Below are 57671 nucleotides of genomic sequence, written 5' to 3' on the forward strand. Positions count from 1 at the left end.
AAGCGCAAGCGCCTCGTTCAGCCCCGACAAGCGCTGGAGGGCCGACCGGTGAAGTCGTTCTTTGACTTCATTGGGCGGACCGAAGCGTCTCGAGGGGCTAGGCGCTGGAGCTGGATTAAGAAAACTTCATGAAGTTATCCACAACTCAAAAATTTTATAGTTTCCTTAACTAGGACAAAGCCTGGCAGCAGCTCGCCAGGCTCATTTTTATTTAAATCTCGTACAGTGCATCTTTGTTTTTCCCAAGCATTCATTTAAAATGAATGCAAACACTTCCTGAGGAGTACGGTTATGTTTGAATTACTCATTACGATGCTGGAACGGCTTGGCATCATTGTGACGATTGCTTTTATCTTAACGAGGTTTCGCTTCTTCCGGGGATTGATTTACCATGATTCCCTGAACAGGCGACAGCAATATTTTGCTATTATATTCTTTGGTTTTTTCGGGATTATTGGTACATATTCAGGCATGAGCTTTTCAACTGATACACTGCGGTTCGACCCCTGGACTGCCGACCTGGCTTCGGATGAAGCGATTGCCAATTCCCGTGTCATCGGCATCGTGATTGCCGGTATGCTTGGCGGCTATAAGGTCGGAATTGGTGCCGGGCTTATCGCAGGTCTGCATCGTTTCACTCTCGGCGGCTTTACTGCTCTTGCATGCGGACTTGCGGCAATCGTGGCAGGAATCATTGCCGGCCGATTTCAAAAGAAGAAAAACAATGTCAACCTTAGGACCGCCTTCCTTGTTGGGGCGATTGCGGAAACGGTTCAAATGTTGATTATCCTTTTAATTGCGAAGCCTTATGACCAGGCGCAAACACTCGTCGAAATTATCGGTGTTCCAATGATTATCGCAAATGGGCTGGGGTCTGCTCTATTTTTAATGGTGATCAAGAATGTTGTGTCCGAGGAAGAAAAGACTGGTGCGATGCTTGCGCAAAAAACATTGCGGATCGCCGACCAGACGCTCGCTTACCTTCGCAAGGGAATTAATCAGGATTCTGCAAGGGCAGTCTGCCAAATTTTACACAGCGAAGTGCAGACAAGTGCGGTTGCAATCACAAACCAATCTGAAATCCTCGCCCATATCGGTCTGGCGGATGACCATCATCGTTCCACAAGTCCTATCCAGACACAGATTACGAGAGATGTTCTAAAAAGCGGCAAACTTGTCGTAGCCAATGATGAAACGATTCACTGCCGCGAGCAAAGCTGCCCTCTTGGTGCTGCGGTGATCGCTCCTTTGAAACTGCGCGACGAAACGATTGGGACGCTAAAGTTTTATTTTAAATCTGAAAAAGAAATCACCAACGTCGTCATTGAGCTGATATCAGGCCTCAGCAATCTGCTCAGCAACCAGCTTGAAATTGCTGAAGCCGATAAAGCCTACCAGCTTGCAAAAGAAGCTGAGGTAAAAGCTCTGCAGGCACAAATCAGCCCTCATTTCCTTTTCAATACAATGAATGTCATCACCTCTCTAATCAGGATTGATCCTGCAAAAGCGAGGAAGCTTCTTGTCTCTCTTTCCCATTTCCTGCGTCAGAACCTGACCGCGACTACAGTATCGATGACAACGCTTGAGCAGGAATTGGCCCATGTTAAAGCCTATCTATCTATTGAAGAGGCACGGTTTGTAGAAAAACTGAAGGTTACCTATGATATTGAGGATGACGCTTTGCCTGTGAAAATCCCGCCTCTGACTCTGCAGCCAATTGTAGAAAACGCAGTAAAACATGGAATCAAGAATATGGATCATGACTGCCAAATTCATATAGAGATTCATAAAGACGATAAAAGCACGCTAGTAACGGTGAGAGATAACGGGCAGGGAATGAGCAAGGAACGGAGCAAGCAGTTAGGAAAACAAATAATTGATTCTGAAACAGGCAGCGGGATCGCCCTTTTCAATGTGAACAGAAGACTTACGATGAATTTTGGGGACGATGCCTCCCTGAGGATTGATAGTGAGACTGGAAGAGGCACGAAGATCTCTTTTACGATTCCACAAGCGGAGGAATGATAGATGGACAAGATGATACGTACTCTAATCGTTGATGATGAATTATACAGCAGGGATGAACTGAAGCACTTATTACATTCCTTCCCTTCCATCCAGGTGGTCGGAGAAGCTGAATCAGGTGAAGCTGCGGTCATGAAGGCCCTGCAGCTCCATCCGGATGTCGTCTTCCTTGATGTCGAAATGCCAAAAATGAATGGAATGGAAGCAGCGAAAGCTTTGATGGAGTTAAAAAAAACACCGCTGATTGTGTTCGCAACCGCCTATCCGCAATTTGCTGCCGAGGCTTTCAGATATGAGGCAGTTGATTACTTGCTGAAACCCTATGACGAGAATCAGCTGAGTGAGACAGTCCTCAGAATTGAAAAGCATTTCCTCCATCCATCTGAACAAGAGCCAGTCAAGCAAACCGGCAAGCTTGCCGTTGAAGGAGATGGAGAAATCTTTTATCTCGACCCGAAGGATATTCTGTATATATCGAGAGAGGAAAAATACTCAAAAATTGTCACAAAAATAAGGGAATACGAAACAAGAATCCCTTTAAAGGATCTTGAAACCAGGCTTACAGCATACTCTTTTTTCCGCATTCATAAAAGCTATATTGTGAACCTGGATTACGTTACCCGCCTTACCCCCTGGTTCAATGGTGCCTATCAACTGGAAATCGAAGGCCGAGATGAAATGCTGTCAGTCAGTCGGAATTATGTAAAATCGCTGAGGACACAGCTGGAATTATAAATTCGCATAAAGCATCTTAAGGATGCTTTTTTGCATTTTAATCGACATTTTTTGCGCTTCAGGCTCATTTTCCTGCATGTTGTTCACAAAACAGCCATAATTTCTCCTTCTCTATTATACTTAATGAAAACGCATACAATTTTCTTTGAGGAGGTTTCATATGTATACCTTTCTAGCTGGTATCGCACTTTTAATTATTGGTTATTTCACTTATGGCAAGTTTGTAGAAAAGGTATTCGGCGTGAACGAAGGTCGTAATACTCCCGCTTATACACATAAGGATGACGTTGACTATGTGCCAATGTCCACAGCAAAGAACTCTCTGATTCAACTTCTTAATATCGCTGGTGTTGGACCTATTTTCGGGCCAATCATGGGAGCTCTTTACGGGCCGGTTGCTTTCCTATGGATCGTTCTTGGCGCAATTTTCGCTGGCGCTGTCCATGATTACCTTACTGGTATGATTTCAATCCGTAACAGAGGCGCGCACCTTCCTGAACTTGCAGGCAAATTCCTCGGCAAATTCATGAAGCATGTGGTTAATGCATTCGCAATTCTTCTTTTACTATTAGTTGGAACCGTTTTCGTAACCGCTCCAGCTGGCTTGCTTCACAATCTTATGGACGGTAAAGTAACAATGGGTCTGATCATAGGAGCAATCTTTATTTACTACATTTTAGCGACACTGCTTCCTGTTGATAAAATCATCGGACGCTTCTACCCTATCTTCGGCGCATTGCTGTTGATCAGTGCAGTCGGAGTAGGCGCAATGCTTGTCATCACTGGTGCACCGATTCCTGAATTATCTTTAACAAATTTCCATCCTGGTAATGCAGCGATCTTCCCGCTATTGTTCTTAACAATTTCTTGTGGAGCGCTATCGGGTTTCCATGCTACACAAACACCGATCATTTCTCGTACAACACAAAATGAAAAGAATGGCCGCAAGATTTTCTACGGCATGATGATTGCTGAAGGTGTCATCGCAATGATCTGGGCTGCAGCTGCAATGAGCTTGTTCGATGGCTACAACGGCTTGAACGATATGCTTGCGAACGGCGGACCTGCTGCTATCGTAAGTGAAGCTTCAACATTGATGCTTGGCGCAATCGGCGGAACGCTTGCTGTTCTCGGCGTAATCGTACTTCCAATCACTTCTGGTGACACAGCATTCCGAAGCGCACGTATGATTATCGCTGACTACTTCAATTTTTCACAAAAGAAAATCACCAGCCGTCTTTGGATCGCTGTTCCGTTGTTCGTTATCTCTTTCGCACTGACAAAGGTGGACTTCACACTTCTTTGGAGATACTTCTCCTGGGCTAACCAATCAACAGCGGTTATCGCGCTTTGGGTTGGTGCCATGTATCTGTTCATTGCAAAGAAGAACTACTGGATCGCGATGATTCCTGGTATGTTCATGACAGCAGCTACGACTTCGTATATTCTTAATGCCCAAATCGGATTCGGCCAGTCGCTGACTGTATCCAATATTGGAGCGTTAATCGTAACAGCTGTCATCACAGTTATTTTCTTCAACGCTGCTAAAAAAGCACGGGCTAAAAACATCCCTCTTGAGGAAGATATTTCTGGCTATAATAAGGTGGCGTAACGATGAGCGGATGCTGCAGTCCGGAATACCGCAAATCGGTCAATGAGAAGGAAAGTCAGGTGAATGAGAAAGGGAAAGAGCAGCTTCCCCTTCTCGCAAAAATCATGATTGTCCTTATTTCAGCAGGAGGGTTGCTGGCAGCCTTTCTCGCATATTAATAAGACAACACAGGGTGCACGCTTGATTTCAGGCGTGCACTTTTACATAGTCTAGGAGGTTGATGAAAATGAAAATATTGATCGTAGGAGCAGGTGCAATTGGCGGTTACTTCGGCGGCCGCCTGTTGGAAAAAGGAGAAGATGTCACATTTTTGGTCCGTCAAAAGCGCCAGCAGCAGCTTCGTGAAAATGGATTGGTGGTGGAAAGCATTCACGGAGATATGCATTTTCCGAAGCCTAAGACAATTTTGACAGGAGAAAATGTGGAAGCATATGACGTAGTTCTTGTTTCCACAAAGTCCTATCATCTGGATAGCGCCATTGAGAGCATCCAGCCATATGTAGGAGACGAGACGATGGTCCTGCCATTATTGAACGGAATTTCGCATCTTGATATGTTGACAGAAGCATTCGGGGCTGAAAAGGTAATTGGAGGCCTATGCTTTATCGAGACAACCCTGGCTCAGGATGGAGAAATCGTTCAAACTAGTCCAATCCATGATTTAGTCTTCGGTGTACGAAATGGCGAAAAAACGGAACGAATTTTACAGCTGGAAGAAGCATTTAGCGGAACAAAAGCAAGCTTCCGCCTTTCTGAAAAAATCGAGCAGGAGATGTGGCACAAATACTTATTCATCACTTCAATGAGCGGCATCACTTCCCTGTTCAGGTCGCCAATCGGCCCTATTCGTGAACAGGAGCATGGCTGGAAAACAATCGAGCGTCTGGTACATGAAGCAGCGGCAATCATGGAGAAAATTGGCGCGCCGCTGGCATCAGGAGCTGCGGAGAACACCTTGGCGAAGATAAAGGAAATTGGCCATGGAATGAAATCCTCCCTCCAGCGTGATATGGAGAAATCACTGCTGACAGAAGGCGACCACCTATTTGGCTACTTGCTGGAGAATACTGAGCAGTCTGGATTGGCGGCACCGATTCTATCTGCCATTTATGCTAATGTAAAAATCTTTGAAAGTGGACTAGGTACTGGAAAAAATCCGCGATAATTTCCAGTTTGCGAATAAAAGAGTGTTTTTTGCGAATAAATTTGTTTATTTGCGAATAAACTAGTATTTTTTGCGAAAAAACATCATTTATTTGCGAATAAACTGTCAATTAATCTATTTACTTGTGGATAAATCCTGTTTTTTTACGTTTAACATGTATTTTTGCGAATAACTCCATTTTTCTAGTCAAAAAAACTGCCTGAGCCTATATGTGTACTTCCAAAACACATAGACTCAGGCATTTTTCAATAAATTTTTGCGTCTTCCTGTCCTTTCATCACTCTTAAAGCACCTGCGGCCAGGGCTTCCATTTCCGCTTCACCAGGAAGGACGAAAACTTTCCCCAGGAAACTGATTCTCTTCTTGATTAATCCTGTAATCATATCGGAATGGGCGATTCCCCCGGTAAGGATGATTCCGTCAAGCTTCCCTTCCAGTACGGTGGCCATAGCCCCAATTTCTTTTCCAATCTGATATACCATCGCTTTTAAAATAAGGCCAGCCTCCGCCTCACCCTCAGCGGCCCGTTTCTCAACTTCTATGAGATTCTTGGTGCCGAGATAGGAATACACCCCTCCCTGCTTTGTCATCCGCTGAAGCAATTCTTTTTCAGAGTATTTTCCTGAAAAACAAAGCTGGACGAGCTGTTTGGCCGGTAGACCGCCTGCCCGTTCGGGAGAGAATGGTCCCTCATTTTCAGCATTATTAACGTCTATGATTCTGCCATCTCGAAGTGCAGCGACTGATATCCCTCCTCCAAGATGAGCCACAACAAAGTGTGTATCAGTCAAATCCTTCTCGATCTCAGCTGCTATTCTACGGGAAACTGCCTTGATATTGAGAGCGTGGACATGGCTTTTTCTTTCGATATCAACCAGGCCGGAAATCCTCGCTTCATCACTCAACTCATCCACACAAACAGGGTCAACGATATAGGCAGGTATTTGATGAGTACCAGCTATTTCAGCTGCAATAATGGATCCCAGGTTCGAAGCATGATTGCCATATTTGCCTGCACGTGCATCATCCAGCAACTGTTCATCAACAATATACGTCCCACTGTCCATAGGCTTCAGCATTCCTCCCCGGCCGACGACTCCATCCAGCTCTGAAGGCTGGAATTCCTTCAACCGCAAAGCCTCCTTGATGGACTCAAGCCGATATGGCAGCTGGTCGGCTAGTTCCGGCAGCTTCATGATTTCAGCATCAGCATGACGGATGGTTTCTTCAAATAGTAATTTTTCGTCTTCATAAACTGCTAGCTTGGTAGAAGTGGAACCTGGATTTATTGCTAGGATTTTCATGATAACTCTCCTATCTTCCAACGCTGACCATTGTATTGGATGCTGCAACGACAGCCAATGCGATTGAAGCCAATTTTGCCTCCGCTGTATCTGACCGGGAGTTTAAGACGAGCGGTAATTTCGCGCCCAGGACGATGCCTGCCATCGTCCCCTTCGCAAAGTAAGTGATCGCCTTGCCAAGGAAGTTTCCTGCCTCAATTGTAGGGACAATCAATAAATCCGCTGCTCCCTCAAGCTCGCTGTCCAGTCCTTTATGCATAAGAGATTCTTTGCTAATGGCTAGGTCCAGCGGAAGCGGTCCTTCTATCAATATAGGCTGACTATATTCATTTTTAATCAGCATGGCCAGGTGTTCAGCTTCCACGGTCACTGGCATCTTCTCGCTGACTCTTTCGTTCGCTGCTAAAATCGCTACCCGCGGACGGTCCACGCCAATTCTATCGAGAAATTCAACACCATTCAGGATGATTTGCTTTTTCTGCTGAAAATCTGGCGAAATATTAATACCGCCATCACTCATACTAATCAGCTGATGTGCACCCGGGATTTCGAATACGGAGATATGGCTGATAACAGAGCCAGTTTTTAAATTGAGCTCCTTATGAAGCACCCCTTTTAAAAATGGAGTGCTATTCACGAAGCCTTTCATGATTGCCTGCACTTGAGCATCGCTTGCCAGTTTGGCAGCAATAAACGCATTTTCATTTTCAGTATAGGCCGGATAAACAGGATATTCCTCAATAGAAAAGTTAAGTTCCCTTGCCAGCTCAAAGATTTTTTGCGGGTCGCCAACTAGATAAGGTTCGATAATTCCGAGATCCACAGCAGTTTTAACCGCTTCGAGCACATCCCGGTCGTGTGCAGCCGCGACACTCATTTTTACAGGCGGCCTTGTTCGCGCAGCATCAATAACATCTCTAAAGCTTTTATAGCGCATGCTTCTCGCCTCCTGTTGCTTAACCTGTATACTTGCTCTGGATTCGGCCAATTTTTTCAATCTTCTCTTCTACTAATATATTTGCGGCTTTATACGTTGGTATATCATGAGTTTTGGAGATTTTGTAGATTTTTTCGAGAATATCATAGATCATGCTCGCATTCTTGAAGGCCCGGTCCTTGCTGTACTCATGGAGTTCATCCGCTACCTGGATCAATCCGCCCGCATTGGCCACATAGTCCGGAGCATATAGGATGCCTTTCTGATGCAGCATGTCACCGTGGCGTTCTTCTGCCAGCACATTATTCGCTGCTCCGGCAACTGCGAGGCACTTGAGTTTTGGGATTGTGATGTCATTGATAACTGCGCCCAATGCATTTGGTGAAAATATGTCGCATTCTACGCTGTAAATATCAAGTGGTTCAACTGTTTCGATATCTGGGAATTGCTTCTTAACTTCTATTACATTTTCTTCAAAAATATCGGTGACAATCAGCTTCGCTCCTTCTTCATGAAGGTGGCCAACGAGAAAGCGTCCGACTTTTCCAAGGCCCTGGACTGCAATTTTCCGGTCCTTAAGTGAGTCCGTTCCAAAAATTTCTTTTGCTGTGGCCTTGATTGCTTTCCATACACCGAACGCTGTAATCACAGCCGAATTGCCGCTGCCGCCATATTCCTCAGGCAAGCCAACGAGATACGAAGTTTGCTTTGAGGCGGAAACGAAGTCCATGCCGACCGTACCGACATCGGTTCCTGTGTAAAAGCGTCCTTTTAACGTTTCGATAAATGAGCCGAAAGCCTGGAACAGTTCATCCGACTTTTCCGACTTAGGGTCGCCGATGATGACCGCTTTCCCTCCTCCATAAGTCACCCCCGAAACGCCGCATTTATAGGTCATTCCTTTCGAGAGGCGCAAAACATCCCGCAGCGCTTCTTCAGTCGATTCATAATCCCACATCCGGCATCCCCCCAGCGCCGGACCGAGCGTCGTATCATGTATGGCGACAATCGACTTCAATCCAGTGGCCTTGTCATAGTTGAAGATTACCTGTTCATGCCCCTGGCTTTTCATTTCCTCAAAAATATCCAGCACCATTTTCTGTTCTTCCGTTAGCAACACAAACATCCCCTCCCGTAATCGGACCTGGCAAAGCTGCGTCAGTGTGGGTAGTTTCCAGATCAACAAATAAATGTAAGCCCTTACATATTTTCATTATAAATACTTTAATTGCTGGTTACGGTGATATATCTTACACTTCTATGGCAATTCAACTGGAAAAAATCGAGGATAATTTCCAGTTCGCCAATATAATTTGATTTTCGCCAATAAACTCAAATTATCGCCATTAAATCCGTTTTTTCGCCAATAAAATGAAATTATCGCCAATATAGTTGTGAACTTCGCCAATAAAACACTCTGCTGTGGAAGTTCCAATTAAAATTCACGCTAAAAAGAACCAAAGCAGCAGCCTTGGTTCTTTTTAATGCAACTTTTCTATTGAACGCCAGGAAACCAGCCTGGTGTATTGACGATTGCCTGCCATAATGGATCAGGAACGACGAGTCGCGCCTGCGCACCCTGGTCGATCTTTGTTTCGATTTCATTTTCCCGGCCAGTTTCAACCTTTTCGACCCAATCTGGATCCATAATCAGTTCACGGCCTAGTGCGAGAAGTGGTACTCCTGTTTCAAATGCTTTGATAACATCGTCTGCGCTGTAGAGTGAGCCGACACCTATGACAGGAACTTTGCTTCCAACGCGCTCTTGAATGATTTCCATTCTTGAACGGTCATCATCGACACCTCTTCTTGGCTTTGACCAGAAATCATTTAAAGAAACATGTAAGTAGTCAAGTTCCTTTTCAGCCAGGACATCAATTAGTTCCAATGTGTCAGCCATCGTTATTCCCGGCTCCTCAGGCTCTTCAGGCGAGAATCTGTATCCGACGATAAACGGTTCTTTTGCATGCTTTGCGGTTACTCTTTTTACCTCATCCACAACCGCCATCGGGAATGTCATCCTTTTCTCCAGGGTCCCGCCCCATTGATCATCGCGTCTGTTTGAATGTGGCGAAAAGAATTGCTGAATCAAATAGCCGTTGGCTCCGTGGATTTCAACGCCATCAAAGCCAGCTTCAATCGCTCGGCGGGTTGTCTCGCCGAACGCAGCAATAATCTCTTCCACTTCCTCTCCTGACAATGCTCGTGGTGCTTTCGCGCTGTTGCGTTCTGATTGAACATCGCTCGCACTGACGATATCACCATTTGGCACAAGCTCGGGAGGACACTCGCGGCCGCCATGGAAAATTTGCAGCACCGCTTTAGCACCTTCAGCTTTTATCGCAGATGCCAGCTTTTTAAGACTTGGAATCATTTCATCTGTATCGGCACCGAATTCTCCATGAAACCCTTTTCCATTGCGGGTTACATATGTACACGCAGTTACCACCATGCTGACGCCTTTCGAACGGAGGGCGTAATAATTCACCTCTGCGTCCGTTACGGTTCCATCCTCGTTAGACGAAAAGTTGGTCATCGGCGCCATGACAAGTCTATTTTTCAGGTTTATTGAATTAGGGAACGTAAATGAATCAAATAATGGTTTGTATTTTTCATTCATTGATGTGATCCTCCTTCTTTAGTATACGAAAGTGTAATAGCCTAATCTTCCTTCTGTCAAACATCCTGGTTATTATTTGTATTCCACTCGAAAAAAAACAGCGAAATTAAATTCCGCTGTTTGTTCTTATTTACTCGTCTTATCAATCGCTGCCTTAATCGTTTTTGCCTGCTGTTCCATATCGCCAATCCCCTGGAAATGGACATACATGATTCTCGGTTCCTCATGCAGCATATGGTTATGCACGGCAGTTACTTCAAGCTTCCCTTCTCGCAATACATCAAGAACAGGATTTACCTCTTCCTGCAGAAGCGCAAGCTCTCCCATGACCGCAACTTGTCCATCTACCTTTTCAAATCCAAAATGGAAAACAAGCTCCATCGTTTCTGGTGACAACTTTTTCCCCATATGCGTCGGCTTAATATTTTCACGGACGATTTCCACCTTGCAGACACCATTTTCAGTTTCCACACTTGGATTGAAGATTTTTTCTAGTTCTTCACAATCAGCATTTCCCTGAGCCTGCACTGCTCCAGCTAAAATAAGAGCAGAAACCAATGCTGTAAGCATAATTGACCTTTTCATTTCAGGCACTCCTTTTTTAACTTAGCATCTCTAGTTCAGGCTTCATTATGCAGTGTGGAAAATGAATAAAGACACTCTGCTACAGCAGAATGCCTTCGTTATTTTTAATAAACAATTCTTCCATTGCTTCCACTGATAGAGGTCTGCTGAAATAATATCCCTGACCAATCACGCAGCCGTTTTCGAGCAGAAATGCAACCTGTTCATGTTCCTCAACGCCTTCAGCAATGACATCGAATTGCAGATTGTGTCCCATGTCAATGATGGTTTTGACCATGGCTCCCTTGTTTGAATGATGGATAATATCATCAACAAATGATTTATCGATTTTGATTTTATCAATCGGAAAATGCTTCAGTAGGCTTAATGATGAATATCCGGTACCGAAGTCGTCAATCGCAAGCGTTATGCCCAGCTCCTTTAGTTGATCAAGGATCCTTGCTGTCTTATCGCTGTTTTGCATGACACTCTCTGTAATCTCAAAGTCCAGATAATTCGGTTCAAGCTGAGTATTCAAAAGTACCTGTTTTACACTATCAATGAAACGGTCTTCCTGCAGCTGGCGCACAGAAATGTTCACTGACATCGGTATCGGACTGTAGCCTTTCTCCTGCCATACTTTGTTTTGAGCCGCTGCCTTTTCGAGCACCCATTTTCCAAGCGGGACGATCAATCCTGTTTCCTCGGCAAGCGGGATGAATTCAGCTGGTGAAATGATACCTTTCTCCGGATGCATCCAGCGTACAAGTGCCTCTACCCCGATAATTTCCCCGGTATCCATATTCACTTGTGGCTGATAATGGAGCGTAAGCTGATCTTGCTCCAACGCTTTTCTTAGGCCATTCTCCAGCTCCATTTTGCGGGAAGAAAGCCCATGCAGCTTATTAGTGTAAAACTGGTAATTGTTCTTCCCGCGATCTTTTGCCAGATACATAGCGGTATCCGCATGCTTGATCAGTGTTTCCTCATCTTGGCCATCCTCTGGTGCCATGCTGATTCCAATGCTAGGGGTCACGAAGAACTCCTGGCCTTCAATGGTAATCCCTTCATTAAATTCAGTAAGGATTCTTTCTGCGACTTCAATGACTTGTTCCTTCCGGAAATCCTTAAGTACAATGATGAATTCATCACCGCCCTGGCGTGATACAAGCCCCTTCTCTTTGACCGCATTTTTCAGCCTGCTGGCGACAACCTTTAACAATAGGTCGCCAACACGGTGGCCTTTCGTATCATTGATAATCTTGAAACGGTCGAGATCAAGGAAGAGTACAGCGAGATTCCCGTTACCGTTTGATAGTGCCGCATTCAGGTGTTTCCTGACCATATTCCGATTCGGCAAGCCGGTAAGAACGTCATAATAGGCCATATATTTAATGGTTTTTTCCGCCTTCTTGCGCTGCGTCAGATCACGGCCAACAATTTGTTCAGCCATTCTTCCTTCATATAAAATCGGCATCGCGGACATTTCTACATCTATTTTTTGTCCGTCTATCTGTTTTGCTTTAAATTCGAACCACAATTTTTCCTCAAAATTCTCATCTATTGTTAACTCACGATTTTTTATACGAGCCAGTACATCAGAGGGAATAAGCTCGGATATCGGCTGTCCGATTAATTCCTCTGGACTTTTCGCCTTGAACAGCCTGCAGCCGGCTTCATTGATATAATCCAGCTTTCCTCTGCTGTATACAGCAATCAAATCAGGGGACATTTCCACTAGGCTGCGATAGCGTCCTTCACTTTCCTGACGGTCGGTTATATCGAAAAGGACACTGGTAAAGTCAACGAAATTTCCGTTTTCATCAATGACCGGAATGCCTCTATCCTGGATCCAGCGAACCTCTCCATCTGGACGAATGATCCGATACACACTGGTGACAGCTTCTCCTCTTGATAATCCATCTTCCCTGTCAGCTAAAATGTGCAGATCCTCAGGGTGGATGACTTTTTTCCAGAGGGTGTTGTCATGATAAAACTCTTCAGACGAATGTCCGTATAATTTTTCGATACCAGATGTAATCAGCAATGTGTCCGTCTTCAGATCATGTGACCAGATCGCGACATCCAGAGTATCAAAAATGCTTTTCAGTCTCTTTTTATGTCCCTCTAAATCCTCTTCTGCATTTTTCACCGCTTTGAATACCCTGAAGACCAATGCGATAAAAACAAAGGAGACAGCTAGATCAATCAAATAGCCAACACCTTTACTTATGGGAAAATAAAACGAAGTCAGCCAATCAATCAACTCCGCGAACAGAAGAAAAAATATGATAGATAATCCGGTGTATCTTTGTATCTTTCCGTCACTGCCCATTCAAACATTTCCCCCTGTGCCATGTTGCATGATTGTCTTGAAAAAAATACTAAATATTCCTTTATTAACATAACAAACATACTAGGTCTCGTACAATGGAATAATTCCATATGGCCCATAAAATTGATGAATTTTGTCATTTTTTGTCCTGGCAAACACAGCAACTCGTCAAAGAGCAATCCCCAGCACTGTTGAAAGTTCTCTCTTTTTCTCGTTCAAATAGATTTGGTCGAGTGCCTTCAACTCGTTTGAATCGAACTTCTCCATGCTGTAGATATACAGCTCCCAAATGCTTTTCTTCAAGGAATCGTCAGCTGTTTTTCCAATCAACAGAAAAGCGTCGATGAGGGCAGTTAGAATGGAAAAGTCTTGACTCCCATAATGGACAATTTGATAAAAGGATAAATATAAGATATCCATCGTCCGCTTTTGCTTCCCGATAATCCTTGGCTGCATCTCTTCATCATAATAGGCTATATACCGTCCGTTTGAACGTACCCGGCATAAATGGGACAATGCCATGCCTAAATAGGAAATACAGACTCTTGCCGTATTCGGGTCATTAATCGCTGGTGAGATGGCCCTCAAAGCAACCTCAACAATCTTCTGGAGCGCAAATTCAGGATCCTGGATTGATGACCGTTCTTTCCCCAGCTTTAAGTATTGATTCAGGACGGCATCAATATCCTCGTCTATCTCTCCGCTATGGTGGACTCTGAAAGCAATGCTATCCTCTGTCAGAAAATCACCGTTCAAAAAGTTGGCTTCGACTCCAAGTTCATGGTGAGATGCGTATCTCAATAGTCCTTGATAATCTGTCAGCTGGACATAACCGAACCCTCTGCATTTTACATCCCGGACAAATTCATAGGTGAAACCTGCATCTTTTCTGTCATCTATTACGTTCGTGTAGTCACTTTCAAGTGAAGCCTCCTGGCTTCTAATGACCTTTAAAGCTCCCTCAGTGATTTCCCGGATCAGCGTGCTGACCTGAACGGAAGTTGCGACATTATGGATAAAATACCCGAAGAATGCGAGGCAGATGAACGCAATGGCGACTCCAACCGTAGCTGAGATCACTTGGCTTTCATACCACGATTCACTCATGAACAACAGCGATAGAATCGAGTAGACGAACCCGCCCATGAAGATACCAAGCACCCGCATCGTCACAGGATCCTCGACGAAGTTACTCAGCGTCCTGGGTGAAAATTGAGATGAATATGTAGTCAGTACGACCATGATCGTCGAAAAAGTGATCGTCGTCATTGTCAGCAGCGCTCCAGAAATCGAACCTAATATCGTCTGCGCCAACTCAACATTAGTCAGCATAAATGATGGGACAACTCCCTGAGCAAGCTCATTATGATCGATATAAATCACGGCCAATGCCAGCAGGAATGCCAGTACACTATAAATAACAGGCTTCAGCCACATACTTTCCCTTATTCGTAAAACAATTTTTTTCAACAAACTTCCCAGCCCCTTAAGTTACCAACTCTTTCCTTACTTATTTAGACCATTTGGGGTGAGTTTAATCCTTTTTAGTCTTATCGCAGCGTATCTATTGTCATTTTTTCGATGAAAATCAACTCATTCTATCGTAATCGTTTCCGAGAAAACAAAAACCTTGCCCACTACAGCAAGGTTTCCATTTGTTAATTCGCATACCCTACAAGTTCCATAAATCCTATTCCGTCCAGTGGCCTTATCTTTCCATCAGCTAGCTTTTCCCTGCCGGTTACTTTGCATGCGCCTTCCCAAATAGCCTGTATGGGGCTGATGATCAGCATTTCCTGATTTGGGAATACAGCTTCTATATGAAGATGTATTCCGAATTCGGGAATCCGAATTTCCCATTCTACTGGATACCTGGCATTTGTTTTCAGGCTTTTCCAGTACTTTACTTTTTGGAAAGTTATGTTTCTCGTAAAATGAATTCTGCCATCCTCTTCAATAACATTTGCCATAGGCTTTCCGAGGGACATTTGATTAAGCAGCAGCTCACGCCCGTCGCTAAGCATTAGTCCGAACCAGTCCCATCCGGCTCCTTTAACTAAGGAATAATCATGTCCCCATTGATGGTCGAACTAGCCAGTACCGCTTACATTTTCCGTCTTCACAGCCGTCTTTATTTTCCCATGCACAGAATTCCTAGTAGTAGAATAATAGTACAAATCGTCCGGCTTTCCATCACCGACTATCAGTGCAATAGGCTTCATTGGTGTGAATTCAAGCTCGATTTTTGAATTCCCTTCCTGTAAAAGCACATTAAAACCAACTGCCTCTTCCCCTTTGAAGTTAAGCTGGTGCTTTCCGTATACCAATCCAGGTGGATTCTGATTGATTCTCACCGTCTCCAACATTTTGTGAGGCACAGGTATTTCGCCCTTAAGCAACTTTTTATAGAGTCTCCAGATCCTTTTATCTGTTGGATGGAGCAAAAGATAGAAAGGCAGATATATTGCTAGCATCGCAAGCTTCACCTTTGAATCGAAACTTGAAAATTTGAAACGTTTCTTGCTGTCCAGGTCGATCAATGTATGGATGATATAATGTCCTTTGCCTATCTCAAACTCGCCCACCCGGAAAAATGAAGCCATCACACCATACCGGCCACCCTTATCCCCGTTCTAAAAAGCGAAAAAATACCACCATTCAATATTGGAATCTCCATGTGGCCCTGCATCCTTTGGCAGTGAAATCCTGCCTAACCGTTCGTCATTCATTCCATTCCAGCACACCTTCTTTTTTTAGTAAGGTATGCATGGGACATTAAAAAAGCATCAAAGAAGCCAATCCCTTCTTTGATGCTTTTACTTACTCTTCCATTATTTCTTTCAGTTTTCTCAGGTCCTTCATGTTGGCCTTTTTCATCATCGAAGCCATAAAAGGTGAAACAAGTTTTGAGAATCCTGTCGGCTCCCCCTGGTTCCTCAGTGTCATCCTTGTTGTGTTTGAGTCGATTGCTTCCCAGTTGTATGTAGTCTTCATTGGAAATGGTCCTTCTGAGGTTTGCATGACCATTTTCCTTCCTGGGACATACTCTATGATCTCATAAATATAAGCAAGTTCCCGACCGAGGAATTTTGCCTTAAACGCAATCTTTGAACCAAGATTTAACGGTTTCTCTGTGAGCCATTCAGCCGAATCAATATTCACATACCATTCAGGAGCATTGTCGGGATTCGCCGCATACTCTGAAACCCTTTCAACCGGGGACTTAATTTCTATCTCTGTCAGAACGTCTACCAAGATAATTCCTCCAAGTTTAGCTTTATAACACATTATAATATATTTTGCTTCAAAGTCGTCTATCTCCTTGCAGTCAACAGGAAAACTTGAAAATAAACCCGCAGTGGAATATTCTTAAATATATACTTCATATTTAAGGATGGGATTACCCTGCGTATCAATAAATTCATCAGCGAAACTGGTAAAACGTCAAGGCGTGGCGCGGACCGGCTCATTGAGGAAGGACGCGTGTCCATCAATGGAAAGGTTGCGAAAATCGGCAGCCAGGTTGAGCCTGGAGATGTCGTTCGCCTGAATGGCGAAGAAATCAGGATGGCGCAAAACTACGTATATATAGCTTTAAATAAACCGGTCGGGATCACCAGTACAACAGAAAGGCATGTGAAAGGCAACATCATCGACCTTGTCAATCACCCGCTAAGGATTTTCAACATCGGACGACTTGATAAGGATTCAGAAGGTTTGATCCTTCTCACGAATGACGGAGACATCGTTAATGAAATTCTCCGTGCTGAAAACAAACATGAAAAGGAATATATTGTCTCAGTGGACAAGCCCATCACTCCAGAATTCGTCAAGGCGATGTCCGAAGGGGTGAGGATCCTTGGAACAAAAACCCTTCCAGCAAAGGTCGTCCAACTATCAAAATACGAGTTCAATATCATCCTTACACAAGGATTGAACAGGCAGATCCGCCGCATGTGCGAAACCCTTGGATACCAAGTCGTCAGACTGCAGCGCATACGGATCATGAACATCCATCTCGGGAACCTGCCAATTGGCCAATGGCGTGACTTGAATAAGAAAGAGAAAAGGCAGCTTTTCAGCGACTTGAATTACGAGCCTAAGGAATGGTAAGAGGATGTGCAACTGCTCATCCTCTTTTCTATTATAACCATTGCTTTAATCAGATCTTTGCACCAGTAATATGGGCTTCTTTTAAGAGGACTCTGAACCAATCAGCCTTACAACTTATTATTAAAATAGTTGCTTCCCCAATTACACTGGCATGTGCTAATGAAGTATGATGTAATTATCATAATAACGTTCTAGCTGATTGGAGTTTTTAAAATGCACAAAAATAATACAAAGAATTTGGTAAGCGAAGATGAGCTTTCGACAATTTTGATCGCTGCCAATGAAATCATTATGTATGGAGGGAAAGGCCTGCTTGGCAAGATTCTCGCGGGCTCAAAAGATAAGAGGATTTATACAGCTGACCTTCATCACTCCCCTATGTACGGCGCATTTGCGGACATGAAACAAAAGGAAGTCATGGAGAAGGTTGAATGGGTGCTTGATAATGGCTACCTGACAACAGACGAAAAGCTTTCCCTTCTAATGTATACAGACAAAGGCTGGGACTTTGTTAAAGATGAACTGGCAGAGAGTGTCTACACGGAATTCACTCTGGCTGCTGAGTTTGGGAGATATGAGTATCTGGATTTCATCCTTGGCCAGCATCCAGAATTAAAAATGGATCTACTTGATCTAATTGAAGAGAGAGACAGTAAGGAACTGATCGACATCCTGGTTGAATGGCTGGAGCTTGAGAATTTCAAGCCTATTCCAGAAAGGATTCATGAAGTAATACAGAGACTGGACAAAGGAAATTCCCACAGCCAACAGAACAGTGATGAAACAAGCTCTTTTGATGCCAATAAAAAATGGCTTATGCTGCCTGCCGAAATCCGCCAGATGCTCGTCCGGAACGTTTTTTGCGGACATTGCATGGACACCGTGCAAATTGAGAAATATGTAATCAAGGATTTCCGCGACAGTGTTGTGCTTGAAGGAAAATGCAAAAACTGTGGCAATGACGTCGTCCGAGTCATAGATTAAGGTGCTCGTCATAAATTTTGGTTACTTTGAAAAACTTAGTAATTAATGGTACCTGGTTTAAAAGCCAGGTATTATTTTCGAGTGAAAATAGTTTGTATACAAATTATATTTACACAATATACTTTTTCGTGTTAGAATTTTTATAAGGTTAATCAGGGGGTCTTACTGATGGATATGTCTATGGATAAAGTACTCGGTTCTGCTTCTGTTCGGTTGAGCAAGAAGCTTACACGAATCATTAACTATTACTTAAAGCCTTACCGTATTACGACTGAACAGTGGAGTGTCCTGCGCACTCTGAATGAGTCTGGTGAGGTCTCACAAAAAGAATTATCGATACGGTCAGATAAAGACCAGGCAACATTGACGAAAATTCTGGACCTTCTTGTAAAACAAGAGAATGTAGAAAGGCTCGCCAATCCTCTTGATCGCCGTTCCTTTTTGGTGAAAATTACTCCGAAGGGCGCAAAGCTTGTAGAGGAAATAACGCCTTACCTCGAGGATATCTTCATGAAAATCACAAATGGACTAGATGAGGAAAGGCTTGCAATGTTCAGAGAGGTTTTACTTACAATAGAAGACAATATCGAAAGACTTTTGGAGGAAAACAATTAGAAAGAAGGCCATATGATGAACAAAACATCCAAGTTGTGGACAGCACAGTTTACAGCCATTGTTATAATGGCTTTTTTATTTTTCCTTTGCCTGCAACTGCTGACTGCCGGCTTCCCCGCTTTCATTACCGACATTAAAAATAATCCTGCCCAGGGCGGCTTGATGACCACTGTATTTATGGTTTCCGCAATCGCTACCCGTCCTTTTGTCGCTAGCTTAATGCACAAGATGGACAACAAGAAATTAAGCCTTATATCTCTGGGGTTTATTGCGATTTCCGTTGGCTTGAGTTTCGGCCAGGATTCGGTGCCACTATTACTACTGCTTAGAGTTTTCCATGGAGTTGGTTTTGGAATCATTACAACGATATTCTCAACGATGGCTACAAATATCATCCCTGCCCACCGTCTTGGTGAGGGAATCGGCTATTACGGAATGGCAACAAGTGTAGGGACAAGTCTTGGGCCAATGCTGGCGCTGGCATTGCTGCAGTTTTTTTCTTTTAATATGCTAATCGCTATTTCTGTAAGCTTGACTCTTCTTACCTTGTTCTTGAATTTTTTTGTAAAAAGCCCGCAAAGGAATGTACAGCCTCAAGCAGCTGGCCGGAAAGTCAATTTCAGGGAGCATGCCTTTGACCGACATGCTTTTACACCAGCAATCCTTACCGCATTCTTCTCGATCACGCTCGGCGGTGTCGTAAGCTTCCTGCGTGAATTAGGAAAAGAGGCAAACCTTGGGGCAACCATCTCATTATTCTTCCTTGTCCTAACGATTGTAATGGTCCTGATCAGGCCTGTTTCAGGAAGAATGTACGATAAATACGGGCATAAATTCATCATCTACCCTGCAGTCATCTCAGGAATTATTGGACTGACACTTTTAGCGGTCACTCAACATACATTGACCCTTTTAATCGCTGCCGTTTTTTACGGTATTGCATATGGAACAGTCGCGCCTACTCTCCAAGCGCTTGCGGTCAGCGCAGTATCAAGGGAGAAGCAAGGAACCGCGAATGCGATGTACTTCTCCTCGATGGACTTAGGTATGGCTCTCGGATCTGCCGGACTTGGCCTGCTGGCATCCTATTCCAGCTACCATTTCATATACGGATTTTCGATCATATTCCTCATCGGGCTGCTGTTAGCTTACACCTTGATTTTCGTTGTGAAAAAGCAGCCTAAGGATCAATATGTTAAAACAGCAGAAGAAATTGGATACTAAAAAACACGGTGGAACCTTCTCCACCGTGTTTTTTGCCTTTCTTTGGGACCATTAATCCCGATACCCCTTATTTTTTTGGATATATTACCTGAATGTAGAAAATTAACAGTATATTACTGTCTAATGTTTATCTTTATTTTCCCTTCTGACCTCATGCCTGCTGATATACAGCCACATTGCGATATAAGTCAGGAATAGCAAAACGAGAAACACTGGAGCTGACAATACATTCTGTATCAACAAATTAAGCCACCTCTTTTTACTTTAGGCTGTCCAGCGGGAATGGAAAAAATAAATAGAAAATAACCGCTAGCGGGATAGAAATGATCCATGCGATCAACGGTTTACGATAATGTATCCACAGAACCACAAACAAAATTAAATTCAGCCAGATGTTGTGCCAGCTATTCCAGCCATTGTCGTATACAAACATTCCCCTGTGGGCGAAAAGAGCCTCAATGATCGTGTAAAAGGCTACCCATATGCCTACATAAATCAGCTGGTTCCTTCTTGTTGATGGAAAACGCTGAAGATAGATCATCAAACCAACCGGACAGATGAAAAAAGTAAAGGCGATATTGATGATCGAGTGGGTCAGCCAATCAGCTGTTATTCCCCGGAATGCCCATAAAGTGTGATTATAGTAAAGAGTGTTGTAGAGCAGGTTGACCATCATAAAAAATAGAATAGTTGAGTATTGCTTTTTCCATTGTGACCAGTCAATAAATTTATAAGCGAAAAATATCCAGACTGCTATGACCAATAATAGATACATGCTTCTCTCTCCCCAAAAATACTTATTTTATCAGTTATTTCCAGCGAGAAAGTTTTTATACAATTCAAAAAGACCTGATACTGAATAGTCAGGTCTCACTAAAAGGTTAGTTATCTAGAAACAATAGAAAGGACATTGAATTGTTTTCTCTGCTTTCGATAAAGCTCCTGCGCTTCTTCTATGGTGATTTCAACAAAGCGGATTTTTGTTCCCGGCATTGCCTGAGCAAGCAAAGGAAGATCAACAGAAATCACTGTGGCAATCCTGGTATAGCCGCCAGTCGTCTGTCGTTCTGCCATCAAAATGATTGGCTGCCCGTTAGAAGGCACCTGGATTCCTCCTGCCGGAATGGCATCAGAAATAATATCTGCTCCGCCAATGTGGCCAAGTTCTGGTCCTTCGAGGCGATAGCCCATTCTGTTTGACTGAGGGGATACCGTATATTCACCTGACATAAATCGCTCAATTGAGTCTGGATGAAATTTTTCAAGATGAGGGCCGAGAATCACCCGTATTTCAAGCTGAGCTTTATATACAGGAATAAAGTCTTTATGTAAAAAGCGATTTTTCCGGACAAATGGCCTCCCATATACAATATCCCCTGCCTCCAGTGCCCGACCATTAAAACCGCCCATCGTGCCATTGATAAACGTGGACTTACTGCCTAAAACGAGCGGGACATCAATTCCGCCGGCAAAAACCATGTACGCCCTTGCCCCGCTTTCCACTTTTCCAAATGACAGAATATCTCCTTTTCTTAAAACGAAGCTTTTCCACATCAATACTTCCTTCTTGTTCACCATTGGCTGCAGATTCCCGCCACAAATGGCCATCGACACATCCTTCAATGCTTCAAGACTGGGTCCGAGCATCACAGCTTCCAGCCCTGCTTCATGAAGAGAGTTCCCGACCAGGAGATTGGCCATTTGCAAGGAATAGGGATCCATCGCACCTGAAGGACTGATGCCATACTGCTGATAGCCTGTTCTCCCTAAATCCTGTACTGTTGTCTGCAGGCCGGACTTAAGGACTTTAAACAAGGGTTCCGTCATATAGAATCCCAACCTCTGCCGACTTCTATTCCTTCAGCTTTTAAAGCTTCATTTAATCTTACTGCAAAGTCAAGGGCCTGTGGTTCATCTCCATGGATGCAAATTGTATCTGCCTTAATTTCAATGTCTGTCCCGTCAACTGCCTCAACTCTTCCTTCACGTACCATCCTGATCACTCTTTTTATTGCTAAGTCCGGATCGTGGATGATCGCGTTTGTCTCCGAACGCGGTGTCAACGAACCATCAGGCTGGTAGGTTCGGTCAGCAAAAACTTCATGCGCCACCTGCAGGCCTTTTTCCTCTCCCGCTTTCACGAGCCAGCTGCCTGCAAGTCCGAATAAAACAAGTGATGGATCGGCGTCTGCCACTGCCCCCGCAATGGCATCGGCGATTGCTTTATCTTTTGCAGCCATATTGTACAGTGCGCCATGCGGCTTTACATGAACGACTGTTGTTCCACAGGTTTTCGCTATCGCAGCAAGAGCGCCAATCTGGTATATAGTCAGATTGTAAATTTCCTCCGCACTCATCTTCATTTCTCTCCTGCCGAAACCATGCAAGTCAGGAAAGCCAGGATGTGCGCCAACTTTCACTCCACATACTTTGGCCATTTTCACCGTTTTCATCATGACATTATGATCACCGGCATGATACCCACAGGCGATGTTGGCAGAATTGATATGATTTAACACTTCCTTGTCATTGCCAATTTTAAATAGTCCGTAGCTTTCACCTAAATCACAGTTCAGATCGACACTTAACACTTTCCTCACCTCTTTTCAATCCTGTTTACCTCGTATGTATCGCCCATTTGTTTTATCGTTAAAAATTGCTCCTCACTGATTGGCACAAATTTAATATAATGACCGGATCTGAACAGGAACGGTTCCTCCTTATCCGGAGAAAACAAGGTAACAGGAGTGGTACCAATGATCCTCCAACCTGAAGGAACATCAGCAGGATAAATACCCGTCTGATTCCCGCCAATCCCGACAGCACCGGGCATCACACTCTGCCTTGGCTTCTCAAGCCTCGGCACAGCCAGCTTTGCAGGCAAGCCGCCCAGATACGGAAACCCAGGCATGAATCCCATCATGTAGATGAGGTATTCTCTATTTGCATGAAAATTGATGACTTCCTGCTTCTCCAGGCCATGATAATCAGCGACATAAGCCAAATCCTCACCCCATTCCCCGCCATAACAGACCGGGATTTCATAGACAAACTTCCTTTCTGGTTTAGAATCTCCGGCGGACAGGCTGACTTTTTCAAGCTCAGCTTTGAGAGATTCATAAACGATAATTTCAGGTTGATAATAAATCGTTAGAGATGTGTAGGCAGGCACCCATTCTAGGATCCCTCTAATCTTTTCTTTTTCCAGTTTGCTGACGAATAGCTGTATTTGCCTGTTCGTTCTTTCATCAATTTCATTACCAAATGACAAAACTACAGCCACATCACCAAGCGGCGAGATTACAAAGTCCATCTTTTATCTCCTTTAAAAAATGCCAGACAAATTTCATCTGGCACCTTCTCTTATTGACGTGCTCCAACCGTGGCACACGTTTCAACAATCACCTTCAGTGCTTGGGTCATTGTTTCCTGAGGCAATGATGGCAGTGAGGGATTGAGGGCTGACATTTTCGTCGATGCAGGAAAATGGATAAACCCAGCCTTGATGTCCAGATTATTTTTTCGTATATGATTCAAAACAGCATATAAGGTATTATTGCAAATAAATGTTCCGGCACTATTTGACACCGCTGCAGGAATGTTCAATTCCTTCAGGTTCCTCTCAATCAGACGGTTGGGCAAGGTGGAGAACAAGCCGTCCGGTCCATCCCCATCTATCATTTCATCTGTAGGGATCTTGCCTTTATTATCTGGATAAGGGTCACCAGAACCTGTATCCTTCACATTGATTCCAATCCGCTCCGGCGTAATCGCCGTCCTGCCTGCTGCCAGACCACAGGAAATCACCACATCAGGCTGTAAATCGTCCATCTTTTTGATCAACTCTTCCGCACACTCATCATAATTAACAGGCAATAGGATCGTTGAGATCTCCACATTCTCCATCTCAAACCTTTCCGCTTCCTTTAACAATTCCTCAGTAGGATTTATGTTCATTTTTCCAAACGGCTCGAAGCCGGAAATTAAAACTTTCATTTAGCAGACCTCGTTTCTCGGTTTAAACTTAAATCGTATGTATTAAAAATTTTACTATAGTTAACTATGGATATATACCATTTAAACTCGTAAAATTTGGTTTAGTTTTAATATTCTAATAAATAATAGGTGATCAAGTGGAAATAGAATACGGCAAAGCAACCGAAAGTGAAATGAGGGAGATTTTTGGCATGGCGGGTGTGAACAGGACCGAGGCCACGGGGATACAGGCAGATAATAACAAAGAAGAGATGATAGCATCTTATGTGAATTCACTGGAACAGGGGGCTTATTTTCTTGTTGCCAGAACCAAGGAGGCTTTGATTGGCTGGGTACTGGTGGACCGAAGCCTGGACTGGTTTTCGCATAAGGAAATCGGATGGATCAGTGATGTTTACGTTAAACAGGAGTTCAGGCAGAAGGGTGTCGCGAAATCCTTGATAGAGCAAAGCCTGGTGGAATTCAAACACCTCGGATTTGATGATGTCAGACTGAATGTCTTTTCATTTAACGAGAAAGCCATTCGGTTATATGAAGAGCTGGGATTCAAAGATGTCAGCAAGTTTATGAGGGTTGAAATATAGGCAAAAATTACTCATCCAAATGTAAATGAAACTAAGGAAAATATAACTGAATAAATTTATAATTTCATTACTCCCTTAATACAGAACTGAAACAGGCTCTAAACATTTCTCCGTTAATCTATCATTGTTACATAAATCAGATAGAGGAGATGAAGAAATGAAGAAAAAATTAATCGGAACTGGATTTGCTCTAACCCTTATGCTTAGTCCTTTCCACCAAGCTTTTGCTGCTGAGCCTACTACCGGAGAATTGAGGCAGTTTGATACTGTCGCTCACCGCGGGGCTGCAGGTTATGCACCGGAAAACACAATCGCCGCATTTGATAAGGGCCTGGAAATGAAGGCGGATTACATTGAAATCGATGTTCAGCGCAGCAAGGATGGCGAGTTGGTTGTGATTCACGATACCACAGTCGACAGGACAACTGATGGTACTGGCCGTGTTGGTGCTTTGACGCTAGTAGAGCTGCGAAGTCTGGATGCCGGGAGCTTCAAAGGCGAGCAATTTGCCGGAGAAAAGATTCCTACCTTCGAAGAAGTACTCGACCGTTACCACGGAAAAATAGGTATTTTGATAGAATTGAAAGCACCTCAGCTCTATCCCGGAATCGAAGAAGCTGTGGCAGAAGAATTGAAGGAGAGAAATCTGGATAAGCCGCAGAACGAAAAGATTATTATCCAATCCTTTAACTTTAAATCGATGGAAAAGATGGATGTCCTGCTGCCAAATGTTCCAATGGGTGTCCTGACCTCTTCAAAACTTCATACAACGGACATTGCCCTCCAGGAATTCGCGAAATACGCTGATTTCTTCAACCCAAGCTATGGACTCGTATCAAAGGAACTGGTCGATAAAGTCCACAGCCTTGGAATGCAAATCCAGTCCTGGACTGTACGAAGCCCTGAAACAGCCCAGTTTCTGATTGATATGAAGGTGGATGGCATTATTACGGATTACCCGGATTACGTCGATCCGCGCAATTAAGCTAAAAAACCTGTCCTAATTAGGACAGGTTTTTATAATCTTAATAATAAAATTAATTTTATTAATTATTTACTGATTTAATATTTACATTTTTAATTATAATGTATAATATATATCTAAACACCACCGAAAGGAGGCAATCATGGCTTATCCTGTACTAACAAATTGTCCTGTTTGCAGCCAAACCCTTAAAATCACCAAGCTAAAATGCAATCACTGCGATACGACCATTGAAAATGAGTTCGAACTTTCAAAGCTTGCTTCCCTAACAAAGGAACAGCTTCAATTCGTCGAAACCTTTCTTGTATCGCGCGGAAATATTAAAGAAGTGGAAAAAGAGCTAGGAATTTCCTATCCGACTGTCCGGGGAAAGCTTAACGATATTATCACTGCCCTTGGATATGACACTCAAAAGAAAAATGAACTGGACGAGAAGAAAATCGTTGCGATGCTGGAGAAGGGTGAGATTTCTCCAGAAGATGCGATCAAACTTTTAAAAGGTGAATAGGGGGAATTGTGATGAGTGAAGAAATTTCAAAGATTTTAGCTATGGTACAAGAAGGAAAAATTGATTCCGAAAAAGGTGCCCAGCTGATTTCCGTACTTAAGGAAAAAGAAACACCTGCCTTGCCTAACAAACAAAATAAATACTTAGATAAAACATTAAAAATCCGGGTTGTATCCAAGGAGAATGACAATGTGAACGTCAATGTGCCGATCAAGCTCGTAAAAGCACTTCTCAAAACTGGACACAGCATCGCTTCAGGCATCCCTCAATCCCAGCAATACGTCAAGGATCTCGATATCAACATGCTGATCGATGCAATCGAAAATGAACTGGACGGCAACATCGTTGATATCCAATCAGCAAACGGTGATACAGTTAAAGTTGTCATTGAGTAAAACATATGATGAAAATAAAAATCAAAACATCTAATAAGATCGCATTCTCCCTCCCTGTTCCTTACACAATTTTAAAAGCTGCAAGTTCCATTCTTGCATCTAAAAAATTCAGGAACCAGATGCACAAATGGGCGAATCAGGATCTTGAAAATAAACCTGTTCCCGCCGCAATTTTAGATACTATACTAAACAAGCAGCTGATGAATGAATTGATCCGTGAACTGGGCAAGCACAAAGGCACCGTGCTTGTTGATGCACGATTGCATGATGGTACCGAGGTCATTGTAAAACTATAAAGAAGAAACCCTGGCTCCATTCGTTGCGAAGACAGGGTTTCTATCTATATCAGAACCTTTTTTCAAAGCAAACATATAATTCATGTCCTTCTGGCTTTCCATTCATCATTACTCTTCCTGTAATTGTATAACCCCTTTTTTCATAAAAGGAGACCGCGCCCTCATTTCCGGAGTACGTATCTAGCCGGAGTGCGCCATATCCGTGATCCTTCGCAAAGTCTTCAGCAAACTGTAGCATCTTGCTGCCATACCCGCCGCCCTGAGCAGATGGGTCGACACAAAACGAGTGGAGAATCAGCGGCTTTCCTTCTGTTTTAGACCAGTTGGCATTCTCCCATTCCGGAGCCTGCCATTCATCGAGAACCATCACACCAATTGTGTCCTTGCCTTTTTTCAAGACAAACAACTCTTCACCTTGCATGGCATTTTCGAAATACTCATGATTGGGGTATTTCTCATCCCATTGTAAAATACCTCTCGATTCAAGGTACTCTTTGCATTCCGCAAACATGCCGCCAATGATAGGCAAATCTTCTTCGGTTGCCCGTTCAATTTGTTCAAGAGCCATATTTTTACTCCTTCACTGCTTCTATTCGCTGTCAGGCGTTATGTTAAAAAAGTTTGCACTTTTGTTCTTCTTCTTTTCATCATTTTTCTTATTTTCCATTTTGCCGTCTGATTCATAGCTTAATTTGAATTGATCATCCTTCTTTTTTTTCATTCCTATTCCTCCTAAATTGAAATACTTACATCCCCGTCCTCACCTATTGCACTATTGAATAGCTATTTAAAGATTCAGTTTTGCACATTCCGGGCAGCAAAATCGAGTCGCCCTTTCTTAACTGTATTCTGTGCCTTTTTTTACCTCTAAATGCATAAAAAGCACCGGATTCTAAAGAAACCGATGCTTTAGGTGCTCATTAATATGCAAAGTGGTGATTGCCTATCTGTTTGGTCACTGTTCTCGTAAAAATCCATTGATCAGTCGCAAGCTTTGGATTGTAATAATAAACTGAGCCATAAGAAGGATCCCATCCGAGCATTGCGTCCTTTACTGCATGGTAAGCTGTAGCATTCGGTTGAAGATTAAACTGGCCATCATTTACTGCGGTAAAGGCATTTCTTTGAAAGACGACATCATGAACTGTGTCAGGAAAGTCATTAGAATTTACCCTGTTTAAAATCACCGCAGCCACTGCAACTTGTCCCTGGTAGCTCTCACCCCGGGATTCCCCATATACAACATGAGCCATCATCTCGATTTCCTGAATAAGCTTCGATGTCTTCGGACCAACGCCTCCAATCGGTTCAAGTCCAAAATCTCTTTGAAGCTGCTTCACTGCTTCAGTAGTGATTGGCCCATAGTAGCCAGTTGTCGTCGTATTAAAATAACCGAGCTTTTTCAAAATAGACTGCACATATGTAACATCTGACCCAACTGAACCCGTTCCTATGGATGCTGCCTGGGCTCCTGGCTGCCCAAAAACCAGCAAAGCAAAAACGACAAATGCTGCTGCCAGACTTTTTAAATGCTTCTTCAAAATCTCCACTCCCAATTCTATTTTACTGTATGTATGATCCTTTCCAGCAGACTAACCAAAGACACCTCCTTTTTTCATATCCTTATACAATTCCCTGTTATGAAGATGGAAAACTGATACAAAAGAATGGAAATAGTTATGTTTAATGGTATAAATTTCATAGATCCGTATCTTTTTTCATCTCCTTAACGTTATTAGAATATACTGTAAAAATATTTAGCTTTACGAAGGTTTGTAATTATCCGATAATGATGTAGAAGAAAAATTAAACGAAACCGAGAGGCAAAGGATATGTGGAGAAATAAGAATGTCTGGATTTTATTGTCCGGCGAGTTTATTGCTGGGTTAGGACTATGGCTTGGAATCATAGGAAATCTTGAGTTTATGCAGGAACAAATTCCTTCTGACTTTTTAAAATCGCTGCTTCTGGCTGCTGGACTGCTGGCTGGAATTGCAGTTGGACCTCTTGCAGGAAGGTTGACAGATCAATACAGCAAAAAGATTGTTATGCTGATATCAGGTTTCGTACGAGTAATCAGTGTTGTTTTTATGTTGATTGCCCTTCAAACCAGTTCAGTATGGTGGATGCTTGTGTTCCTCGTGTTATTGCAAATATCTGCCGCTTTTTACTTTCCGGCACTCCAGGCGGCAATCCCGCTAGTCGTTAGTGAGAAGGACCTATTGCAGTTGAATGGAGTTCATATGAATGTGTCCACCTTGTCTCGTATTATTGGGACTGCCGCTGCAGGAATATTGCTTGTGGCCATCCCTTTAAATGCTGTGTATCTCCTTTCGATGGCTGCCTACATTGTCCTTTTCGGACTGACCTTTTTTTTACAGTTTGATGAAAACAAAAAAGCCTTTGCAGTCAAAGAGGGACAGCAAAAACAAGGATTCAAAGACGTGTTCCCTGTCATCGTCAAGCTCCCGATTGTGATGATGACATTGATCTTGACCTTGATTCCGCTCATTTTTCTCGGAGGCTTCAACCTGGTCGTTATCAATATAAGTGAACTTCAGGATAGCAGCGCCATCAAAGGCTGGATCTATACCGCAGAAGGTCTCGCCTTCATGAGCGGCGCGTTTTTAATCAAACGCATCAGCTATAAATTTTCACCATATAAAATCTTGTTCGCAAGCTCGATGCTGATTGGCTGGTCCCAGTTGATGCTCTATTTTGCCAACCAGCCAGTCCTGACGATCATCGCCTTTCTTCTGTTCGGATTTTCAGTAGGATGCTTCTTCCCGACTGCTGCTACCATTTTCCAGACTAGAGTGCCTAAAGACTATCATGGCCGTTTCTTCTCGTTCCGGAATATGATGGATCGAGTCTTCTTCCAGGTCGTCCTGTTGATGACCGGATTCCTACTCGATGCAGTCGGCCTCCAAAACATGAGCGTCATGTTCGGTGCATTATCAATCGTGATGACCGCGGTCTTTTTCATTAGATCACGCAAAGTGAGAGCCTCTATGGATACCGAGCAAAGCGTAAGCTAGTAAATCACTGTAAAAGCTGCCACTTGAAAATGGCAGCTTTTATTTTTGGCTTAAAAAGAGTTAGTAAGATAGGAGATGCAGCGGATTAATTTTATAGCGGACACTTTTCTCTTCAATACCTAAATTTCTGTCCGTCATCTCGTGCACCAGTAGATACATAAGCATTTAAACAAACGTTTAATTAATGAACTTTTTATAGCATAAAGTCTAGTAATACGAGAAAAGGAGTGCAATATCTATGGAGCCTCTCGTGATTCTTATTAGCTTGACGTTTATAATGGCATTATTTTTTTATGGAATTAATATTCATTTCCCTCGCTTGGCAAAACTGAAATACTATGTAGCACTAGTTTTGTTTGCCCTGGGTTGTTTGGGCTGGATTGCAGTCTTGCTAAGGTATGGCTCGCTGCTAACCGCTGTTGTTAGTTCATGGTTGTTGGTATTAGCGGTAATAGCTTTTATGATAGCTTTCTTAATGGACCTCTACGATAAGAAAAAGAAACAAGCAAACCATTAAATTTGAAACTTGTGTTCCACTCCATCCGTATTATTAGATAATGATTTGTTCTAGGGGTGATCTCAATGACATTATTTATTGGAATACAGCTTTTTATGATTGTTTTGTTCCTGTTCTTTGGCTGGGCGATTGTGCAAAAGGAATGGTACTGGCTGATTTCTAATTTCAATGGCAAATCGAAGGATGAACAGCAGCAATTAATCCAGAATGGTTATCCACAAAGAGTCGGGAAGCTAATGGCCGCTACTGCAGCGGGGATGCTCATTTTGCTGCCCTTAAGTTTCACCTCTTTCCAATATTCCATCGAGGTCCAGTTCGGTTTTATGATGGTATTCCTTCTCGGCGGTCTCATTTATCTTTCCAAATATGAAATAAAAGAGAAGCGTAAGCGGAGCTATATCTTCAGTAGCCTTCTCGCCATTGGAACTATTGGGTTTATAGTGGGTCTTACCTTTGTAGGATACAAGGACTTTGAACTAATGGACTATGAGGAGTCTTTTGAAATCACAGGCATGTATGGCGGAGAATGGAAATACGCAGAAATTCGTCATGTTGAACTTTTAGAGGAAATGCCAGAAGTGACATGGAAACAAAATGGGTTCGGTCTTGCAACGATGGCAAAGGGCCAATTCAAGGTTAAAGATTTCGGAAGCAGCCTGCTTTTTATCCACAAAGGCTCTCCACCTTATTTATTCATCGAAACGGACAATGACAAGATTTTCATCAACAGCAAGAGTCCCACTATAACAGAAGGATGGTATGAGATTCTTTCTAAAAAAACAAATTGAGGGTGCCCCGTGAAAACGGGCATCCTTTATTTATATCTAAATCTCCTTGAGAAGTCCCGCGTGATTCCCCAGCACTACAATATCATGGACATCCTTCGTGCCGTTGATTAGAAAGACCAGGAATTGGAATAGCGGAGTCGGGTTGACTTGTTTGACTTCAATTCTTACTAATAGTAACCTGATTAATGCTTACTAAAAGTAACTACAACTTTGGAGGAATAGATAATGAACACATCTGAGACAAGCCTGGCCACGGTAATTCGTGAACGCCGTTCTGTCAGAAAATATGACCCTAACTTTAAGATTTCACAAGATGAGATTTTAGATATTTTAAAAGAAGCTTCCCTGGCACCTTCTTCAAGCAATCTCCAGCCATGGAAGTTCCTCGTCATCCAGGATGAGGAAACAAAAAAGGATCTTAGACTGATCGCCAATAATCAGGAGCAAGTCGAAACTTCTTCGGCGGTTATTGCTGTTCTTGGCGACAGAGAAATGTATCGTAATGGTGAAAAAGTATACCGCAGTTCTTTTGAAGCTGGATACATGGACGAAACAACAATGAACAGAATGATTGAGAATACAAATAAATTATACCCTGCTGCCCCTGTTGGTATAAGGGAGAACATCGCGTCTTTTGATGCCGGCCTTATTTCCATGCAACTCATGCTGATTGCGAGAGCCCGAGGTTATGATACTGTCCCAATGGGCGGATTCAACAAGCAGCAATTCATCGAAAAATTCAACATTGATGAGCGCTATATGCCTGTCCTTCTCCTGCCTATCGGAAAGGCTGCTGTGCCAGGACATCCTACAACACGTATACCGGTCGAGGAAGTCGTGGAATTTATATAAGAACAAAGAAAAGAACTAGTCCTCGGACTAGTTCTTTTTGTTAGGAATTTCGCAACCATCGTCATCACAAATCATTCCGTCATCATTGTTCAAAACGGTGATTTCATTCTCGGCAATGACTTTTTTCAGTGACTGGACGATCACATCAGTCGGTTGTGCACCGGTAATTGCATACTTCTTATTGATCAGGAAGAATGGTACACCTGTGATGCCGTACTGCTGACCAGTACTTTCATCTGCACGGACTTCATCTGCCATATCATCGCTGGCAAGCATTTCCTCTACTGCTCCACGATTTAGCCCGACTTCTGCAGCAAGCTCTGTCAATGTTCCATGGTCCCCAATGTGCTTCGATTCGGTAAAATAGGCGCGTAAAATTCTTTCGGTCATCTCTGCCATCAGCCCATGCTTTTTCGCAAACATCGTCAAGCGGTGAGCATCAAATGTATTGGTTAAAATGAGCGTGTCGATATTATATTCCAGGCCGGATTCCTTTGCCATTTGCACCATATTTTGCGTGCTCGCTTTCGCCTGGGCAATGCTCATCCCATATTTTTTTGAAAGTGCTTCATACATATTGTAATCGATATCACGTTTCATGTTCGGATCAAGCTCGAAGCATCGATACGTCACTTCAATTGGGTGATCAATCTGTTTAATAGCGTCATCCAGACGCCTTTTGCCAATATAGCAAAACGGTCAAGCAAAGTCAGTCCACATTTCAATCTGCATGTTGGATCCCTCCAGTTGGTTATTTGCCCCTATAGTATAGGTGTTAATCTTGTAAAATACACGAGATTCGACTCGGCGAGTACTACCAACCAATGCCCTTAATGCATACCCAGGTAAAATTGTTATTCTATTTCATAAACCAGCCAGTCTGACTGACTTCCACCCATTTTATCGTAAAGACTTTGGGCAACATAGTTATCCTTGGACGTTTCCCATGTCATATAAGCGAAGTTATTTTTCCTGATATGTTCGAGGCATTTTGTAAAAAGCTGCTCGCCTACCTTCTGCCCTCTTGCGTCGGCTGAAACGAATAAGTCATTTAAAATCGCTGCCCTTTTTACCTGGAGAGTGCTGAAAGTATAATACAGGGTTGCGAATCCCACGATTTCTCCTTCTATTTCAGCCACAAACTGCAATCCAGAATCTGGATGATCCTGCAAGTGCAGTATTAAATTTTTCAATTCTGCTTCATTCGGTTCTGGTTTCTTGTAAAAATCAACAATGTATTGGGTCATTAAATGGTATAATCTCGGAATGTCTCGTTCTTCAGCAGGTCGAATAGTCAGCTCAGCCATGCTCTCGCCTCCAAATATCTATTTTTTCAAGCTCTATCGAATCTCTTACAATGAAAAGCTTATTCTGATGGTTGCCAAGAATAGCCATGACTTCCTGTCTGCTCTTCTCCTCAAAAAATTTGTTCCAAACAAACATCTTCCTGAATATTTTTAAAGTCGGAGCGTAATTAGCCCTTTCAAGTCCAAGCTTTTGCAAGATGAATCTTCTTATGATCCTATATTTCCTTTTTCTATAGGAAACGTCCAAGAATATGATCATTTCGGCATTTTCAAAGCTTTCCGCAACCCACTCGTAATGGACACCCTCAATAATCCACGAATCGGTTTTGACGATTGACTTCAAATATTCATCTCTTTCCTTTTCGCTCCGCCTAATATCCCCGGTGTCGAGTCTTTGCCAGACAACATTGTCAAGCTCATGGTGCGGTAAGTTGTATCTGGCTGACAGGCTCTTGGCCAGGGTCGTCTTCCCGCTTCCGACTGAACCAATGATATGGATTTTCTTCGGTTGATCTTTTGTCATAAAGCATCATCACTTTGTCTATAGTTACATTTGAAATTCTCTTCCTTTTTTGTTATTTCCTCTTTTTTTAGCAAAATAAAAAAGCTGCCTGGGCAGCTTTTTCGAATTTATGCATTTTGCAGAGTCTGGATCTCTTTGAATGCTTGATGAAGATTTGATTTTACCATTATACCTTCGAGGTTGAGACCAAGCGTCACCATTGTATGGGCAACCTCAGGACGGATGCCAGTCATTATGGTCTTTACCCCAACTAGTGATAGGGCATTTATAACCTTGAATAGCTGGTCCGCAACCATCGTATCGACGATCATGACTCCGGACACGTCAAAGATAAGATGAGTAAGCTTGAGTTTTACAGCCTGGTCCAGTGTTTCTTCCATCAACAGCTGGGCCCTTTCTGTATCAACATTTCCGACAAGCGGTAATACCCCTACTCCAGGCATTAACGGAACGACTGGCACTGAGAGTTCCAACAATGCGGTTTTTGCGTTTTCAAGGCTCTGTTGGTGGGCGTCGACAAATGTAAGGCTGAAGCTGTAGATGGCATGGTCCATCAATGGATCAATAATATCCAAAACACCAAAAATGGCAGAAGTGGACATATCAATAGCTTCTTCTTTGATTGCCTTCCAAATATGGTCACGGTAATAGCTTGTATCTTTAAGTGCTTCATCAAGAGATGCGCCCAGCTTATAGATATACTCCCCAGTTTCTTTGCCCCAGTTTGTTATTTTTCCGAATATCTTTTCCTGGTCTTCATGCTCAATCAATGCTTGACCGAAAATTTCAATGAAGTTAGCCCGAATCTCGAGAATTTGCTGTTCAATTTTACCAAGGTCATATTTTTGAGCTTCTGTCAAAACAGCTTCAGAATACCTGTCTTCGTGGACAGCTTTGGCGATTTCATGCTTCCTGCTGACAATTGCTTCTCCCAATGCTTGCAGTTCTTTGTTCAATTTAGATTCCTCCATGTGTTCAACGACGATTTTATATATATACTTCTACGAATTATATTTCAAAATGCACTGTTATAATTCATCATAACGCAGGTATAGAATGCAGGACAAGTTTTTGAACTTATGGACATTCACCGAGTCTGTTTGCAAAAGTAGTGATCCAGCTTCTTTTGGCTTTATCTAGCGGCATATGCAAAAAAAAGAACTGCACCCTATACCAGATTAGGTAATAGATGGGAGCAGTCCTTTCTTATAAAAGTAAGCAATTAAATTCATTGCTGGCTCTGGCATTTTTTTCGGGAAGCGTTCATGCCTGTAATATTTATAAAAAGCGTTTTTCAAGTCTTCCCACTGAGAACATTGCTTCGTCTGCCGGAATCGAGCCACATCTATAAGCTTGACTTCATTATCAGGAGTGATGATGATATTTCGCAAATGGATGTCAGATGGATTCAAGCCTTTTTCTTTTGCAAGCCTTAGGGCATGATCGACTTCCTCAATATGGCCGGCGGCAATTGGCATGCCATTAACTAAACATTGATAGAGCGTCATGCCCCGGACGTAATCTATGACTAAATAATTGAGTCCCGATTCATGGAGAGAAGGGAAAAATGGATTTCCCGCAAGCTCCTTATAAATTTCGGCTTCCTCTGCTGCAACCTTCTCAAACTGCGGAAAAAATACCTTTAGAACCAGATTCGTACCCTTGATCCTGAACGCAAACGCACTTCTGCCCTCTCCAACCAGATTTAGTGATGAATCTTTATGAATCAAAGCTGCTTTTGATCCTCGGATTGAATAAACTACACTGTTTGCCAGATGTTCATATTGATTCATACTTTCGCCCCTCTCACTGTATTCCCGTAAGATGATGACATTTTTCCCGGAATCCACAGTTCAGCCCTTCACCACCTTGATCATGTCTTCATCCCAGCTTTCAGTTCCCTGCTTGAAGACCAGCTTTGTTTTAAAATGATAAGAGATTTCCTTGTTTGAAGGAGGAACATCCAGTGGCAGCAAGAAGCTAAACGGCACCTCATTATCCCCATCTGGCTGAATCCTCAACTGTATATCGATTGTTACAGTATCCAGTACGGTTTCAGCTTCATTCTTCAAATTCACCATCACTAGCGCACACTCAATGAGCTGTAGATCCTGGTCAACGGTCCCACCCTTGATGAGAAACTTTCCATTAACCGAATCACCGGGGGTTAAAACATCCTTCTCCAAAATCAGGTCAATCTGGGCAGAGCCTACACCCAGCAAAGACATATACTTTCGTAATAACATCATGTTCCTCCGTCTGTTTACTTTTTTGGATTGGTGTACTTGTCATCAAGCCGCTTCTCAATTAACTCGATCCGCTTTTGGTCTGCTAACAACTCTTCCTTGTTCTTTTTAACAAGTTCATTAAAACTAAGCTGTAATCTTTTCATAACATACCCACTCCAATACTTAAATTTATGTTTATCGATATGAAAATGCCTCTTTATGTCTTATAAAAAACCTTCACCCGCTCAGGTGAAGGTCTGGAAATAAATAAAGACCTTCACCAAATATGGCAAAGGTCTTGCTAACAACTATCGTTGCCAACAAAGCCGGGAGTGATCTCCGTAATGACGACTCTGTTGTGAAAGCTACTCCCCTTTAGGAGAAACTATTCAAATGTATATAAACATGATACAGTAAATAGCGAATTCCGTCAATTAAGGGTTAGTTCTCTGGAAAGTGCTTCTAGTTAAATTTTACTTACCGTTGTTCTTCCCTTTTCCCTTATCTTCATTTTCATCATTATCATCTTCTTGCTCATCATCTTCTTCGCTGCCTTCGTCTTCTTGTTTTTCTTTATTTTTCTTGGCTTCTTCACGCTTCTTTTCTTCAGCTTTTCTGGCTGCTTCCTTTTGTTGCTCTTCAGCTTTTTTAGCTGCTTCTTTTTGCTTTTCTTCAGCTTTCTTTGCAGCCTCAAGTCGTTGTTCTTCTGCTTTTTCCGCTGCTACACGTTGTTGCTCTTCTGCTTTTTTCACAGCTTTTGACTTTTGTTCTTCAGCCTTCGTTACACTTTGTGCTGAAGCAACACTTACCTGTTGGTCAGTGGATTGTTCTGTAACTGTCTCTTCATTTTCAGTTTCAGCTTCAGCTTCAGCTTCAGATTCATCGACTTGCTGTTCGGCTTCTTCTGTGCTGCTCTCTGCTTCGGATTCCTCGGTGTTTTCATCAGTTTCCGCTTCTTCATCTGTTCCTTCTTCAGAATCCTGTTTTTTGCCTGATGCCAGACCTTTCATTTGCGATGGATGGACTCCAAGCTGCTTGGCTGCCTGTCCGAATCCAATTTTTTCTTCTGTATATAAAGCAGTGATTTCCTCCACTGTTTTACCGGCTGCTTCTGCCAGCCAGAAGATTTGAGCGATTTGGCCATAACCCAATTCCTGTTCACGCAGCTGGGAAACCATTTCCTGGTCCAAGTCCTTCACTACGTTAGCAACGACCTTTGCTTGTTCCGTTGCTTCTTCAACTTCTTCCTGAAGCCCATCTTCCAGGTCTTCAGTCAATCCATCTTCAACTTCAGAAACGTTTTCCAGCTCTTCGGTCAGTTCGTCTTCACCTTCAGAATCAGTTTCTTCTTCTACAATTACTTCTGTGACCTTCTCTTCAGCTGCCTCAAGAGCCTCTAAATATTCTTCAAACGCTTGTTGAACGAATTCTGCTTTTTCTTCAGCTGACATCGCTGTCGCTTCAGCCAATCTCTCGTTCGCGAATTCAAGTAGTAGCTGGGCTTCTTTTTCATCATCAAAGGTTACTAGAAGCTTCAATTCCTCAAATAATTGGTCAAACGTAAATAAAATCTCGTCAGGCGTCGTTCCAGGATCTACCGTTTCGACTACCTCATCAGCAGAGACTGCCGTTCCGAAAGCAAGCACTCCGGTTAAAATGGTTGATGCTAAAAGCTTCTTCATTCCAATACCCCCAATTATTACTATATTGGAATTAAAATCGACAAAAAAAGTGCTGTCCGAAGAGCAGCACATACATAAGCTATGTGAATCTTCGGCAACTGGCTGGCATAGTTCATGACTTTAGCCCCTGTAGCTTTGCGCCCCCAGATTTCCCTGGGTTTGCCATTATCGGATTTTAATTCTACTTTAATCTTACTTATTCGACACGAAAAAATAAATAGAAATTTAAAAAACTTTGTTATTCAGCAGCCTTGCCGAATTTGCCTTCCTGATAATCGCGGTAAGCCTGACGAATTTCCTCCATAGAATTCATCACAAACGGTCCGTAGGCGACCACTTCCTCTTTGATTGGCTTCCCGGAATATACCAATACCTTTGAGCGTTTATTCGCTTTCAGCATTAGTTCGCTTGTACCTTCGCCTCCGTCATTAAAAGTCAAAGTCGCCGCTGAAGACTTTTTGAGGTTTGTTTGACTAGAGCCGGCCTCTATATCACCTGAAAGGATATATAAGAATGCATTATGTGACTCCGGCAATTCGTATGAGAAGTCCGCGCCTTCAGCTAGCTGAATTTCTGATAGGGTAAAAGGCACTAATGGCTCGAGAGGCCCTTTCACTCCAGCAGATTCTCCTGAATACACCTTTAAAGTCCCGCCTTCGAACTGGACAACAGGTGCATGCTCGGAATACACGTTTTGATAAGAAGTCGTTGTTCCTTTCAGCTCTTTAGGCAGGTTCAGCCAGAGCTGCAAGGTATGGGCAATGTCGTTTTCCACTGCTTCCTCCGCATGCCGCGCACCGCTGCCGGCGTTCATGTACTGGATGTCACCAGATTCAAGGATGCTGTGACCTCCATGGTTGTCAATGTGCTCAAGCCTTCCGTCAATGATATAAGTAATTGTCTGGAAACCGCGATGCGGGTGATCTGAAAACGTCCCGCGCTTAAACCAGTCCTCCGCCATCAAAATGAAAGGGTCCAACTCCCTCCAGTTTTGCGGATTAAGTACAAGTCCTGCCTGAACGTGCGGCATCCCTCTTTCTTCATATTGAACGGTCCAATGTTTCTTGATATCTCTTTTAAACATTTGCATAACCCCTTTATTTGAAAGCATTAAAATCAAGTTACTATCACCAAATTATAACAATCCTATGATATATTTTAAAATAAAGATACTTTAAACTGAGAGATATAAATGTAGAGTACTGGATTTAACGTTATGCCATTCAAACAGAATGGCCAATATCCCAGGGGCAGGCGAAATGATATGAGCACAAAGCAAGATTACAATTGGGTAGGAAACCAGGAAAGTTTTGTGGACCAGCCAAGTACTGTTGAGCTGGGCAATATCCTCCATTGGCCGATACGGAGGGAATTCCAGTGCAGGCCAATACAAAAATGAGGATGGATGCTTCATCTTAACAAATCCTGAACAAGATTGGGAGTTTGTGATTCTTTTAGATGCCCACAATAGCTCAGAAAGTGCTGAACTGATTGTTGAAGCCTTCAGTCAAATAAAAGGGGATGTCCAAGCTGCGCTATCACTTTCGACAAATGAGGCTTTTCAAAATCTGCAACGTATTACCCTTAATCTTTTTCAAAGCGAAGAGTTTTTAGAGTCTTGCCAGAAAATAAAAGGAGAAACCGCCTGCTTGATCGCAGCCAGAAAAGGCAAATACTGCTGGTGGTTTTCAGTCGGCGACTGCCTATTCTACTTGCACCATTCCGAGCTTGCCTCCCTTGGACAATATCAAGTGAACCAGCGGCATTTTTATGAATGGATTGGTCAAGTAAATACCTTTAGCCAGGCCGTTCCTTGCTTCAGCAGCGGAACAAAGGAATTGCGGAAAGGCGTGAATCATCTTTTAATGACAACGGATGGCCTGGTTGAGTGCCCAGGGGAGCCATACATTGACCCGAGAGCCATTTTCAATGAATTCTCTCATTCTCCCAACAAAGCTGGAGTAAGAAACCTCCTTAAAAGAATTCAAGATAACAATGTACGTGATAGCACAACCATCCTATCATGGATGGTTGTCAACGGCGAAGAAGCGACAATACCAAGTGAATAAGAACTGGAATGACGCCCAACTGAATCTATTTGGGCGTATTTTGTTTTTTTGTTTTCCGGCGACACGGCCTCCAATTATTATTCTAAAAAAATTATATTGTGAGAAGGCCTTTTATCCTATATAATATAAAATTGGCTTTTAAATAACGTGGTTCGTAACCATCCCACGTAAAAAAACTAGGAGAGATGAAAAATGAATACGAGAACGATTGTCCGGAACGGGATTCTGGCTGCTTTATATATCGCCGTTTCTGCCGTCATACAGCCATTTGGCTTCACAAATGTGCAATTCCGCGTATCGGAAATGTTCAACCACTTAATTGTTTTCAATAAGAAATATTTCTTTGGAATCGTATTGGGTGTATTTTTAACAAATCTGCTCTTTTCGCCAATGGTCGCATACGACCTTGTCTTTGGAGTTGGCCAGTCCGTGATATCCTTGCTGATTACGATTTTCACAGCAAAATATATTAAGAGCATCATTGGCCGCATGATTGTGAATACAATAGTCTTCACGTTCACGATGTTCCTGATTGCGATTGAACTGAACCTGGCATTCCAATTGCCATTCTGGTTCACATGGCTGACAACGGCTGCAGGCGAATTCACGGTAATGGCCGTAGGTATTCCTGTTATGCTTGCGATCCACAGGCGCGTAAACCTTGAAAAATTGGTTTAAATAGATGAAAACGCATGGAGAGTAATCCATGCGTTTTTTTATGCCTTAAACCTGAAGGCTGCCAGTAAACTTCATCAGAAACTCCCTATCTTCTTTGAAACAAAAATCCGTTTCGCTCATCTCACTCACCTTTTTCCAGGCAATTTCATGGATCAGCCCGTCAGGATCCTGAATTTGGATTTCTCCTCCAGTTACTTTTATCTCGAAGTACTGAACCTTGACTTTCACTCCGGAAATGACGCCAGTTTTCATAAAAAGCTGACGGACGATTTCCGTTTCATAGCCGGTTTCCTCCAAGACTTCCCTGATACAGCACTGCTCGAAAGTCTCTCCGCTTTCCTTACCGCCTGCCGGTACGGCCCATAGCTTTTCTTCATCCTCTTTCCCCTGGCGAACCATGAGTACTTCTCCCTGTTCATTTAAACAAACTCCAGCAGACCCCTTCCAAATATCCATTCTCTTGCCCCTTTAAGATCACCATGATTTATAAGCCGTATGTATATTCCTTTTTACGCCTTTTAGCTCTATACATATTCGCATCTGCTATGGATAACAATTCCTCCATTTTCCCAAACGAGCGATTGGAATATGCGTATCCAATTGATATTTCAATTTTATAATCTTGTTTGTCCATGTTAAAAAGGGCAATAGATGACTCGATAAAATTGATAAGGTCGGACACGGATTCCTCATTCTTATCAGCCAGGAGAATGGCGAATTCATCGCCTCCGATTCTTGAGACAGAGATATGATCCGAAGAGAAGGATTTTAGCAGCTTCGCTGTTTCAATTAACAGCCTGTCCCCTTGCTTATGTCCATATGAATCATTCATCATTTTTAAATTATCTAGATCACACAAAATGATTGCAATAGGACTATTTTTTTTTGAATTAAAGAATGCTGCCTTTTGTTCGAAATATTGACGGTTATAGATTCCTGTTAAGGCATCATGGTAAATCCGATATTCCAAGTCTTTCTGCAGTTGGATTTTTTCATCAATATTTCGAATGATTCCCTGGACAGCAACTAGTTGTCCATCCTCATATACCGGGCTTGCATGTTCTTCAAACCAGAGGTAGCGGCCATCTGTGCCCAGCCATCTCTGAAGGATAGGCTTTGAATAATCCAGATTTCCTGTTACTTTATTATGTAAATGATCAACATCATCCGGATGAGAACGTTCAAAACAGTCGAATGGATTTTCCATGGCCGCTTCTACGACCCCTGGACCCAAATAATTGTCCAGAGAAGGACTTATATATTTAAATTTAAATTCCGGCTTTACTTGATAATAGTAAATGATGTCCTTTGAGTCTTCGACTAGCCTGACAATCCTCTGTTCCTGTTCCTTCGTTTCATGACCATGAAACCTTTTTAGCCTTGACCGATAAATCAAGATTGTTAATCCAACCCCAACAGCAAACCCGCTTATTAACTCCATAACATCCAACCCCTGTATACAAAAGATGCAAATCTTCCCATATAATGGATTTTATCACAAAAGAAATAATAGAAATATATCTATAGAAACTTTTGTTCTTCTATTAAATCTCATAGCAGAAATTGTTCCAACTTTAATAAAGGCGCTTACCTTAACAACTCCCTATATAAGACAACTGCCAAATGCCCTGACACCCGAAAGGCATTAATTTGAAAAGTAACTTTCAATGCAAAAACACCCTTAATAAAAGACCTTGCATTAACATATATATCTTATCATTGCAGGACTTTTTCCCGGGGAGGTTCATAATGATCATTCATGTTGTCCAAAGAGGTGAATCACTGTGGCAAATCGCAAACAGATATCAAGTGACAATTCCACAGATTACTGATATTAACGGTCTTGAAAATCCAAATCAACTAGTCGTTGGCCAGGCCTTGCTTATTCCATCTCATGATACATTCCATTCAGTTCGATCCGGAGAAGCATTATGGTCAATTGCCCAGCGTTACGGGACTACCGTAGATGCCATTATCCGGGCTAATGCTATCACCAACCCTGCCCTTATCTACCCTGGGACCGTACTCCGCATACCAGCTACCCGCCATACGATCCAGCGTGGTGAAACTCTCTGGCACATATCCCAGCGTTATGGGGTAACCATACAGGCGATCATCAAGGCCAATCAAATCCAAAATCCGAATCTGCTGTATCCAGGGACTATTCTAATCATTCCAAAACGGAAACCAACAATTGAATCAAATGCATTCACCTACCATTCCGATGAAAAAGCAATTGAGCTGGTAGGCGAAGTAGCCGACCTGATGACCTATATCGCTCCGTTCGCATACGTCATCCAGCCTGACGGGTCACTTGTCCTTTACATGAAGGATGATACCGAAGCCATCCAGACAGGACTGGCAAAAGGTGCACTGCCAATGATGTCGATCACCAACTTTACAGCGACTGAAGCTGGGGAGAATATCGCCCATGAAGTTCTTGCTAGTGAAACAAATCGTAACACACTGCTAAACAATATCCTTACTGTCATGCGTGAAAAAGGTTACCGTGGCTTGAACATTGATTTCGAGAATGTCCTGCCTGCTGACCGTGAGCTTTATAATACATTTCTGCAGGAAGCTGTTGATGCCCTTCATAAAGAAGGCTATTTTGTTTCAACCTCTCTTGCGCCAAAAGTCAGGGCCGATCAAAAAGGATTATTATATGAAGCGCATGATTATCCTGCACACGGCAGGATAGCAGATTTTGTTGTTTTGATGACCTACGAATGGGGCTACCGTTTCGGATCGCCTCAGGCTGTTTCACCTTTGAACGAAATCCGCAGAGTGCTTGATTACGCGATTACCGCTATTCCAAGGAATAAAATCCTGATGGGCTTCCAGCTATATGCAAGAGACTGGATCATCCCCCATGTCCAGGGGCAGGAAGCAGAAACATACAGCCCGCAGGAAGCAGTCAGCCGAGCCATCAAATATGGCGCTGCGATCCAATATGATACTGTAGCAGCATCGCCATACTTCCGTTACACTGATGAACAGGGCCGTGAACACGAAGTATGGTTCGAAGACGCCCGCAGTGCCCAGGCCAAGTTTGACCTGATCAAGCAATATAATCTGCGTGGAGTCAGCTACTGGGTGCTTGGCTACCCGTTCCCACAAAACTGGGCCCTGCTGGACGATAACTTTAATATCAAGAAGTTGCAGTAAGACCTTTAAAATAGTTTATAAAAATAGCCTTCTAGTGAACCATCTTCTAGAAGGCTATTTGTCATCTCTCATCTTGATTTACTAAGAAAGTGCATAACTCACCCCTGCCAGGCATTTTCAGTTCCTTCTATAAATCTTCCATCCTTCATGATTGGCACAATGCCGGAAACATTTAGCTGACTGCAATACCTCACATCTTCCTCATAGCCTCGTTCTCGCAATTCACGTCCGCTGCCGGAATCCCAAACCAATTCTTTTAAACGAATTACTGAACTAGTAAAAGCTCCTGAGCATACTTCTGCTTCCGGAGATTTCCCACCGCTCAGCTCTGCAAGTATTGCACCAGCACCTAAATAATCCTCAATCGACGGCCTGAGTCGATCTTCATTTTCACGAGCATCATTCCATATTTCCCCGCATGGCACGACTGTGATGTCTGCCCCTGTATCCTGCTGCAGCTTATCCGCCATCACTGCAACAGCTGAAGCATTAAGCAATGATCCTATCAATAGTAGTGGCACCTTGGAAGCAATCCACGAACAATATGCACCATTAAGCGAAGACAATACGTAACGTTTATTGCGATGCTCCTCATTAAATGTCACCGGCGACAAGGTGGGTTTTCCCGTTTTAGCTGCTTCTGCCCTTCCAAGAATATATTCTGCTCCAATGCTGGCCGCGTATTTATTTCCATCGAGCTCAGGAGGATATGGAAAGATCATTGCCCCCGCGCTTAAGCAGCGACGATTGTGGACGAAAAGCTTAGTACATCGACAATGATGACTATGTCTCCCCGCTCTGCTGCCTCCCTCGCCCCACGCCTTCCCCACTCCACCTTACATTCATAAAGAGACTGACTGAACATTTGACTCACCTCGCATTTTTCTGTGGAAATTAATTATTCTCCGTTTATCTGCCTATTCCTTCTCAGTCTTCAGCCCTACGCAAAAATCTGTCTCTGGCTCATTATGGATTTCTATTTCAAGGGATAAAATGGAAATATCTTAAGGGAAATTAAAAGATTCTTATTTTTAAGCTCAACCACAAAAACCAATATAGGTATTTTTATGCGAAAATAATTATTAATTAACAAAATTATAGTTATTTTTTTCTATAAAAGTGTGTATAATCTGTTTTTGGGTGAATAAAATAGAAATTTTTTACATTCCTATTTCGCGATAGTATTGGGGAGGATTTTATGAATTTGTTGAAATTTATTGTTCAGAAAAAAATCTTAGTCAGTTTAATGGTTGTGTTAGTTTTATTGATTGGCAGCTTTTCAGTTTTAAAGTTGGATAAGGAGCTCTTTCCATCGATAAAAATGGATGGTGCTTATGTAGAAATCTATGCTGGGGAGATGCCAGCGATTGAAGTCGAAAGATCCATAACTTCCCCGCTTGAAAAAAAAATCCTTGGCATTGAAGGTGTAGAGGAAGTCCTTTCGAGCAGCAACATCGGAAAAAGTTCCATGCAGCTTACGATTGAACGGGGCCGCGGAAAGGAAGTATTCAAAGAAGTCGAGTCAGTGGTGAATTCCACGACCTCCGACATGAGCGGTGTCAAAGACGTGATGACCGGACAATTCGGCACTAGCCAGGCGTACGACTTTTTCATGGATGTTTCTGGATCTGACATGGAGAAAATGACAGCCTTCGCAAAGAATATTCTTGAACCGAGGCTGGAGGCTCTTCCTGAAGTACATGATGTCTTGCTTTCAGGCAGCCTGGAAAAAGAAGTGACTATTGAACTGAGACGTGACGAACTATTAAAAAATGGGCTGGATGCAGCACAGGTGATTGGCACAATCCAGCAGGCAAACAATGAAGCAACATTGGGCCAGTTGAACAACGAGACAAACTCCCCTTCCCTTAGATGGAATACACAGCTAGAATCGGTTGAGAATGTTGAAAGCCTGCAAATCCCGTCAAAGAACGGTTTTATCAAATTATCTCAGATTGCCGAAGTAAAACTACAGCCATTGGAAAGCTCCTCATTCGTCTGGAAAAATGGCTCGAAGGATTTCATTTTTGTCCAGGTCGGCAGAGTAGCCGATGCCACTCAAATCGAGATGGCAGAAGCGGTGCGTGAAGAAATCAAACAAATCAGAGAAGAAGGCTTGGTCAGCGGCGTTGAATTAAATGAAATGGTCGCCCAGGCAGATTATGTAAAGGAATCCATAGATGGCGTAACCAGTAACATCCTGATTGGTGCTGCTATTGCCGTTGCGATCCTAATGCTGTTTTTGAGAAATATACGTGCTACATTGATCGTCGGATTATCTATTCCAACATCGGTACTGCTCACTTTCGCTTCAATGTGGGTTTTTGGTTACAGCTTCAATATGCTCACCCTGATCGGTCTTGGACTTGGAATCGGGATGATGGTCGATTCATCCATCGTTATTCTTGAATCCATCTACCGTAAAAAAGAACTAGGTTTAAAGAGTCTGGAGGCAGTCATTAAAGGAACCCAGGAAGTAGCCACAGCCGTTCTGGCTTCGATGCTCACGACAATAGTCGTTTTTGTGCCGATTGGTTTGCTTGGCGGAGAGATGGGATCATTCATGATTATCCTTTCTGTTGTCGTCGCCATCACTCTCATTAGCTCTGTGATTGTTTCTTTCACTCTGATTCCTTCTTTATCCGAGAAGTTCCTGAAGCTGAAAAAGAAAGAAAAGGCCAAGAAAGAAGGCCGCCTTGTACGCGGATACAGCAAAATGATTTCATGGACCATCAAGAAAAAGCGCCACAGCTTTGCTGTCATTGGCCTGTTCTTCCTGATGCTCATCGGATCCCTTATGCTGGTAACAAAGATTCCAATGACCATCATGCCTGACATGATGAACCGTTATGCCGAGCTCATGGTGACAGTTGAACCAGGACTGAGCCTGGAAGAGAAGCAGGAAATCGTAACTGAAATGAACAAAGCACTAGACGAGATTAAAGATGTTGAATCAAACTATGTAATGGATAATGGCAACATGCTGTACACCATCATCAACATGACGAAAGGCGACGAAATCACAAGAGAACAAAAAGACGTGAATGAAGAGATTCTTAAGTCATTAAGAGGTCTTGAGGAGAAGGTTCCTTTGAAGAGCGCCGCAGCAGCTATGTCTGGAGGAGGTGGCTCCCCTGTTCAAGTCAACATTTCAGGTGAAAGCTTTGACGAACTCCAATCAACTGCTGACGGGTTTATAGAAGAGCTTAAGTCTATCGAAGGAATTGTCGCGGTCGAAAACTCGATTGAAAGGACTTCGGTTGAACAAGTCGTCCAGCTGAATGAGTCTGAAATTGAAAAAGCGGGATTGTCCCAGCCGCAGATCAAGCAATTCATCGAGCAGGCCTTTTTACAGATGCCTGTGGGTGAATTGAAAATCAATGAAGAAAAAGTTCCGTTAAAAGTAAAGTGGGATGAAGAGATGAACACCAAATCCGCTTTGCTGGACCTGAAAATTCCAACTCCTTCAGGGGAGAAAAGGCTATCTGAGTTCATCTCCTTGAAGAGCGTTGAGAACCCGAACGAAATCTCGCACAAGGATGGAGAACGATATATTTCCATCTCGGCAGATATTGAAGGAAAAGACCTTGGCACCATCAACCGTGAAGTCCAGAAACTGATGGACAGCTATGACGTACCAGAAGGCTACAGCATTGCACCTGCAGGAGATCTTGAGCAGCAGCAGGAAATGGTTCAGGATATGATTCTAATCCTGGCGATTTCCATCTTCCTTGTCTACCTGGTCATGGCCGTCCAGTTCAACCATCTGGGGCACCCGCTGATCGTCATGTCCGTCATTCCGATGACCACCGTCGGCGTCATTCTTGGGTTATTCCTGACACAGCAGGAATTAAGCATTATGTCCGGAATGGGCATTATCATGCTCATCGGGATTGTTTTGAATAACGCTATTTTATTGATCGACCGCACGAATCAGCTGCGAAACGAAGGCTACACTGTTCAGGAAGCACTTGTTGAAGCAGGCAAAAACCGCATCCGCCCAATTTTGATGACAACACTGACAACAGTCGGCGGCATGCTGCCACTGGCATTAGCTACCGGAGGATCGGGCAATTACCAGGCACCTATGGCAACAGCCATCATTGCCGGCCTGAGCTTTGCAACACTGATCACCTTGCTGCTGATCCCGGCTGTATACCGCATCTTCACAAGAAGCGCTGTAAAGCGGAGTTGGTTCAGTAGGAAAGCTAAGAAAAGCAAGGAATCCATCACACCTGTTCCAGAGATATTGAGCTAAACATAAACGAGGCAAAACGACTATTATATCGTTTTGCCTCGTTTTTTCTAGAGCTTTTTGCGCATTTTAAGACGCTCTAATTGCTAGCCAATCAATATTAAAACAACAGTGCCTAACCCGAGTCGTTAGGCACTGTTGATGTTATTGCAAAGTTCCTCCAGCCTGGACGTAGCGGGCATTAAATTCCTGCACGAACTGGTTGGTGATGGCTGTGTCATGGATAATCAGCATATTTTCGTCATTTACATTATTTCCGTTGTTGCTCCAGTTTGTTGATCCGACGATGACTGTTGGATCGCTGTCTGTGTCGGCATCAATCAGCATTGTTTTACTGTGGAGCTTGCGTGTCTCTGCATCTGCATAGACAGGTGCCGGGTTGTTCCATCGTGTGTTTGGATTATTGACGCTTGTTTGGGAAGCAGTCCGTCCAGTCATATCGACACTTGCAGACCACCACTGGTTCCAGAAATCAGAGTCGAACAATCCTTTCACATCAAATCCCGTCAAGGTTCCTTCCATGTCATTGTAGGACCCTTCCCACTTATTCTTCAACTCATCGGTGAGTGCCTGATCGCTCCATGCGAAGATTGAGAAGTATGTATTGAACTGGGCTTCATTGCGAATCAAATCGGCCATTTTTCCAACAGCATTATCCCCCGCTGAAAAATAGATCTCGACCTTTTTCCCATTGATATCAATTACATGTGTTGTATTGTCTGTTTTACGCGTGCTGAAGTTCGAGGATACAGGGTCTGGATTCAATGTATTGCTGCCCCACATCTCATTGAATTCTGTTTCATATATACCTGCTAATTGAGGCCAGTTGATTTCAACAATCTGATTTTGATTGCCGTCAAGGATGCCCTGTTGCATGTTTTCATCTGAACCATAAAGGCCAGTTACGGTAAAATTCCATGTTCCTGTGAATACCCAGCGGGCATCCACTATCGCGAATTTATTGTGCATCTGGTTTCCAGGACCGTAATAGCTTTCCGCTGCTTTCGCCTCGGCATCAACAAACAGTCTGCCTGTCGTCGTACTATTCCCAACAGTGACGGTTACTGAAGCAATATCACTTACACTGGCCGGCAATCCTTTAGCCGTTCTTTTCGCACTGTCTTCTACTGCAAACATCGGCGAGTCTGAGAAAACCACGATATCATCTGCGGTTCCGATTTTCGCATCCTGGCCACGCACCATTTTTTCCAGGTAAAGTCGCATCGTTTCAAATCGTTCTGCATAGTGAGGATCTGCTGCGTCCTTTGAGTCTGCAATCACACGCACATCGATACCCTGTGCTGCTTTCTGGATCAGCGTATCAACTACCCGCGGAAGGTTAATTTCATATGTAGCGAAATCGATACTCTTTGTTGCTGAGTTGAGCCTCTTAATTAAAATATCTTCAAAGTTTACATTATAGTTCGCTTCGTTCCCTGCTGAAGCATATTGGGGGAATGCGCATTTGTTGAAGTAAACATTCATTGCCCCTTCAGCTTCGGAAACATTATTCAGACGCTGAGTCCTGTCGTCACATACACTTGGAGCTTCCGGAGGAGTCGAACCGCCGCCGCCAGCATCGCCACCTGAACCGCTGCCATCACTGCCAGTTGAATTGAATGCCTTCGGTGTTCCCAGCCCATCAGCATAGCTCGCATTGGCAGTTGCCCAGTTCGTGGAATCTAAACCAGAAACCTCAGGGTCGATTCGTTCCATAGTTGCTTTTGCCGTATTATCGCCCGCATACCAGCTGTCAACCTCGTCGATTACAGCTCCGGATGCATCAATCAATTTAAGGTGTTCAACAGTATTTCCCAGTGAACCGCTGTAAACATGGTCAGCTTGAATTTCTGTAACGGATTGGTCATCTGTCTTTTCGAGTAAAAAATAGCCATTTGCCGGAAGAGTGCCGCTTAGCGTAATAGCCGGTGCACCGTCAGCTGAATTCAGCTGCCAGCCATCTAGCACTACATCAGAAGCTGAATTGTTATAAAGCTCAATCCATTCATCGCTGTAGCTTTTGTTCGTGCCCATCCAGGCAACTTCACTAATGACCACATTCGGTGTCTCCGCAGCATTCACGGTTGGTGCACTGGTCATGAATGACGGGTAAAGAGTTGAAAACAATAAGATAATTGCTGGTAAAACAGAATTCATTTTCTTCAACTTTGACTACCTCCTCAAATATAAATCCAAGATAATCATAATGTAAAAAAGTTGTCGAAATATGTTGAATTTGTAAATTTTACGAAAAATGAATCAATTTGAGTAGTTTATATTTGTTTGGCATATCACAAGGGAATCTATATACCTAGCAACCTGGAAGACAGCTTCCAATCAATTAATAAAAAGTTCCCACTCAAGATGGGACCTTACGAAATTAATCTTCATTTATATTTCTCCTTGTATCGGTCGGAAGTAAAGCCGGAACTCGAAAAAAATAGACTGCCCCTCAAAGGACAGTCCTTAATCTCATTGCTTTTCTTTTTCAATAGCCATGCTCCACATGGTCAAGAATACTGCGCCTAAAACCATGATTCCGCCTATCCATGGAGTATGGATCAACCCAATCGTATCGACGATTATTCCGCCAACTAATGCACCGATGGCGATTCCAACGTTAAAGGCAGCTATATTTAATGCCGATGCGACATTAACAGCAGCCGGAACATAACGTTCTGCCAATTTTACAACAAGAACCTGCAATCCAGGTACATTCATAAATGCAAATATCCCCAACAAGAAGATCGTGATTACTCCAACAATCTTGAACGGTGCTGTGAAAGTTAGAACAACTAGGATGATCGCTTGAATAATGAACATCCACGACAATGCCTTTAGTGGATTTTTATCGGCAGCCTTGCCGCCAATCGTATTTCCGATTGCTACTGCAATTCCGTAGACTAATAAAATAATGCTCACTGCACTAGGTGAAAAGCCAGTAATGTCCTGAAGAATTGGAGTAAGGTAAGTGAATGCTACGAATGTTCCTCCATAACCAAGTGCGGTAATGGCGAATGCCAATAACAGCGGACCGTTTTTTAAAACTTTTAATTGGTCGCTGAACTTTGATGGTGGTGCATCTTTAATATTTTTCGGAATCAGGATTGCACTCGCGATAATTCCAACTACACCTAGCAGTGCTACTCCCCAGAATGTAGCTCTCCAGCCAAACATCTGGCCAATGAATGTTCCAAGGGGTACCCCTGTTACAGTCGCAACAGTCAACCCTGTGAACATGAACGCAATCGCACTTGCCCTTTTATGCTCCGGTACTAAATCGGCGGCAATCGTTGACCCTATCGAGAAGAATACACCATGTGAAAATGCAGTGATGATGCGGGCGACTAATAATAATCCAAAGCTAGTAGAAACAGCCGCAATAGAATTCCCAACAATAAAGATAACCATCAAAGCCATCAGCAGTGTTTTACGGCTCATCTTATTGGTTAAAGCTGTTAATATCGGTGCTCCGAACGCAACTCCCATCGCATAGCCGGAAATCAATAATCCTGCTAATGTAATTGATATATTTAAATCGTCTGCAATCGTTGATAATAATCCTACCGGGACGAATTCGGTTGTACCGATGCCAAATGCACTGATCGCCAATGCTAAAAGCGATAATGTTCCACCCTTACTTTTGGTTTGTTGTATATGTGAACTCATAATAAGAAATCCTCCTAAGATTAGATTTACTTCCAAGTTGGCCAGTGAAGGCGCCTTTCACCGTGCCAGCATGAAAGCAATTATGATGCATACCAGGAATGTTGGGAAGTACGCACTTTCAAGTTCCGTAGGCACCTGCAGGTGATATAGGTACTTTAAAGTGCCCTATATCACTTTGTGTATCGTAGTTGTATAATGGGCCTAACCAACTGAAAAATGCCCCAACAGAATGCTATTATGACTTCTTCCTGCAACATTGGGAAGTACGCACTTTCAAGTACTATAGGTACTTACAAGTAACCATTTTGCTACTACTGACACAGTTCAAAATAAAGGAGGCCCTAAGAAGCCATGAAAAAATACAATATCCCAGTCGAAGCCGCACTGGAGGTCATCGGCGGCAAATGGAAGGTCGTCATCCTATGCCATTTGATTGAAGGAAAGAAACGCACGAGCGAGCTGAAGAAACTGATGCCTGGAATTACACAAAAAATGCTCACGCAGCAATTGCGTGAGCTTGAAGAGGATAATGTTATTTTGCGCGAAGTATACAACCAGGTCCCTCCAAAGGTCGAATACTCACTGACGGATTATGGCTGGTCATTAAAAGGAATATTAGACTCCCTATGTTCTTGGGGCGAGCAGCATATTGAAAAGAATCATCCGAATAAAGAGGATGTATTGATTCAGCCTCAGTCGATTGAGTAATGGAAAGCCATGTGAATGCTCACGTGGCTTTCATTAAATTTTAAAATCCTCCCCACAATCAGCTTTCAGCTAAACGCCACCAGACTGATGAAGGATAATTTGCTCCAACTGTAACTGACTCGCCGATCCGAGGAGTTGCAATCTCAACTCCGGATTCTTTTGCTGCTTTAACCGCCCGTTCAACAGGGTCATACCAATCATGCAGTGATAAGGTAAAAGCACCCCAATGAACCGGAATCAGCACCTTTCCTTTCACATCGATATGGGCCTGGACCGTTTCCTCCGGAAGCATATGGATTGCAGCCCAGCGAGCGTCATATTGGCCGCATTCCATCAATGTTAAATCGAATGGGCCATATTTTTCACCGATTTCTTTAAAATGCGGACCATATCCCCCGTCGCCACTGAAAAAAACTTTTGTCTCCTGGCCAATGATTACCCAGGAGCACCAAAGGGTTGCATTTCGGTCGGTAAGACTTCGGCCAGAAAAATGGCGGGCAGGGGTACAGGCGAGCTGTAGACCCCCGAATGAGAAATCATCCCACCAGTCATGCTCCTGGATCGTTTCAGGTGATATCCCCCACCGCTGCAGGTGTGCTCCTACTCCCAGCGGAACAATATAGTTCTTCACTTTGCCCTTAAGCTTAATGATGGAACCATAATCCAGATGATCATAATGGTCATGCGAAAGCACGACCGCATCTATTACAGGAAGTTCTTCTATCTTAAAAGGCACCTCCCTGCTGTATCGCTGGTTTCTCAACGGGAAAGGGGTGGGCGCTTTTCCGAACATCGGATCAAATAAAATGGTTTTGCCATCTACCTCCACAAGGAAGGCTGAGTGTCCAAACCAGGTGACCTTCGTTGCTGAACCTTTTTGCAATGGCTGTGCGAAAGTTGCCATCGGAAGTGGGACTCCCGGCCTTCTCTCTGAATTGCCTTTTAAAAAATCTTTCATCATGGAAACCATCGAGCCAAGGCTTGTATCCCATGAAGTATTTACCTGATTGACAAACTTACCGTTTCGATATTGCGGAGACTTAGCATATAAGGATCTTCTTTTTTCGGAATGCTTACCGCCAAAAGCCGGATAGTAATTCAGGATTGCATAACCTGCCACGACAATCCCAGCTAATATTTTCAATAGATTATACATTGTCATTCCCTCTCTAGCGCTGATCGATCATCCGCCTATTTCCTGAATTTTTTCAGAAGGATATAAGTTTAGTCCCGCCGTATCCTTCTGGGCAACTTGATACATGGCCGATGCTACTGTCCTGCCTTCAATTGCTTTGTATTTCTTGAATGGACCCCCAAAGAGAAAAGGCATTTTTGTAAAAATGGCTGCTGCTGCCCTTTCGCCCAGCCTAAATTCATCCCGCTCCCCCAATAACAATGATGGGCGGAAGATGGCTGTTGTTTCAAATGGAATCTGCTTGATTTCTTCCTCTAGCTTCCCTTTCATTTTTGAGTAAAAGATTGGGGAATCAGGATCGGCATTCATCGAGCTGACAAGCAAAAACTTCCTGGCTCCTTTAGAACTGGCCAATTTGGCAATTGTCACAGGGTAGTCTACATCTATCTTCCACATCGCATCCTTCGTTTTTGCCTTCTTGATCGTTGTTCCAAGGCAGCAGAAAACATCATCAACAGCAAAAATCTCGCTATATTGGTCCAGGTGATCGAAATCCACCATTCTTTCATCCAGCTTAGGATGGTCTATCCCAATTGATCTTCTCACAATAGCTATGACCTTATCATATTCACTTGCACTTAATAGAAACTGCAACAGTTCTTTTCCAATCAAACCGGTCGCCCCGGCAATCAAAGCTGTTTTACCCGCCAAGCAAGTAACCCCCTAATTTATTGAATGATACTTTATTATTTCATAATTTAGCTGATAAGAAAATTTTCAAAGCAAAACAGCCAGCCCGCAATTGGACTGGCTGCTATGATCCTAGTCTTTATCTAACTTTCCTTCTGTAATTGAGCTCTTCTTGCAGCAATGATCAAATCTTCTACCGGCGATACACGTCCGAGCTCATCTTTATGGACTATATGCTTCCGTTCAAATTGGGTGGGGCTGTCGATCCCGGCTGCGGCTGACAGATTGTAAAGTCCTTCACGCAGGGAAATGATATAGTTGGCCACCCTGTACATTTTCTCGTCCACAACCAGACCATCCTGAAGCTTCTTATCGGTCGTCGCTACACCTGCAGGGCATGTATTCGTATGGCATACCTGAGCCATGATGCATCCGACGCTAATCATCATCCCGCGGGCGATATTCACAAGGTCCGCTCCCATTGCCAGAGCGATCGCGATTTTATCAGGAGTGATCAATTTTCCTGAAGCAATTAGTTTCACTCTATCCCTGATTCCATATTGGTGAAGCATTTCATCCACAACAGGGAGCGCTGAGTTGATGGGAAGTCCAACTGTGTCAGCAAGCTCCTGATAGGTTGCTCCGGTGCCGCCTTCTCCCCCGTCTACCGTAATGAAATCAGGCCCTTTCCCGCTTTCCTTCATGTATGAGACCATATTTTCAAGCGCGTCCATATCACCGACAACAATTTTGATGCCGACTGGCTTGCCGCCAACCGAGCGTAATTCTTCAATCCATTCAAACATCGAAGGGACATCGCTAAATTCGTAGAATCGGTTTGGACTGTTAATCGTCTTCCCGACTTCCACCAGCCTGATTTTGGCGATTTCCTCAGTGACCTTCTCCCCTTCAACATGGCCGCCGCGTGTCTTTGCTCCCTGGGCAAGTTTGATTTCGAAAGCTTTCACCTGGGGCATTTCACTTTTCTTCTTAAATTCCTCCCAGGAAAACTCTCCATTCGGCTTACGGACGCCAAAGAGATCAGGGCCGATTTGCATGATGATATCAGGATTTCCGGCGAGATGATGGTCGGATAATCCACCTTCTCCTGAATTCATCCATGTTCCGCCTGCAAGCCCCAACCCTTTTGACATAGCCTGGATTGCTTTTTCCCCAAGTGCCCCATAGCTCATCGCAGACTGTCCTACCTGTCCTTTGACACGGAATGGATAACGGCAGGTGTGCCCGCCAAGCACTACGGCGTCATCATCCTGCAAATAATAAGGGTCAGCCAGTTTTTCCTCGTTATGTTCTTTTCTTGTAAAAAGGCCCTCCCCATCAATCTTGTAAACTCTTGTTTTAATTTTTTCCGCGTTATCGACCTTCATTTCATCAGTCAATTTAGGAAAAAGTGTATTCCTGATATAAAAGCCTTCTGCTTCGAAATCTTTAAGTGATCCAAAACCAATCAATCTTTCCTTATATTTGCCCGCCTTGACGACATCCTGGTATTCCTTGCGTGAAAAAGGCTTCCCTTCATTATCTCCATTGAATAAATATTGTCTTAGCTCTGGACCAATATGCTCGGTAAAATAACGAACCTTTCCAAGCACCGGGAAATTCCTTAAAATTGAATGCTGCTGCTGTTTATCGTCTTTAATATATAAATAGATAAATAGAAGGACCGGCACCAGGATAATCAAAGCGATGAAAATAAACAAGCCGATCACTAGATAGTCCGTCAAACCCATAGAAATCCTCCTTTCCTATAATGAAGATAAAGCTTTTGTAATGACTGTATCTCCTTCTGCCACTTCGAAAGTCTTGTTAAAAGCAGCCTCGTTTTCGAGCGACAAGACCAGCACCTCCGCAATATCCTCGTGTGAAATTTCAAGCTCATTCGAATCCAGTGTTTCACCCGCAGAAATTTTCCCTTTACCAGGTTTGTCTGTAAATGCTCCCGGCTGCACGATGGTATAGGTCAAATTAGATTGCCGCAACAACTCATCCGGCATCTCCTTCGCGCCAATTTCCCGGCTGTCATCCCCTGCCGCTTCATTGGCCATGATGGCGCTCATCATCACAAAACGCTTGACTCCCTGCTTCTCTGCTTCCTTCACCGTCTCGATGACCGATTCATGGTCTACCATTACTGTCCTGCCAGTTTTAGCCTTAGGATTGATGCCAGTAAGATAAATGGCGGCATCATATCCGTGGAATAAAGTCGGCAGGCTCCTTTCTTCATAAAGAACTACTTCTGTAGCTCCTCTCTTTTTCAGCAGATCGATTTGATTCTCATCGCTGACGACTGCGCAGGATGTATATCCATTTTCCATCAGCTTGCTGACAACAAACTCCCCGACGCTGCTATGGGCTCCAATCACGATTACTTTCATTTCAGTTCCCTCCTTTGTAAAAAAGAGAAACAGATTATATCCGTTTCTCTTTTTGAATCACTTAGAAATTACATCATCCGGTCCCAGTGGCGATGTTCAGCAATTGCATCAATGAACTTCTGGCTGTCTCCTGCCACTTCTTTGCTGTTTTCAAACACAACAACCCCTGGCACACCCTCTGGCGTTATGCCTGCTGCAGCCAATAATTCAGCAGCTTCTTTTCCAGAACCAATTGCTTTCAGATGGCTGAATGCCTCGTCGACAAAGTAGACTGCTTCCTTTTTCTGCTTCAGGCTGTCAACGCTTGGCTGGCCGCCGGCAACATACAGTGCGTCAAACAGGACAGAACTTCCGGTCAGCAATGTATGCTGCACTTCAAGCTCCGTGCCATCATTGCCCTTGATCATCCCGAGCTGCTTGCTGACGATTTCTGCCGTGATGCCGCCCTTTTTCAGCATTTCCATCAATCCGGACACTTCAGCTCCGTTAAAACCATGATCAGCAAGGATTGCGATCTTCCTTGTACTTGGCAGCTTCGCTGTATTCATCTGGCTCAATGCCGGCGAAGTAAGCGTCACTTCTGCTGGTTTGCTTGTCGGCTTTTTAGCTCCCAGGCTTACGGCCACTTGCTCAGCAAGGAAAGTATCAATATTTCCGAGCATCTCGACCACCTGCTGCTGCACATCCTTGCTCTTCACTTTTCCAAGCTCAAAACTGAAGGCCTCAATCATATGCTGCTTTTCCACGTCAGACATACTGTTCCAGAAGAGAGTCGCCTGGGAATAGTGGTCCTTGAAGCTGTCACTGCGTGCCTGGACTTTTCGTCCCTCTACTTTTTCCTGGTGATGTTCATATCCTCCTTCTTTCACAGGTGAAGGCTTAGGATTATTGCTTTGCAGCGAATTTTTGTGATAAGCGACCTGCCCGCGGTCAATCGTCATCCGGTGCATGCCATCACGCTGGTTGTTATG

Annotated in this window: 60 protein-coding genes, 1 pseudogene and 2 riboswitches (1 of these 63 running past the window's edge); of the genes and pseudogenes, 23 read left to right on the forward strand and 38 right to left on the reverse strand. The window is 43.3% G+C overall.

The features are described from left to right. Positions 1–291: 291 nt before the first annotated feature. The 5 genes from ACH0QE_RS02820 (at position 292) to ACH0QE_RS02840 (ending at position 5537) form a co-directional block, all read left to right on the forward strand. On the forward strand, positions 292–2025 hold the full coding sequence (locus ACH0QE_RS02820; RefSeq protein ID WP_415799190.1) for a LytS/YhcK type 5TM receptor domain-containing protein: 1734 nt from the start codon (positions 292–294) through the stop codon (positions 2023–2025). 3 nt (positions 2026–2028) lie between these two features. Further along, entirely contained in the window at positions 2029–2760 is a 732-nt protein-coding gene (locus tag ACH0QE_RS02825) for a LytR/AlgR family response regulator transcription factor (RefSeq protein ID WP_415799191.1), read from the forward strand. Positions 2761–2920: 160 nt separating this feature from the next. Next, the gene (locus ACH0QE_RS02830; RefSeq protein WP_415799192.1) at positions 2921–4372 is read left to right on the forward strand and encodes a carbon starvation CstA family protein; all 1452 of its coding nucleotides are present in this window, start codon (positions 2921–2923) and stop codon (positions 4370–4372) included. 2 nt (positions 4373–4374) lie between these two features. Continuing rightward, positions 4375–4530: a hypothetical protein gene (locus tag ACH0QE_RS02835; protein ID WP_415799193.1), complete on the forward strand. Its 156-nt coding sequence runs from the start codon at positions 4375–4377 to the stop codon at positions 4528–4530. A 68-nt stretch (positions 4531–4598) separates the two neighbouring features. After that, on the forward strand, positions 4599–5537 hold the full coding sequence (locus ACH0QE_RS02840; RefSeq protein WP_415799194.1) for a ketopantoate reductase family protein: 939 nt from the start codon (positions 4599–4601) through the stop codon (positions 5535–5537). A 245-nt stretch (positions 5538–5782) separates the two neighbouring features. Here the strand turns inward: ACH0QE_RS02840 and buk are convergent, their stop codons facing one another. From buk to ACH0QE_RS02890, 10 genes and pseudogenes are all read right to left on the reverse strand, one after another. Further along, a complete protein-coding gene (buk, locus tag ACH0QE_RS02845) occupies positions 5783–6841 on the reverse strand; it encodes a butyrate kinase (protein ID WP_415799195.1) in 1059 nt (352 codons plus the stop codon). A gap of 10 nt (positions 6842–6851) precedes the next feature. Then, a complete protein-coding gene (locus ACH0QE_RS02850) occupies positions 6852–7778 on the reverse strand; it encodes a phosphate acyltransferase (protein ID WP_415799196.1) in 927 nt (308 codons plus the stop codon). Positions 7779–7797: 19 nt separating this feature from the next. After that, the gene (locus ACH0QE_RS02855) at positions 7798–8898 is read right to left on the reverse strand and encodes a Glu/Leu/Phe/Val family dehydrogenase (RefSeq protein WP_415799197.1); all 1101 of its coding nucleotides are present in this window, start codon (positions 8896–8898) and stop codon (positions 7798–7800) included. A 375-nt stretch (positions 8899–9273) separates the two neighbouring features. Further along, the gene (locus ACH0QE_RS02860) at positions 9274–10398 is read right to left on the reverse strand and encodes an NADH-dependent flavin oxidoreductase (RefSeq protein WP_415799198.1); all 1125 of its coding nucleotides are present in this window, start codon (positions 10396–10398) and stop codon (positions 9274–9276) included. Between the two features lie 126 nt (positions 10399–10524). Continuing rightward, positions 10525–10983, reverse strand: a complete 459-nt coding sequence (locus ACH0QE_RS02865; RefSeq protein ID WP_415799199.1) for a DUF1259 domain-containing protein — start codon at positions 10981–10983, stop codon at positions 10525–10527. 79 nt (positions 10984–11062) lie between these two features. Continuing rightward, a complete protein-coding gene (locus ACH0QE_RS02870; RefSeq protein WP_415799200.1) occupies positions 11063–13297 on the reverse strand; it encodes a sensor domain-containing protein in 2235 nt (744 codons plus the stop codon). A gap of 168 nt (positions 13298–13465) precedes the next feature. Next, on the reverse strand, positions 13466–14770 hold the full coding sequence (locus tag ACH0QE_RS02875) for a DUF2254 domain-containing protein (RefSeq protein WP_415799201.1): 1305 nt from the start codon (positions 14768–14770) through the stop codon (positions 13466–13468). A gap of 185 nt (positions 14771–14955) precedes the next feature. Then, positions 14956–15333, reverse strand: a pseudogene (locus tag ACH0QE_RS02880) (lipocalin family protein); the annotation flags it as partial. A 54-nt stretch (positions 15334–15387) separates the two neighbouring features. Then, entirely contained in the window at positions 15388–15903 is a 516-nt protein-coding gene (locus tag ACH0QE_RS02885; protein WP_415799202.1) for a hypothetical protein, read from the reverse strand. A gap of 214 nt (positions 15904–16117) precedes the next feature. Further along, the gene (locus ACH0QE_RS02890) at positions 16118–16552 is read right to left on the reverse strand and encodes an SRPBCC family protein (RefSeq protein WP_415799203.1); all 435 of its coding nucleotides are present in this window, start codon (positions 16550–16552) and stop codon (positions 16118–16120) included. 150 nt (positions 16553–16702) lie between these two features. Between ACH0QE_RS02890 and rluF the strand changes: the two genes are divergently transcribed. The 4 genes from rluF to ACH0QE_RS02910 all read left to right on the forward strand — a co-directional run bounded on the left by rluF (position 16703) and on the right by ACH0QE_RS02910 (position 20233). Further along, complete coding sequence (gene rluF, locus ACH0QE_RS02895; RefSeq protein ID WP_102261511.1) at positions 16703–17410, forward strand: 23S rRNA pseudouridine(2604) synthase RluF; 708 nt, start codon at positions 16703–16705, stop codon at positions 17408–17410. 213 nt (positions 17411–17623) lie between these two features. Beyond that, positions 17624–18394 (forward strand): RQC-minor-1 family DNA-binding protein, encoded by a 771-nt coding sequence (locus ACH0QE_RS02900; RefSeq protein ID WP_415799204.1) that lies wholly within the window; start codon positions 17624–17626, stop codon positions 18392–18394. A 168-nt stretch (positions 18395–18562) separates the two neighbouring features. Further along, positions 18563–19009: a MarR family winged helix-turn-helix transcriptional regulator gene (locus tag ACH0QE_RS02905; protein WP_415799205.1), complete on the forward strand. Its 447-nt coding sequence runs from the start codon at positions 18563–18565 to the stop codon at positions 19007–19009. Positions 19010–19021: 12 nt separating this feature from the next. Next, positions 19022–20233: an MFS transporter gene (locus ACH0QE_RS02910; protein ID WP_415799206.1), complete on the forward strand. Its 1212-nt coding sequence runs from the start codon at positions 19022–19024 to the stop codon at positions 20231–20233. A 259-nt stretch (positions 20234–20492) separates the two neighbouring features. Here the strand turns inward: ACH0QE_RS02910 and ACH0QE_RS02915 are convergent, their stop codons facing one another. From ACH0QE_RS02915 to ACH0QE_RS02935, 5 genes are all read right to left on the reverse strand, one after another. Further along, positions 20493–21008: a CBO0543 family protein gene (locus ACH0QE_RS02915; protein ID WP_415799207.1), complete on the reverse strand. Its 516-nt coding sequence runs from the start codon at positions 21006–21008 to the stop codon at positions 20493–20495. Positions 21009–21118: 110 nt separating this feature from the next. After that, complete coding sequence (locus tag ACH0QE_RS02920; protein ID WP_415799208.1) at positions 21119–22060, reverse strand: biotin-dependent carboxyltransferase family protein; 942 nt, start codon at positions 22058–22060, stop codon at positions 21119–21121. Then, on the reverse strand, positions 22057–22824 hold the full coding sequence (locus ACH0QE_RS02925; RefSeq protein WP_415799209.1) for a LamB/YcsF family protein: 768 nt from the start codon (positions 22822–22824) through the stop codon (positions 22057–22059). Before ACH0QE_RS02925 ends, ACH0QE_RS02920 begins: the two co-directional genes overlap by 4 nt. Before the next feature lie 5 nt (positions 22825–22829). Next, a complete protein-coding gene (gene pxpB, locus ACH0QE_RS02930) occupies positions 22830–23546 on the reverse strand; it encodes a 5-oxoprolinase subunit PxpB (RefSeq protein WP_415799210.1) in 717 nt (238 codons plus the stop codon). 50 nt (positions 23547–23596) lie between these two features. Further along, complete coding sequence (locus ACH0QE_RS02935; RefSeq protein WP_415799211.1) at positions 23597–24229, reverse strand: pyroglutamyl-peptidase I; 633 nt, start codon at positions 24227–24229, stop codon at positions 23597–23599. A 137-nt stretch (positions 24230–24366) separates the two neighbouring features. On the opposite strand from ACH0QE_RS02935, the gene ACH0QE_RS02940 reads away from it, so the two are divergent. The 5 genes from ACH0QE_RS02940 (at position 24367) to ACH0QE_RS02960 (ending at position 26997) form a co-directional block, all read left to right on the forward strand. Next, a complete protein-coding gene (locus ACH0QE_RS02940; protein ID WP_415799212.1) occupies positions 24367–24813 on the forward strand; it encodes a GNAT family N-acetyltransferase in 447 nt (148 codons plus the stop codon). 157 nt (positions 24814–24970) lie between these two features. Continuing rightward, positions 24971–25798, forward strand: a complete 828-nt coding sequence (locus tag ACH0QE_RS02945) for a glycerophosphodiester phosphodiesterase (protein WP_415799213.1) — start codon at positions 24971–24973, stop codon at positions 25796–25798. 142 nt (positions 25799–25940) lie between these two features. Further along, entirely contained in the window at positions 25941–26306 is a 366-nt protein-coding gene (locus tag ACH0QE_RS02950; protein WP_214907748.1) for a DUF2089 domain-containing protein, read from the forward strand. 11 nt (positions 26307–26317) lie between these two features. After that, on the forward strand, positions 26318–26701 hold the full coding sequence (locus tag ACH0QE_RS02955) for an SHOCT-like domain-containing protein (protein ID WP_415799214.1): 384 nt from the start codon (positions 26318–26320) through the stop codon (positions 26699–26701). 5 nt (positions 26702–26706) lie between these two features. Continuing rightward, entirely contained in the window at positions 26707–26997 is a 291-nt protein-coding gene (locus ACH0QE_RS02960) for a hypothetical protein (RefSeq protein WP_415799215.1), read from the forward strand. A 49-nt stretch (positions 26998–27046) separates the two neighbouring features. Here the strand turns inward: ACH0QE_RS02960 and ACH0QE_RS02965 are convergent, their stop codons facing one another. From ACH0QE_RS02965 to ACH0QE_RS02975, 3 genes are all read right to left on the reverse strand, one after another. Further along, a complete protein-coding gene (locus ACH0QE_RS02965) occupies positions 27047–27565 on the reverse strand; it encodes a GNAT family N-acetyltransferase (RefSeq protein WP_415799216.1) in 519 nt (172 codons plus the stop codon). 21 nt (positions 27566–27586) lie between these two features. Beyond that, positions 27587–27718 carry a hypothetical protein gene (locus tag ACH0QE_RS02970; RefSeq protein ID WP_415799217.1) on the reverse strand — a complete coding sequence of 44 codons (132 nt, stop codon included), beginning with the start codon at positions 27716–27718 and terminating at the stop codon, positions 27587–27589. A 199-nt stretch (positions 27719–27917) separates the two neighbouring features. Then, the gene (locus tag ACH0QE_RS02975; protein ID WP_415799218.1) at positions 27918–28538 is read right to left on the reverse strand and encodes a cell wall hydrolase; all 621 of its coding nucleotides are present in this window, start codon (positions 28536–28538) and stop codon (positions 27918–27920) included. 264 nt (positions 28539–28802) lie between these two features. On the opposite strand from ACH0QE_RS02975, the gene ACH0QE_RS02980 reads away from it, so the two are divergent. From ACH0QE_RS02980 to ACH0QE_RS02995, 4 genes are all read left to right on the forward strand, one after another. Further along, positions 28803–30035, forward strand: a complete 1233-nt coding sequence (locus ACH0QE_RS02980; protein ID WP_415799248.1) for an MFS transporter — start codon at positions 28803–28805, stop codon at positions 30033–30035. 238 nt (positions 30036–30273) lie between these two features. Further along, the gene (locus ACH0QE_RS02985; protein ID WP_415799219.1) at positions 30274–30552 is read left to right on the forward strand and encodes a hypothetical protein; all 279 of its coding nucleotides are present in this window, start codon (positions 30274–30276) and stop codon (positions 30550–30552) included. Between the two features lie 65 nt (positions 30553–30617). Then, positions 30618–31340, forward strand: coding sequence for a DUF3784 domain-containing protein (locus tag ACH0QE_RS02990; RefSeq protein ID WP_415799220.1), 723 nt, complete (start codon positions 30618–30620; stop codon positions 31338–31340). 225 nt (positions 31341–31565) lie between these two features. After that, positions 31566–32192, forward strand: a complete 627-nt coding sequence (locus ACH0QE_RS02995; protein ID WP_415799221.1) for a nitroreductase family protein — start codon at positions 31566–31568, stop codon at positions 32190–32192. Positions 32193–32219: 27 nt separating this feature from the next. On the opposite strand, the gene ACH0QE_RS03000 is transcribed toward ACH0QE_RS02995, so the two are convergent. From ACH0QE_RS03000 to ACH0QE_RS03040, 9 genes are all read right to left on the reverse strand, one after another. Further along, positions 32220–32879 (reverse strand): DsbA family oxidoreductase, encoded by a 660-nt coding sequence (locus ACH0QE_RS03000; RefSeq protein ID WP_415799249.1) that lies wholly within the window; start codon positions 32877–32879, stop codon positions 32220–32222. 167 nt (positions 32880–33046) lie between these two features. After that, on the reverse strand, positions 33047–33499 hold the full coding sequence (locus ACH0QE_RS03005; protein ID WP_415799222.1) for a GNAT family N-acetyltransferase: 453 nt from the start codon (positions 33497–33499) through the stop codon (positions 33047–33049). Beyond that, complete coding sequence (locus ACH0QE_RS03010; RefSeq protein ID WP_415799223.1) at positions 33492–34022, reverse strand: AAA family ATPase; 531 nt, start codon at positions 34020–34022, stop codon at positions 33492–33494. The genes ACH0QE_RS03005 and ACH0QE_RS03010 overlap by 8 nt, the downstream gene beginning before the upstream one ends. 107 nt (positions 34023–34129) lie before the next feature. Beyond that, positions 34130–34978, reverse strand: a complete 849-nt coding sequence (locus tag ACH0QE_RS03015; protein WP_415799224.1) for an STAS domain-containing protein — start codon at positions 34976–34978, stop codon at positions 34130–34132. Between the two features lie 222 nt (positions 34979–35200). Then, on the reverse strand, positions 35201–35815 hold the full coding sequence (locus ACH0QE_RS03020) for a protein kinase family protein (RefSeq protein ID WP_415799225.1): 615 nt from the start codon (positions 35813–35815) through the stop codon (positions 35201–35203). 60 nt (positions 35816–35875) lie between these two features. Continuing rightward, positions 35876–36268, reverse strand: a complete 393-nt coding sequence (locus ACH0QE_RS03025) for a sporulation protein (RefSeq protein ID WP_415799226.1) — start codon at positions 36266–36268, stop codon at positions 35876–35878. A 17-nt stretch (positions 36269–36285) separates the two neighbouring features. Beyond that, positions 36286–36414 carry an FbpB family small basic protein gene (locus ACH0QE_RS03030; RefSeq protein WP_415799227.1) on the reverse strand — a complete coding sequence of 43 codons (129 nt, stop codon included), beginning with the start codon at positions 36412–36414 and terminating at the stop codon, positions 36286–36288. A 309-nt stretch (positions 36415–36723) separates the two neighbouring features. Beyond that, the gene (locus ACH0QE_RS03035) at positions 36724–37932 is read right to left on the reverse strand and encodes a DUF5667 domain-containing protein (protein ID WP_415799228.1); all 1209 of its coding nucleotides are present in this window, start codon (positions 37930–37932) and stop codon (positions 36724–36726) included. Positions 37933–38022: 90 nt separating this feature from the next. Further along, positions 38023–38106: riboswitch (cyclic di-GMP riboswitch) on the reverse strand. A gap of 64 nt (positions 38107–38170) precedes the next feature. Then, positions 38171–39016, reverse strand: a complete 846-nt coding sequence (locus tag ACH0QE_RS03040) for a pirin family protein (protein ID WP_415799229.1) — start codon at positions 39014–39016, stop codon at positions 38171–38173. Between the two features lie 226 nt (positions 39017–39242). On the opposite strand from ACH0QE_RS03040, the gene ACH0QE_RS03045 reads away from it, so the two are divergent. Next, the gene (locus ACH0QE_RS03045; RefSeq protein WP_415799230.1) at positions 39243–40001 is read left to right on the forward strand and encodes a protein phosphatase 2C domain-containing protein; all 759 of its coding nucleotides are present in this window, start codon (positions 39243–39245) and stop codon (positions 39999–40001) included. A gap of 141 nt (positions 40002–40142) precedes the next feature. Beyond that, positions 40143–40187, forward strand: a riboswitch (PreQ1 riboswitch). A gap of 6 nt (positions 40188–40193) precedes the next feature. Continuing rightward, on the forward strand, positions 40194–40679 hold the full coding sequence (locus ACH0QE_RS03050) for a QueT transporter family protein (RefSeq protein WP_415799231.1): 486 nt from the start codon (positions 40194–40196) through the stop codon (positions 40677–40679). 45 nt (positions 40680–40724) lie between these two features. Here ACH0QE_RS03050 and ACH0QE_RS03055 read toward each other — a convergent pair whose 3' ends face one another. Next, positions 40725–41135 carry an NUDIX hydrolase gene (locus ACH0QE_RS03055; RefSeq protein ID WP_415799232.1) on the reverse strand — a complete coding sequence of 137 codons (411 nt, stop codon included), beginning with the start codon at positions 41133–41135 and terminating at the stop codon, positions 40725–40727. Positions 41136–41163: 28 nt separating this feature from the next. Continuing rightward, positions 41164–42120, reverse strand: coding sequence for a sensor domain-containing diguanylate cyclase (locus ACH0QE_RS03060; protein ID WP_415799233.1), 957 nt, complete (start codon positions 42118–42120; stop codon positions 41164–41166). Between the two features lie 308 nt (positions 42121–42428). On the opposite strand from ACH0QE_RS03060, the gene ACH0QE_RS03065 reads away from it, so the two are divergent. Next, positions 42429–43847, forward strand: a complete 1419-nt coding sequence (locus tag ACH0QE_RS03065; RefSeq protein ID WP_415799234.1) for a LysM peptidoglycan-binding domain-containing protein — start codon at positions 42429–42431, stop codon at positions 43845–43847. A gap of 98 nt (positions 43848–43945) precedes the next feature. Here ACH0QE_RS03065 and ACH0QE_RS03070 read toward each other — a convergent pair whose 3' ends face one another. Continuing rightward, positions 43946–44569: a 2-phosphosulfolactate phosphatase gene (locus tag ACH0QE_RS03070; RefSeq protein WP_415799235.1), complete on the reverse strand. Its 624-nt coding sequence runs from the start codon at positions 44567–44569 to the stop codon at positions 43946–43948. 11 nt (positions 44570–44580) lie between these two features. Further along, the gene (locus ACH0QE_RS03075) at positions 44581–44712 is read right to left on the reverse strand and encodes a hypothetical protein (protein ID WP_415799236.1); all 132 of its coding nucleotides are present in this window, start codon (positions 44710–44712) and stop codon (positions 44581–44583) included. Positions 44713–45045: 333 nt separating this feature from the next. On the opposite strand from ACH0QE_RS03075, the gene ACH0QE_RS03080 reads away from it, so the two are divergent. Next, entirely contained in the window at positions 45046–48105 is a 3060-nt protein-coding gene (locus tag ACH0QE_RS03080; RefSeq protein ID WP_415799237.1) for an efflux RND transporter permease subunit, read from the forward strand. A gap of 141 nt (positions 48106–48246) precedes the next feature. Here the strand turns inward: ACH0QE_RS03080 and ACH0QE_RS03085 are convergent, their stop codons facing one another. Both ACH0QE_RS03085 and ACH0QE_RS03090 read right to left on the reverse strand, forming a co-directional pair. Beyond that, the gene (locus ACH0QE_RS03085; protein ID WP_415799250.1) at positions 48247–50259 is read right to left on the reverse strand and encodes a phospholipase D-like domain-containing protein; all 2013 of its coding nucleotides are present in this window, start codon (positions 50257–50259) and stop codon (positions 48247–48249) included. Positions 50260–50574: 315 nt separating this feature from the next. Then, positions 50575–51771 carry an MFS transporter gene (locus ACH0QE_RS03090; RefSeq protein ID WP_415799238.1) on the reverse strand — a complete coding sequence of 399 codons (1197 nt, stop codon included), beginning with the start codon at positions 51769–51771 and terminating at the stop codon, positions 50575–50577. 351 nt (positions 51772–52122) lie between these two features. Here ACH0QE_RS03090 and ACH0QE_RS03095 point away from each other — a divergent pair, with 351 nt between their 5' ends. Next, the gene (locus tag ACH0QE_RS03095; protein ID WP_102261477.1) at positions 52123–52479 is read left to right on the forward strand and encodes a winged helix-turn-helix transcriptional regulator; all 357 of its coding nucleotides are present in this window, start codon (positions 52123–52125) and stop codon (positions 52477–52479) included. Between the two features lie 58 nt (positions 52480–52537). Here the strand turns inward: ACH0QE_RS03095 and ACH0QE_RS03100 are convergent, their stop codons facing one another. The 5 genes from ACH0QE_RS03100 to ACH0QE_RS03120 form a co-directional block, all read right to left on the reverse strand. Beyond that, positions 52538–53449 carry an MBL fold metallo-hydrolase gene (locus ACH0QE_RS03100; RefSeq protein ID WP_415799251.1) on the reverse strand — a complete coding sequence of 304 codons (912 nt, stop codon included), beginning with the start codon at positions 53447–53449 and terminating at the stop codon, positions 52538–52540. 213 nt (positions 53450–53662) lie between these two features. Beyond that, positions 53663–54325: an oxidoreductase gene (locus ACH0QE_RS03105; protein ID WP_415799239.1), complete on the reverse strand. Its 663-nt coding sequence runs from the start codon at positions 54323–54325 to the stop codon at positions 53663–53665. 122 nt (positions 54326–54447) lie between these two features. Further along, positions 54448–56055, reverse strand: a complete 1608-nt coding sequence (locus tag ACH0QE_RS03110) for an FMN-binding glutamate synthase family protein (RefSeq protein ID WP_415799240.1) — start codon at positions 56053–56055, stop codon at positions 54448–54450. Between the two features lie 15 nt (positions 56056–56070). Further along, positions 56071–56700 (reverse strand): NAD(P)H-binding protein, encoded by a 630-nt coding sequence (locus tag ACH0QE_RS03115; protein WP_415799241.1) that lies wholly within the window; start codon positions 56698–56700, stop codon positions 56071–56073. Between the two features lie 68 nt (positions 56701–56768). Then, positions 56769–57671, reverse strand: the end of a protein-coding gene (locus tag ACH0QE_RS03120) for a catalase (RefSeq protein ID WP_415799242.1). It continues 1173 nt past the right edge of the window; the window shows 903 of its 2076 coding nt (coding positions 1174–2076); its start codon lies off the right edge, out of view; its stop codon occupies positions 56769–56771.

Source organism: Mesobacillus sp. (assembly GCF_047739415.1).
In the GTDB taxonomy this organism is placed as follows: Bacteria; Bacillota; Bacilli; order Bacillales; family Cytobacillaceae; genus Mesobacillus.

What these genes read in the sequence shown, in the direction of transcription:
- ACH0QE_RS02820 (WP_415799190.1), top strand. Translation starts at nt 292, where the DNA reads ATGTTTGAATTACTCATTACGATGCTGGAACGGCTTGGCATCATTGTG.
- ACH0QE_RS02825 (WP_415799191.1), top strand. Translation starts at nt 2,029, where the DNA reads ATGGACAAGATGATACGTACTCTAATCGTTGATGATGAATTATACAGC.
- ACH0QE_RS02830 (WP_415799192.1), top strand. Translation starts at nt 2,921, where the DNA reads ATGTATACCTTTCTAGCTGGTATCGCACTTTTAATTATTGGTTATTTC.
- ACH0QE_RS02835 (WP_415799193.1), top strand. Translation starts at nt 4,375, where the DNA reads ATGAGCGGATGCTGCAGTCCGGAATACCGCAAATCGGTCAATGAGAAG.
- ACH0QE_RS02840 (WP_415799194.1), top strand. Translation starts at nt 4,599, where the DNA reads ATGAAAATATTGATCGTAGGAGCAGGTGCAATTGGCGGTTACTTCGGC.
- buk (WP_415799195.1), bottom strand. Translation starts at nt 6,841, where the DNA reads ATGAAAATCCTAGCAATAAATCCAGGTTCCACTTCTACCAAGCTAGCA.
- ACH0QE_RS02850 (WP_415799196.1), bottom strand. Translation starts at nt 7,778, where the DNA reads ATGCGCTATAAAAGCTTTAGAGATGTTATTGATGCTGCGCGAACAAGG.
- ACH0QE_RS02860 (WP_415799198.1), bottom strand. Translation starts at nt 10,398, where the DNA reads ATGAATGAAAAATACAAACCATTATTTGATTCATTTACGTTCCCTAAT.
- ACH0QE_RS02865 (WP_415799199.1), bottom strand. Translation starts at nt 10,983, where the DNA reads ATGAAAAGGTCAATTATGCTTACAGCATTGGTTTCTGCTCTTATTTTA.
- ACH0QE_RS02870 (WP_415799200.1), bottom strand. Translation starts at nt 13,297, where the DNA reads ATGGGCAGTGACGGAAAGATACAAAGATACACCGGATTATCTATCATA.
- ACH0QE_RS02900 (WP_415799204.1), top strand. Translation starts at nt 17,624, where the DNA reads ATGCACAAAAATAATACAAAGAATTTGGTAAGCGAAGATGAGCTTTCG.
- ACH0QE_RS02905 (WP_415799205.1), top strand. Translation starts at nt 18,563, where the DNA reads ATGGATATGTCTATGGATAAAGTACTCGGTTCTGCTTCTGTTCGGTTG.
- ACH0QE_RS02910 (WP_415799206.1), top strand. Translation starts at nt 19,022, where the DNA reads ATGATGAACAAAACATCCAAGTTGTGGACAGCACAGTTTACAGCCATT.
- ACH0QE_RS02915 (WP_415799207.1), bottom strand. Translation starts at nt 21,008, where the DNA reads ATGTATCTATTATTGGTCATAGCAGTCTGGATATTTTTCGCTTATAAA.
- ACH0QE_RS02920 (WP_415799208.1), bottom strand. Translation starts at nt 22,060, where the DNA reads ATGACGGAACCCTTGTTTAAAGTCCTTAAGTCCGGCCTGCAGACAACA.
- pxpB (WP_415799210.1), bottom strand. Translation starts at nt 23,546, where the DNA reads ATGGACTTTGTAATCTCGCCGCTTGGTGATGTGGCTGTAGTTTTGTCA.
- ACH0QE_RS02935 (WP_415799211.1), bottom strand. Translation starts at nt 24,229, where the DNA reads ATGAAAGTTTTAATTTCCGGCTTCGAGCCGTTTGGAAAAATGAACATA.
- ACH0QE_RS02945 (WP_415799213.1), top strand. Translation starts at nt 24,971, where the DNA reads ATGAAGAAAAAATTAATCGGAACTGGATTTGCTCTAACCCTTATGCTT.
- ACH0QE_RS02950 (WP_214907748.1), top strand. Translation starts at nt 25,941, where the DNA reads ATGGCTTATCCTGTACTAACAAATTGTCCTGTTTGCAGCCAAACCCTT.
- ACH0QE_RS02955 (WP_415799214.1), top strand. Translation starts at nt 26,318, where the DNA reads ATGAGTGAAGAAATTTCAAAGATTTTAGCTATGGTACAAGAAGGAAAA.
- ACH0QE_RS02960 (WP_415799215.1), top strand. Translation starts at nt 26,707, where the DNA reads ATGATGAAAATAAAAATCAAAACATCTAATAAGATCGCATTCTCCCTC.
- ACH0QE_RS02965 (WP_415799216.1), bottom strand. Translation starts at nt 27,565, where the DNA reads ATGGCTCTTGAACAAATTGAACGGGCAACCGAAGAAGATTTGCCTATC.
- ACH0QE_RS02970 (WP_415799217.1), bottom strand. Translation starts at nt 27,718, where the DNA reads ATGAAAAAAAAGAAGGATGATCAATTCAAATTAAGCTATGAATCAGAC.
- ACH0QE_RS02985 (WP_415799219.1), top strand. Translation starts at nt 30,274, where the DNA reads ATGGAGCCTCTCGTGATTCTTATTAGCTTGACGTTTATAATGGCATTA.
- ACH0QE_RS02990 (WP_415799220.1), top strand. Translation starts at nt 30,618, where the DNA reads ATGACATTATTTATTGGAATACAGCTTTTTATGATTGTTTTGTTCCTG.
- ACH0QE_RS02995 (WP_415799221.1), top strand. Translation starts at nt 31,566, where the DNA reads ATGAACACATCTGAGACAAGCCTGGCCACGGTAATTCGTGAACGCCGT.
- ACH0QE_RS03005 (WP_415799222.1), bottom strand. Translation starts at nt 33,499, where the DNA reads ATGGCTGAGCTGACTATTCGACCTGCTGAAGAACGAGACATTCCGAGA.
- ACH0QE_RS03010 (WP_415799223.1), bottom strand. Translation starts at nt 34,022, where the DNA reads ATGACAAAAGATCAACCGAAGAAAATCCATATCATTGGTTCAGTCGGA.
- ACH0QE_RS03020 (WP_415799225.1), bottom strand. Translation starts at nt 35,815, where the DNA reads ATGAATCAATATGAACATCTGGCAAACAGTGTAGTTTATTCAATCCGA.
- ACH0QE_RS03025 (WP_415799226.1), bottom strand. Translation starts at nt 36,268, where the DNA reads ATGTTATTACGAAAGTATATGTCTTTGCTGGGTGTAGGCTCTGCCCAG.
- ACH0QE_RS03030 (WP_415799227.1), bottom strand. Translation starts at nt 36,414, where the DNA reads ATGAAAAGATTACAGCTTAGTTTTAATGAACTTGTTAAAAAGAACAAG.
- ACH0QE_RS03035 (WP_415799228.1), bottom strand. Translation starts at nt 37,932, where the DNA reads ATGAAGAAGCTTTTAGCATCAACCATTTTAACCGGAGTGCTTGCTTTC.
- ACH0QE_RS03040 (WP_415799229.1), bottom strand. Translation starts at nt 39,016, where the DNA reads ATGTTTAAAAGAGATATCAAGAAACATTGGACCGTTCAATATGAAGAA.
- ACH0QE_RS03050 (WP_415799231.1), top strand. Translation starts at nt 40,194, where the DNA reads ATGAATACGAGAACGATTGTCCGGAACGGGATTCTGGCTGCTTTATAT.
- ACH0QE_RS03055 (WP_415799232.1), bottom strand. Translation starts at nt 41,135, where the DNA reads ATGGATATTTGGAAGGGGTCTGCTGGAGTTTGTTTAAATGAACAGGGA.
- ACH0QE_RS03060 (WP_415799233.1), bottom strand. Translation starts at nt 42,120, where the DNA reads ATGGAGTTAATAAGCGGGTTTGCTGTTGGGGTTGGATTAACAATCTTG.
- ACH0QE_RS03065 (WP_415799234.1), top strand. Translation starts at nt 42,429, where the DNA reads ATGATCATTCATGTTGTCCAAAGAGGTGAATCACTGTGGCAAATCGCA.
- ACH0QE_RS03070 (WP_415799235.1), bottom strand. Translation starts at nt 44,569, where the DNA reads ATGATCTTTCCATATCCTCCTGAGCTCGATGGAAATAAATACGCGGCC.
- ACH0QE_RS03075 (WP_415799236.1), bottom strand. Translation starts at nt 44,712, where the DNA reads ATGTTCAGTCAGTCTCTTTATGAATGTAAGGTGGAGTGGGGAAGGCGT.
- ACH0QE_RS03080 (WP_415799237.1), top strand. Translation starts at nt 45,046, where the DNA reads ATGAATTTGTTGAAATTTATTGTTCAGAAAAAAATCTTAGTCAGTTTA.
- ACH0QE_RS03085 (WP_415799250.1), bottom strand. Translation starts at nt 50,259, where the DNA reads ATGAATTCTGTTTTACCAGCAATTATCTTATTGTTTTCAACTCTTTAC.
- ACH0QE_RS03090 (WP_415799238.1), bottom strand. Translation starts at nt 51,771, where the DNA reads ATGAGTTCACATATACAACAAACCAAAAGTAAGGGTGGAACATTATCG.
- ACH0QE_RS03095 (WP_102261477.1), top strand. Translation starts at nt 52,123, where the DNA reads ATGAAAAAATACAATATCCCAGTCGAAGCCGCACTGGAGGTCATCGGC.
- ACH0QE_RS03100 (WP_415799251.1), bottom strand. Translation starts at nt 53,449, where the DNA reads ATGGTTTCCATGATGAAAGATTTTTTAAAAGGCAATTCAGAGAGAAGG.
- ACH0QE_RS03110 (WP_415799240.1), bottom strand. Translation starts at nt 56,055, where the DNA reads ATGGGTTTGACGGACTATCTAGTGATCGGCTTGTTTATTTTCATCGCT.
- ACH0QE_RS03115 (WP_415799241.1), bottom strand. Translation starts at nt 56,700, where the DNA reads ATGAAAGTAATCGTGATTGGAGCCCATAGCAGCGTCGGGGAGTTTGTT.